General features: G+C 69.8%; 51 protein-coding genes (1 of these 51 cut by a window edge). 15 read left to right on the forward strand and 36 right to left on the reverse strand.

Going from position 1 to position 57,671, the window contains the following annotated elements; all coding sequences use genetic code 11:
• Nucleotides 1-43 precede the first annotated feature (43 nt).
• Nucleotides 44-532 (forward strand): YajQ family cyclic di-GMP-binding protein, encoded by a 489-nt coding sequence (locus tag ABD366_RS03165; protein ID WP_324776429.1) that lies wholly within the window; start codon nucleotides 44-46, stop codon nucleotides 530-532.
• Between the two features lie 101 nt (nucleotides 533-633).
• Here the strand turns inward: ABD366_RS03165 and ABD366_RS03170 are convergent, their stop codons facing one another.
• The 14 genes from ABD366_RS03170 to ABD366_RS03235 form a co-directional block, all read right to left on the reverse strand.
• A complete protein-coding gene (locus ABD366_RS03170; RefSeq protein ID WP_324776427.1) occupies nucleotides 634-906 on the reverse strand; it encodes a GlsB/YeaQ/YmgE family stress response membrane protein in 273 nt (90 codons plus the stop codon).
• A 97-nt stretch (nucleotides 907-1,003) separates the two neighbouring features.
• Entirely contained in the window at nucleotides 1,004-1,396 is a 393-nt protein-coding gene (locus ABD366_RS03175; protein WP_324776425.1) for a YccF domain-containing protein, read from the reverse strand.
• Nucleotides 1,393-2,256: a zinc metalloprotease HtpX gene (gene htpX, locus ABD366_RS03180; RefSeq protein WP_324776423.1), complete on the reverse strand. Its 864-nt coding sequence runs from the start codon at nucleotides 2,254-2,256 to the stop codon at nucleotides 1,393-1,395. The genes ABD366_RS03175 and htpX overlap by 4 nt, the downstream gene beginning before the upstream one ends.
• 190 nt (nucleotides 2,257-2,446) lie before the next feature.
• Entirely contained in the window at nucleotides 2,447-2,905 is a 459-nt protein-coding gene (gene mscL, locus ABD366_RS03185) for a large conductance mechanosensitive channel protein MscL (RefSeq protein WP_324776421.1), read from the reverse strand.
• A 92-nt stretch (nucleotides 2,906-2,997) separates the two neighbouring features.
• Nucleotides 2,998-4,533, reverse strand: coding sequence for an NADH-quinone oxidoreductase subunit N (locus ABD366_RS03190; protein WP_324776419.1), 1,536 nt, complete (start codon nucleotides 4,531-4,533; stop codon nucleotides 2,998-3,000).
• The gene (locus ABD366_RS03195) at nucleotides 4,530-6,119 is read right to left on the reverse strand and encodes a complex I subunit 4 family protein (RefSeq protein WP_324776417.1); all 1,590 of its coding nucleotides are present in this window, start codon (nucleotides 6,117-6,119) and stop codon (nucleotides 4,530-4,532) included. The genes ABD366_RS03190 and ABD366_RS03195 overlap by 4 nt, the downstream gene beginning before the upstream one ends.
• A 6-nt stretch (nucleotides 6,120-6,125) precedes the next feature.
• Nucleotides 6,126-8,144, reverse strand: coding sequence for an NADH-quinone oxidoreductase subunit 5 family protein (locus ABD366_RS03200; protein WP_324776414.1), 2,019 nt, complete (start codon nucleotides 8,142-8,144; stop codon nucleotides 6,126-6,128).
• Complete coding sequence (gene nuoK, locus ABD366_RS03205) at nucleotides 8,141-8,557, reverse strand: NADH-quinone oxidoreductase subunit NuoK (RefSeq protein ID WP_324776412.1); 417 nt, start codon at nucleotides 8,555-8,557, stop codon at nucleotides 8,141-8,143. Before nuoK (ABD366_RS03205) ends, ABD366_RS03200 begins: the two co-directional genes overlap by 4 nt.
• Nucleotides 8,557-9,171, reverse strand: coding sequence for an NADH-quinone oxidoreductase subunit J family protein (locus tag ABD366_RS03210; protein ID WP_324776410.1), 615 nt, complete (start codon nucleotides 9,169-9,171; stop codon nucleotides 8,557-8,559). Before ABD366_RS03210 ends, nuoK (ABD366_RS03205) begins: the two co-directional genes overlap by 1 nt.
• Nucleotides 9,168-9,797 carry a NuoI/complex I 23 kDa subunit family protein gene (locus ABD366_RS03215; RefSeq protein ID WP_324776408.1) on the reverse strand — a complete coding sequence of 210 codons (630 nt, stop codon included), beginning with the start codon at nucleotides 9,795-9,797 and terminating at the stop codon, nucleotides 9,168-9,170. Before ABD366_RS03215 ends, ABD366_RS03210 begins: the two co-directional genes overlap by 4 nt.
• Entirely contained in the window at nucleotides 9,797-10,765 is a 969-nt protein-coding gene (locus tag ABD366_RS03220; protein ID WP_324776406.1) for a complex I subunit 1/NuoH family protein, read from the reverse strand. The genes ABD366_RS03215 and ABD366_RS03220 overlap by 1 nt, the downstream gene beginning before the upstream one ends.
• Nucleotides 10,762-12,042 (reverse strand): NADH-quinone oxidoreductase subunit C, encoded by a 1,281-nt coding sequence (locus ABD366_RS03225; RefSeq protein ID WP_324776404.1) that lies wholly within the window; start codon nucleotides 12,040-12,042, stop codon nucleotides 10,762-10,764. Before ABD366_RS03225 ends, ABD366_RS03220 begins: the two co-directional genes overlap by 4 nt.
• On the reverse strand, nucleotides 12,039-12,674 hold the full coding sequence (locus ABD366_RS03230; RefSeq protein ID WP_324776485.1) for an NADH-quinone oxidoreductase subunit B: 636 nt from the start codon (nucleotides 12,672-12,674) through the stop codon (nucleotides 12,039-12,041). The genes ABD366_RS03225 and ABD366_RS03230 overlap by 4 nt, the downstream gene beginning before the upstream one ends.
• An 8-nt stretch (nucleotides 12,675-12,682) precedes the next feature.
• A complete protein-coding gene (locus ABD366_RS03235) occupies nucleotides 12,683-13,081 on the reverse strand; it encodes an NADH-quinone oxidoreductase subunit A (RefSeq protein ID WP_324776483.1) in 399 nt (132 codons plus the stop codon).
• A gap of 266 nt (nucleotides 13,082-13,347) precedes the next feature.
• On the opposite strand from ABD366_RS03235, the gene ABD366_RS03240 reads away from it, so the two are divergent.
• The 5 genes from ABD366_RS03240 to ABD366_RS03260 all read left to right on the forward strand — a co-directional run bounded on the left by ABD366_RS03240 (nucleotide 13,348) and on the right by ABD366_RS03260 (nucleotide 20,130).
• Nucleotides 13,348-14,523, forward strand: a complete 1,176-nt coding sequence (locus ABD366_RS03240; RefSeq protein WP_324776402.1) for a sensor histidine kinase — start codon at nucleotides 13,348-13,350, stop codon at nucleotides 14,521-14,523.
• Between the two features lie 181 nt (nucleotides 14,524-14,704).
• A complete protein-coding gene (locus ABD366_RS03245; RefSeq protein ID WP_324776400.1) occupies nucleotides 14,705-16,060 on the forward strand; it encodes a sensor histidine kinase in 1,356 nt (451 codons plus the stop codon).
• Between the two features lie 118 nt (nucleotides 16,061-16,178).
• Nucleotides 16,179-16,838: a response regulator transcription factor gene (locus ABD366_RS03250; protein WP_324776481.1), complete on the forward strand. Its 660-nt coding sequence runs from the start codon at nucleotides 16,179-16,181 to the stop codon at nucleotides 16,836-16,838.
• Between the two features lie 264 nt (nucleotides 16,839-17,102).
• Nucleotides 17,103-19,049, forward strand: a complete 1,947-nt coding sequence (locus ABD366_RS03255; RefSeq protein ID WP_324776398.1) for a 2-oxoacid:acceptor oxidoreductase subunit alpha — start codon at nucleotides 17,103-17,105, stop codon at nucleotides 19,047-19,049.
• Entirely contained in the window at nucleotides 19,042-20,130 is a 1,089-nt protein-coding gene (locus ABD366_RS03260) for a 2-oxoacid:ferredoxin oxidoreductase subunit beta (RefSeq protein WP_324776396.1), read from the forward strand. Before ABD366_RS03255 ends, ABD366_RS03260 begins: the two co-directional genes overlap by 8 nt.
• Nucleotides 20,131-20,194: 64 nt before the next feature.
• Here ABD366_RS03260 and ABD366_RS03265 read toward each other — a convergent pair whose 3' ends face one another.
• Nucleotides 20,195-20,605: a winged helix-turn-helix transcriptional regulator gene (locus ABD366_RS03265; RefSeq protein ID WP_324776394.1), complete on the reverse strand. Its 411-nt coding sequence runs from the start codon at nucleotides 20,603-20,605 to the stop codon at nucleotides 20,195-20,197.
• A 91-nt stretch (nucleotides 20,606-20,696) separates the two neighbouring features.
• On the opposite strand from ABD366_RS03265, the gene ABD366_RS03270 reads away from it, so the two are divergent.
• From ABD366_RS03270 to ABD366_RS03290, 5 genes are all read left to right on the forward strand, one after another.
• On the forward strand, nucleotides 20,697-21,554 hold the full coding sequence (locus ABD366_RS03270) for an SDR family oxidoreductase (RefSeq protein ID WP_324776392.1): 858 nt from the start codon (nucleotides 20,697-20,699) through the stop codon (nucleotides 21,552-21,554).
• Nucleotides 21,555-21,665: 111 nt separating this feature from the next.
• On the forward strand, nucleotides 21,666-22,682 hold the full coding sequence (gene rarD / locus ABD366_RS03275; protein ID WP_324776391.1) for an EamA family transporter RarD: 1,017 nt from the start codon (nucleotides 21,666-21,668) through the stop codon (nucleotides 22,680-22,682).
• Between the two features lie 30 nt (nucleotides 22,683-22,712).
• Nucleotides 22,713-23,162, forward strand: coding sequence for a VOC family protein (locus tag ABD366_RS03280; RefSeq protein ID WP_324776389.1), 450 nt, complete (start codon nucleotides 22,713-22,715; stop codon nucleotides 23,160-23,162).
• Nucleotides 23,163-23,801: 639 nt separating this feature from the next.
• Nucleotides 23,802-24,761 carry a M28 family metallopeptidase gene (locus ABD366_RS03285; protein WP_324776387.1) on the forward strand — a complete coding sequence of 320 codons (960 nt, stop codon included), beginning with the start codon at nucleotides 23,802-23,804 and terminating at the stop codon, nucleotides 24,759-24,761.
• A gap of 149 nt (nucleotides 24,762-24,910) precedes the next feature.
• Nucleotides 24,911-25,495 carry a flavodoxin family protein gene (locus ABD366_RS03290; protein ID WP_324776385.1) on the forward strand — a complete coding sequence of 195 codons (585 nt, stop codon included), beginning with the start codon at nucleotides 24,911-24,913 and terminating at the stop codon, nucleotides 25,493-25,495.
• Nucleotides 25,496-25,514: 19 nt separating this feature from the next.
• Here the strand turns inward: ABD366_RS03290 and ABD366_RS03295 are convergent, their stop codons facing one another.
• The 5 genes from ABD366_RS03295 to ABD366_RS03315 form a co-directional block, all read right to left on the reverse strand.
• Nucleotides 25,515-26,399 carry an ABC transporter permease gene (locus tag ABD366_RS03295; RefSeq protein ID WP_324776383.1) on the reverse strand — a complete coding sequence of 295 codons (885 nt, stop codon included), beginning with the start codon at nucleotides 26,397-26,399 and terminating at the stop codon, nucleotides 25,515-25,517.
• Nucleotides 26,386-27,324, reverse strand: coding sequence for an ABC transporter ATP-binding protein (locus ABD366_RS03300; RefSeq protein ID WP_324776380.1), 939 nt, complete (start codon nucleotides 27,322-27,324; stop codon nucleotides 26,386-26,388). Before ABD366_RS03300 ends, ABD366_RS03295 begins: the two co-directional genes overlap by 14 nt.
• Before the next feature lie 78 nt (nucleotides 27,325-27,402).
• On the reverse strand, nucleotides 27,403-28,599 hold the full coding sequence (locus ABD366_RS03305; RefSeq protein ID WP_324776378.1) for a LolA family protein: 1,197 nt from the start codon (nucleotides 28,597-28,599) through the stop codon (nucleotides 27,403-27,405).
• 255 nt (nucleotides 28,600-28,854) lie between these two features.
• The gene (locus tag ABD366_RS03310) at nucleotides 28,855-29,418 is read right to left on the reverse strand and encodes a CHRD domain-containing protein (RefSeq protein WP_324776376.1); all 564 of its coding nucleotides are present in this window, start codon (nucleotides 29,416-29,418) and stop codon (nucleotides 28,855-28,857) included.
• Between the two features lie 255 nt (nucleotides 29,419-29,673).
• A complete protein-coding gene (locus ABD366_RS03315; RefSeq protein WP_324776375.1) occupies nucleotides 29,674-30,684 on the reverse strand; it encodes a polyprenyl synthetase family protein in 1,011 nt (336 codons plus the stop codon).
• A 248-nt stretch (nucleotides 30,685-30,932) separates the two neighbouring features.
• On the opposite strand from ABD366_RS03315, the gene ABD366_RS03320 reads away from it, so the two are divergent.
• Together ABD366_RS03320 and ABD366_RS03325 are read left to right on the forward strand one after the other, a co-directional pair.
• Nucleotides 30,933-32,435: a peptide MFS transporter gene (locus tag ABD366_RS03320; RefSeq protein WP_324776373.1), complete on the forward strand. Its 1,503-nt coding sequence runs from the start codon at nucleotides 30,933-30,935 to the stop codon at nucleotides 32,433-32,435.
• A gap of 54 nt (nucleotides 32,436-32,489) precedes the next feature.
• A complete protein-coding gene (locus ABD366_RS03325; RefSeq protein WP_324776371.1) occupies nucleotides 32,490-34,496 on the forward strand; it encodes a CocE/NonD family hydrolase in 2,007 nt (668 codons plus the stop codon).
• A gap of 65 nt (nucleotides 34,497-34,561) precedes the next feature.
• Here the strand turns inward: ABD366_RS03325 and ABD366_RS03330 are convergent, their stop codons facing one another.
• The 3 genes from ABD366_RS03330 to ABD366_RS03340 form a co-directional block, all read right to left on the reverse strand.
• On the reverse strand, nucleotides 34,562-35,368 hold the full coding sequence (locus ABD366_RS03330) for an HAD family hydrolase (RefSeq protein WP_324776369.1): 807 nt from the start codon (nucleotides 35,366-35,368) through the stop codon (nucleotides 34,562-34,564).
• 210 nt (nucleotides 35,369-35,578) lie between these two features.
• Entirely contained in the window at nucleotides 35,579-36,781 is a 1,203-nt protein-coding gene (locus ABD366_RS03335) for an FAD-dependent oxidoreductase (protein ID WP_324776367.1), read from the reverse strand.
• A 90-nt stretch (nucleotides 36,782-36,871) separates the two neighbouring features.
• Nucleotides 36,872-38,122, reverse strand: coding sequence for a carboxylate--amine ligase (locus ABD366_RS03340; RefSeq protein ID WP_324776365.1), 1,251 nt, complete (start codon nucleotides 38,120-38,122; stop codon nucleotides 36,872-36,874).
• Between the two features lie 282 nt (nucleotides 38,123-38,404).
• Between ABD366_RS03340 and fahA the strand changes: the two genes are divergently transcribed.
• The gene (gene fahA, locus ABD366_RS03345; RefSeq protein ID WP_324776363.1) at nucleotides 38,405-39,652 is read left to right on the forward strand and encodes a fumarylacetoacetase; all 1,248 of its coding nucleotides are present in this window, start codon (nucleotides 38,405-38,407) and stop codon (nucleotides 39,650-39,652) included.
• A 146-nt stretch (nucleotides 39,653-39,798) separates the two neighbouring features.
• On the opposite strand, the gene recQ is transcribed toward fahA, so the two are convergent.
• Nucleotides 39,799-41,781: a DNA helicase RecQ gene (gene recQ / locus ABD366_RS03350; protein ID WP_324776360.1), complete on the reverse strand. Its 1,983-nt coding sequence runs from the start codon at nucleotides 41,779-41,781 to the stop codon at nucleotides 39,799-39,801.
• Nucleotides 41,782-41,986: 205 nt separating this feature from the next.
• On the opposite strand from recQ, the gene ABD366_RS03355 reads away from it, so the two are divergent.
• Nucleotides 41,987-42,589: a Uma2 family endonuclease gene (locus ABD366_RS03355; protein WP_324776358.1), complete on the forward strand. Its 603-nt coding sequence runs from the start codon at nucleotides 41,987-41,989 to the stop codon at nucleotides 42,587-42,589.
• A gap of 80 nt (nucleotides 42,590-42,669) precedes the next feature.
• On the opposite strand, the gene nuoN is transcribed toward ABD366_RS03355, so the two are convergent.
• The 12 genes in view from nuoN to ABD366_RS03415 are tightly spaced (at most 44 nt apart) and all read right to left on the reverse strand, a layout consistent with a single transcriptional unit that may run on beyond the window.
• Nucleotides 42,670-44,319 (reverse strand): NADH-quinone oxidoreductase subunit NuoN, encoded by a 1,650-nt coding sequence (nuoN, locus tag ABD366_RS03360; RefSeq protein WP_324776356.1) that lies wholly within the window; start codon nucleotides 44,317-44,319, stop codon nucleotides 42,670-42,672.
• Nucleotides 44,316-45,908, reverse strand: coding sequence for an NADH-quinone oxidoreductase subunit M (locus tag ABD366_RS03365; protein WP_324776354.1), 1,593 nt, complete (start codon nucleotides 45,906-45,908; stop codon nucleotides 44,316-44,318). The genes nuoN and ABD366_RS03365 overlap by 4 nt, the downstream gene beginning before the upstream one ends.
• Nucleotides 45,909-45,913: 5 nt before the next feature.
• Complete coding sequence (nuoL, locus tag ABD366_RS03370) at nucleotides 45,914-47,815, reverse strand: NADH-quinone oxidoreductase subunit L (protein ID WP_324776352.1); 1,902 nt, start codon at nucleotides 47,813-47,815, stop codon at nucleotides 45,914-45,916.
• Between the two features lie 15 nt (nucleotides 47,816-47,830).
• A complete protein-coding gene (nuoK, locus tag ABD366_RS03375; RefSeq protein WP_004927567.1) occupies nucleotides 47,831-48,130 on the reverse strand; it encodes an NADH-quinone oxidoreductase subunit NuoK in 300 nt (99 codons plus the stop codon).
• Nucleotides 48,127-48,939 carry an NADH-quinone oxidoreductase subunit J gene (locus ABD366_RS03380; protein WP_324776349.1) on the reverse strand — a complete coding sequence of 271 codons (813 nt, stop codon included), beginning with the start codon at nucleotides 48,937-48,939 and terminating at the stop codon, nucleotides 48,127-48,129. The genes nuoK (ABD366_RS03375) and ABD366_RS03380 overlap by 4 nt, the downstream gene beginning before the upstream one ends.
• Entirely contained in the window at nucleotides 48,936-49,580 is a 645-nt protein-coding gene (gene nuoI, locus ABD366_RS03385; protein WP_324776347.1) for an NADH-quinone oxidoreductase subunit NuoI, read from the reverse strand. Before nuoI ends, ABD366_RS03380 begins: the two co-directional genes overlap by 4 nt.
• Complete coding sequence (nuoH, locus tag ABD366_RS03390; RefSeq protein WP_324776479.1) at nucleotides 49,573-50,946, reverse strand: NADH-quinone oxidoreductase subunit NuoH; 1,374 nt, start codon at nucleotides 50,944-50,946, stop codon at nucleotides 49,573-49,575. The genes nuoI and nuoH overlap by 8 nt, the downstream gene beginning before the upstream one ends.
• Nucleotides 50,947-50,957: 11 nt before the next feature.
• The gene (locus tag ABD366_RS03395; RefSeq protein ID WP_324776345.1) at nucleotides 50,958-53,456 is read right to left on the reverse strand and encodes an NADH-quinone oxidoreductase subunit G; all 2,499 of its coding nucleotides are present in this window, start codon (nucleotides 53,454-53,456) and stop codon (nucleotides 50,958-50,960) included.
• Nucleotides 53,453-54,820 (reverse strand): NADH-quinone oxidoreductase subunit NuoF, encoded by a 1,368-nt coding sequence (gene nuoF / locus ABD366_RS03400; protein WP_324776343.1) that lies wholly within the window; start codon nucleotides 54,818-54,820, stop codon nucleotides 53,453-53,455. The genes ABD366_RS03395 and nuoF overlap by 4 nt, the downstream gene beginning before the upstream one ends.
• Nucleotides 54,820-55,641, reverse strand: a complete 822-nt coding sequence (gene nuoE, locus ABD366_RS03405; protein ID WP_324776477.1) for an NADH-quinone oxidoreductase subunit NuoE — start codon at nucleotides 55,639-55,641, stop codon at nucleotides 54,820-54,822. The genes nuoF and nuoE overlap by 1 nt, the downstream gene beginning before the upstream one ends.
• Nucleotides 55,642-55,685: 44 nt before the next feature.
• Entirely contained in the window at nucleotides 55,686-57,008 is a 1,323-nt protein-coding gene (locus tag ABD366_RS03410; RefSeq protein WP_324776341.1) for an NADH-quinone oxidoreductase subunit D, read from the reverse strand.
• Nucleotides 57,008-57,671: the 3' portion of an NADH-quinone oxidoreductase subunit C gene (locus ABD366_RS03415; protein WP_324776339.1), read on the reverse strand. The gene runs 77 nt beyond the window's last position; 664 of the gene's 741 nt are visible here — the last part of the coding sequence; the start codon falls outside the window, past its right edge; the stop codon is at nucleotides 57,008-57,010. The genes ABD366_RS03410 and ABD366_RS03415 overlap by 1 nt, the downstream gene beginning before the upstream one ends.

A 57,671-nucleotide genomic window follows, 5' to 3' on the forward strand; every position in this document is an offset into this window, starting at 1 on the left:
CCGATCGGAAACGATCAGTCCCCGATACAAGGAGCCACAGGACATGGCCGACTCCAGTTTCGACATCGTCTCGAAGGTCGAGCGGCAGGAGGTCGACAACGCCCTCAACCAGGCCGGCAAGGAAATCTCGCAGCGCTACGACTTCAAGAACGTGGGCGCCTCCATCTCCTGGTCAGGCGAGAAGATCCTGATGGAGGCCAACTCCGAGGAGCGGGTCAAGGCCATCCTCGACGTCTTCCAGTCCAAGCTGATCAAGCGGGGCATCTCGCTGAAGGCACTGGACGCCGGTGAGCCGCAGCTCTCCGGCAAGGAGTACAAGATCTTCGCCTCCATCGAGGAGGGCATCTCCCAGGAGAACGCCAAGAAGGTGGCGAAGATCATCCGCGACGAGGGCCCCAAGGGCGTCAAGGCGCAGGTGCAGGGCGAGGAGCTGCGGGTCAGCTCCAAGAGCCGTGACGACCTGCAGGCCGTGCAGACGCTGCTCAAGGGCCAGGACTTCGACTTCGCGCTGCAGTTCGTGAACTACCGGTAGGCCTCGCCTACGTGGACGAAGGGGCGGCACCCGGTCGGGTGCCGCCCCTTCGTCCTGCGCCGGCTGCGTTCAGCGGCGGCTGCGTTCAGCGGCGGCTGCGTTCAGCGGCGGCTGCGTGAGTCGCCGAAGAAGATGCGGTAGGCGATCAGGAGGACGAGCGCGCCGCCGATCGCGGAGACCCACGTGGCGGTGTCGTAGAAGTCCTTGGTGATCGGACGGTCGAGCCAGCGGGACGATATCCAGCCGCCGATGAAGGCTCCCGCGACGCCGATGAGTGTCGTGCCGACCAGACCGCCCGGGTCGCGGCCCGGGAGCAGGATCTTGGCGATGGCACCGGCCAGCAGTCCAAGGATGATCCAGCTGATGATGCCCATGCTGTGTTCTGCCCTTCTCCCGTGCTGAGTTGCGCAAGTGTTGATTGCGCTGCTGCCCAGAAGGACGAGAGATAGGCCATGTGTGGTTGCGTCGACCTCAGCGGGCCGCGAACGGCTGGTCCGTGGAGACGATCTCGCGGCCCAGCGGCATCAATGACACAGGGATCAGCTTGAAGTTGGCGAGACCGAACGGGATGCCGATGATCGTCACGCACAGGGCGACACCGGTCACGATGTGGGCCAGCGCCAGCCACCAGCCGGCGAGGACCAGCCAGAGCACGTTGCCCACACAGGACGGCGCGCCCGCGTCCCTGCGCTCGACCGTCGTGTACCCGAAGGGCCACAGGGCGTAGACACCGATCCTGAATGCGGCCACGCCGAACGGGATGCCGATGATCGTGATGCACAGCAGCAGACCCGCGAACACGTAGCCGAGGAACAGCCAGAAGCCGCTCAGGATCAGCCAGATGATGTTCAGGATTGTCTTCACTGTTGGCGACCTGCCATCTGCTCGAGCCGGGAGATCCGCTCCGCCATGGGCGGGTGCGTGGAGAACATCTTCGACATTCCCTGGCCGGGGCGGAATGGGTTGGCGATCATCATGTGGCTCGCCGTCTCGATGCGCGGCTCGGGTGGCAGCGGAAGCTGCTTCGTACCGGCGTCGAGCTTGCGCAGGGCGCTGGCCAGGGCCAGCGGGTCCCCGGTCAGCTGGGCGCCCGAGGCGTCCGCCTCGTACTCCCGGGAGCGGCTGATGGCGAGCTGGATGAGGGAGGCGGCGAGCGGGCCCAGGATCATGATCAGGAGCATTCCGAAGATGCCGGGTCCGTCGTCGTCGTTCGAGCGGCCGATCGGGATCAGCCACGCGAAATTGACCAGGAACATGATCACGGAGGCGAGGGCGCCGGCGACCGAGGAGATCAGGATGTCGCGGTTGTAGACATGGCTGAGCTCGTGCCCGATGACGCCGCGCAGCTCGCGCTCGTCCAGGAGGCGCAGGATGCCCTCGGTGCAGCACACCGCCGCGTTCCGTGGATTGCGGCCCGTCGCGAACGCGTTCGGTGCCTCCGTCGGGGAGATGTACAGGCGGGGCATGGGCTGGCGGGCCTGCGTGGAGAGCTCGCGGACCATGCGATAGAGCGCGGGCGCCTCGAACTCGCTGACGGGGCGGGCCCGCATCGCGCGCAAGGCCAGCTTGTCGCTGTTCCAGTACGCGTACGCGTTCGTCCCGATCGCGATGACGAGTCCGATGACGAGCCCCATACGGCCGAAAAAGCTGCCGATGACGAGAATGAGGGCGGACAGGCCCCCAAGGAGTACGGCTGTCTTCAACCCGTTGTGCCGGCGGTGCACGGTACGCCCTCCTGATGGTGCGGCAGGGGAACCCACTGCTTGCTTGCTGCTTCCACTGGGCCCGCGGTTCGGTGCGGGTGGCTGCTGGTGCCTACGTCCAGTGGACCCTCCCGTACTGGTCAACGCCAGACGAGCGGGTCTAGTTCCCTTGTGCACGCCCGAGGAAGGGCGCGTGTCTACGCCGTACGGGTCAGCGCTGCTGGGGCATCAGGCCCGCGATCTCCAGGGCCTTCTCGTCGGCCGTGATCTCGCTGGTGCAGTTCGGGCAGCGGGTGGCGATGCCGGGGATCTGGCTGAAGCAGCGGGGGCAGTCGCGCAGGGCGGCCTTGATGTCGATCGGCTTGTTGCGGTCGGCGCGGGCCGTGATCTTCATCATCGGCAGAACGATCAGGAAGTAGAGCACCGCGGCCGTGATCAGGAAGGCGATACCCGCGTTGATGAGCTTTCCGTAGGGGAAGCGGACGCCCTCGAGCGTGAAGTAGGCGTCCGAGTAGTTGCCGATGGAGCCGGTGGCCCAGCCCAGGAGCGGAGTGATGAACGCGGCGGTGAAGGCCGTCACCAGGGCCGTGAAGGCCGATCCGATGGCGAGACCGACCGCCATGGTGACGATGTTGCCGCGAAGAATGAAGTCCTTGAAACCGCTCAGCACGCTGCTGCTCCTGGGAAGGGTGATGGTGGGGATGGTGCTTGTTTGCTGCGACCCAGAAACGTACCAAAGTGGGGCTTTAGGAGTCTGCTGCGTCATGAGAACAGTCCACTGTCCACAAAGTGAAGAATCAATTGTGGAGCTCCTGAAAGGGCCACTCCGAGGACGGCCGTGACGGCGATGGCCGCGGTGAGCGGCACGGAGGCCCTGTATGCGGCCGGCTCGCCTTCAGGGGCGCGGAAGAGGGCCGCGGTCCACTGGAGGTAGTAGAAGAGCGCGATGACGACGTTCACGGCCATGACGACGGCGAGCCAGCCCAGGCCCGCGTCGACGGCCGCCGAGAAGACCGTGACTTTCGCGAAGAGACCGATGATGCCCGGCGGCAGACCCGCCAGACACAGCAGGAAGAAGCCCAGGACGAGCGCGGCCAGCGGGCGGGCGGCATACAGCCCGCGGTAGTCGCTGAGGCGGTTCAGCGGCTTCGTACGGGCGACGAGGGCCGCTACGGCGAAGGCGCCGAGGTTCACGGCGGCGTACATGAGGGCGTACGCGAGGGTGGAGCCGATCGACCTCTGGGGGTCGTCGGAGTACGCGGCCGAGGCGATCGGCACCAAGAGGTAGCCGGCCTGCCCCACGGAGGACCAGGCGAGGAGACGCACGGCGCTGTACGCGCGCGTGGCCTGCTGGCGCAGGGCGGCGACGTTGCCGATGGTCATGGTCAGCGCGGCGAGGGCGGCGAGCGCCGGGCCCCATACGTCGGCGTACGAGGGGAACGCGATGACCGTGACGAGGATAAGGCCGGTGAAACCGACCGCCTTGCCGATGACCGACAAGTAGGCGGCGATCGGCAGCGGTGCGCCTACGTAGGTGTCGGGTACCCAGAAGTGGAACGGTACGGCGGCCGTCTTGAAGGCGAAGCCCACGAGGGTGAGGGCGACGCCCGCCTGGGCGAGGGTGTGGAACTGGCCGTCGACGTGGGTGAGTTCGGTGGCGACCTTCGTGAGGTGCAGGGTGCCTGTGGTCGCGTAGACGAAGCTCACGCCGAGCAGGGTGACGGCGGTCGCGGTGACCGACGACAGGAAGAACTTCAGGGCCGCGTCGGAGGACCGCCTGTCGTCGCGCTTGAGCCCGACGAGAGCGAAGGCGGGCAGTGAGGCGACTTCCAGGGCGACGACCAGTGTGGCGAGGTCGCGGGAGGCGGGCAGGAGGGCGGCGCCCGCGGCGGAGGACAGGAGCAGGAACCAGAACTCCCCTTCGGGGAGCGGCTTGTTCGCGTTCTTCGCGTCCTTCAGGGTGCTGATCGAGAGCAGGGCCGTGAGCAGAGCGCCGGAGAGCACCAGGAACTGGATGACGAGGGTGAAGCGGTCCGCCGTGTAACTGCACGCCTCCTGGGAGGGCGCGAGGCAGAACGTGGAGCGCGCGTCGCCGATCAGCGGGAGCAGGGACAGTCCTGCGGCTGCCAGGCCGGCCACGGAGATCCAGCCGAGGACCGGCTTGCGTCGCTCGCCCACGAACAGGTCGGCGACCAGGACGGCGAGGGCGACGACCGCCGCGATCGTCGGCGGGGCGATCGCGACCCAGTCGACGGACTGGACGAGGGACGCCACGGAGGGCGCGGCGACGGCGGTCACTGGAGGCCTCCTGCGAGGAGCTTCTGCACGGCCGGGTTCGTGAGGCCGAGCAGCGCGGCGGGCCACAGGCCCGCGAGGACGGTGAGGGCGACGAGTGGGGTCCAGGTGGCGAACTCGTATCCGCGCACGTCGGCGAGGTTCGGCGCCTCACGGTCCCGCGGGCCCATGCAGACGCGGCGGACCACCTGGAGCATGTACGCGGCGGTGAGCAGGGTGCCGAGCGCGGCGATCGACATGAACACGAGGAAGGCGGGGCGGCTGAGGTCGTCGGCGGGTTTGAAGGCGCCGAACAGCGCGAGCATCTCACCCCAGAATCCGGCGAGTCCGGGCAGTCCGAGCGAGGCGACGGCGGCGAACGCGAGCAGGCCGCCGAGGCGCGGGGCCTTGCCGTAGAGGGCCATGCCGCCCTGCTCGGACAGGGTGTCGAGGTCGCTGGTGCCGGTCCGGTCCTTGAGCGCGCCGACGAGGAAGAAGAGGAGGCCGGTGATGAGGCCGTGGGCGATGTTGGCGAACAGCGCGCCGTTCACGCCGGTCGGGCTCATCGTCGCGATGCCGAGCAGGACGAAGCCCATGTGGCCGACGGAGGAGTACGCGATGAGGCGCTTGAGATCGCCCTTCGCGCCCGGCTTGGCGAGGTTCAGGCAGGCCAGGGAGCCGTAGATGATCCCGATGACGGCGAGCGCGGCGAGGTACGGCGCGAAGATCCGCATTCCGTCGGGGGCGATGGGGAGCAGGATCCGGACGAACCCGTACGTACCCATCTTCAGCAGGACTCCGGCGAGGAGGACGGAGCCGACGGTCGGGGCGGCGGTGTGGGCGTCCGGCAGCCAGCTGTGCAGCGGCCACATCGGGGTCTTCACGGCGAGCCCGATCCCGATCGCCAGAACGGCGATGACCTGCACCGATGTGGTCAGCCCAGGGCCGTTGTCAGTGGCGAGTGCCATCATGTCGAACGTGCCCGACTTAACACCGATAAGGAGGAGGCCGAGGAGCATCACGACCGAGCCGAGCAGGGTGAAGAGGATGAACTTCCAGGCCGCGGCCGTGCGTTCGGCGCCGCCCCATCGCGCGATGAGGAAGTACATCGGGATGAGGACCATCTCGAACGCGAGGAAGAAGAGGAGGAGGTCGAGCACGGCGAAGGTGGCGAGCGTGCCCGATTCCAGCACGAGGATCAGCGCGACGAAGGCCTTGGGGGACGGCCCGCTCGCTCGCCGCTCATGTTGCAGCTTGAAGTAGGAGTACAGCGCGCAGAGGAAGGTCAGCAGCGCCGTGAGCACCAGAAGGGGGAGAGAGATGCCGTCGATGCCGAGGTGGATCCGCACGTCGAGCGCGGGGATCCAGCTGATGTCGGTCGTGGCCTGCATCGTGGACGGGTGGTCGTGGTCGAAGCCGAGCGCGAGGACGATCGCGGCGAGGAGGATCACGCCGGTCACGGTCACGCCGTGGCGGAGCACGGCCTGGTCCGGGGAGTTTCCCTTCAGTCCGGGCGGAGCCGGGAGAAGGGCGAGGACGGCGCCGATGAGCGGGCCGACGACGATCAATGCGAGAAGGAACTGCATCACGGATTCGCTGATATCGAGCACGGCTGCTCACGCTCCGGCGGTGGCGACGAGGACGACGGCGACCACCAGGACGACGGTGCCTGCGAGCAGTGCGCTGAGGTAGGTCTGGACGTTGCCGGTCTGGGCGCGGCGCACGGCCCAGCCCAGCGCCTTGGGGGTTTCGGCGGCCGCGCGCACGTACGTGTCGACGACGGTGCGGTCGAGGAAGCGGACCAGCGCTCCCGCGGCCTGGACCGGGCGGACGAAGAGCGTCGCGTAGACGGCGTCGAGGTGGAAGCCGACGGCGGCGTGCCGGTGCAGCGGGCCGAGCAGGAGGCGGCCCGGGTCGGCCGGGTCCGCGGCGCCCGCGATGTCCCCGTAGGCGGCCGTGTGCGTGGCGATGGCCTCCGCCTCGACCAGACCGCCGTCGCCGGCGCCCGTGTCGACGGCGACCGCGCCGATCGGGTACCGGCGCGCGGCCATCGCGGTGGTGTGGCGCCAGGCCGCGTACGTGACCAGGCCGCCGACGAGCGCGAAGCCGGTGCCGAGGACGGAGGTGGTCAGGGTCGGGGTGAGTGAGCGGCCGTCGAACCAGTCGGGCACAACGCCCGTGGTCAGACCGAGCACGAGGGAGGGGATCGCCAGGAACCACAGGACGGCGTTCATCACGACCGGCTGCCTGCCGTGGTCGGGGGCCTGGGTGCCCCGGCCGTTGAAGGCGAGGAGCCACAGGCGGGTCGCGTAGGCGGCGGTGAGCAGGGCCGTGAGCAGGCCCGCGACGAGGACGATCCAACCCGACGTCACCGGGACGCCGTGCTCGTGGCCGGTGGCCGTGTGCTCGGCGGCGCCGAGGACGGCCTCCTTGGAGAAGAAGCCGCTGAAGGGCGGGATCGCGGCGAGCGCGAGCAGCGCCACGGTCATCGTCCAGAAGGCGTCGGGGACACGGTCGCGCAGTTTGCCCATCCGGGCCATCGCGGCCAGCGAGTTGGTGCCGGCGGCGTGGATGATCACGCCCGCCGCGAGGAACAGGAGCGCCTTGAAGGCGCCGTGCGTGAGGAGGTGGAAGACGGCGGCGTCGCGGTCGCCGACGGCGAGGGCGCCGGTCATGTAGCCGAGCTGGCTGATCGTCGAGTACGCGAGGACGCGCTTGATGTCGTCCTGGGCGAGCGCGGCGAGGGCCGAGCCGGCCATGGTCACGGCGGCCATGACGGCCAGCACGATCAGGGCCGCCCGCGAGGCGGCGAAGACCGGGAGGAGACGGGCGACGAAGTAGACGCCGGCGGCGACCATCGTCGCGGCGTGGATCAGCGCGGAGACGGGCGTGGGGCCCGCCATCGCGTCGGGCAGCCAGGTGTGCAGCGGGAACTGCGCGGACTTGCCCGCCACGCCGGCGAGGAGCAGCAGGGCGATGAGGGTCGGGTGGTCGAGGCCGCCCTCGCTCGTGACCTTGCCCAGGATCGTCGTGATGCGGAAGGAGCCCGCGTCGGTGGCGAGGGCGAACAGGCCGATCAGGAAGGGGACGTCACCGAGTTTCGTGACGAGGAAGGCCTTGAGGGAGGCGGCCCGCGCCTCGGGGGTCTCCCAGTAGTGGCCGACGAGGAAGTACGAGCAGATGCCCATGACTTCCCAGCCGACAAGGAGCACCATCAGGTCGCCCGAGTAGACGACGAGGAACATCGCGGAGGTGAAGAGCGAGACGAGAGCGGCGTACGAGGGGTAGCGCGGGTCGTCGCGGAGGTAGCCCGTCGAGTAGAGCTGCACGCAGGTCGCGACCACGCCGACCAGGACGGCGACGAGGGCGGCGAAGCCGTCGATGTGCAGGGCGAGTTCGATCGGCACGGAGCCGGTCGGGGTGAGCTCGGTGTGCGCGTCGAGGGCCGTGGTGCCGTTGCCCGTGCCGCCGCCCTGCTGGACGGCGACGACGACGGCGAGGACCAGGGCGGCCAGCGTCGGCAGCACGGCCAGCGGGCGGACGAAGCCGGGGGCGGTGCGGCCGAGAAGAAGGCCCGCGGCCGCGCCGAGGAACGGCAGGAGGGGGACGAGGACGGCGAGGGTCGTGGTGGTCACGCGGTGGCCTCGGCCTTCTTGTCCGCCTTGTCCTCCGGACCGGGAGGGGTATGGGGTGTCGCGATGCCGTCGGCCCGGTCGTCGGACGGGTCGTCGGACGGGTCGTGGGGTTCGGCGGAGTCGCGGAGCTTGTCGATGTCGGCGGTGCCGCGGTTGCGGTGCACGGCCAGGACGATCGCCAGGCCGATGCCGATCTCGGCGGCGGCGATGGCGATGGTGAACAGGGTCAGGGCCTGTCCGGAGTGCAGGGCGTCGCGCAGCCAGACGTCGAAGGCGACGAGGTTGAGGTTGACGGCGTTGAGCATCAGCTCGACGGACATCAGGACGAGGATCGCGTTGCGGCGGGCCAGGACACCGTAGAGGCCCGTGCAGAAGAGGAGGGCGGAGAGGACGGCGGGATAGACGAGGTGCATCAGCGCGTGCCCTCCCGGCCGGTGGAGGCATCGTCGGTTGCGAAGGCCTGCTTCTTGCGGGACAGGACGATCGCGCCGACCAGGGCCGCAAGGAGGAGGACGGAGAGGGCCTCGAAGGGCAGCACCCAGTGCCGGAACAGGATGGAACCGGTCACGGCCGTGTTGCCCTCGGCGGCCACGTCCAGCTCGATCCAGGTCGTACGGAAGGCGTCGACGACGACCCAGACCAGGGCGGCCGCGGCGGCGACGGCCACCACCAGGGCGGCCCAGCGGTTGGGGCTGTCCGCGTCCGGTGACCGGCCGATGGGCGCGCGGGTCAGCATCAGACCGAACAGGAGGAGGACCACGACGGAGCCGACATAGATGAGGACCTGCACCCACGCGATGAACTCGGCGGTGAGCAGGAGGTACTCGACGGCAAGGCCACCGAGGGCGACGACCAGCCACAGGGCGGCGTGCACCAGCTGCTTCGTGGTGACGGTGACGATCGCGGCGCCGAAGGTGACCAGGCCGACGAGGAGGAAAGCGATCTCGACGCCGGTCGGGGAGAGGAACCCGTGGCTGTCGGCGGCCGTGGTGACGGCGACCGAGGCCGCTGTTGCGGCGGGGGTCATGCGGGCGTCTCCTCTCCGGGGTCGTCGGACGCGGCGGGCTGCTCCGCCTGGGCTGCCTCGGCTGCCTCGGCTGCCTGGGCTGCCTGGGCTGCCTGGGCTGCCTGGGTGGCGGCCAGTTTGTCGGCTGCTTTGCGGGCTGCCGCGAGTTCCTTCGGTTCCTCGGCCGCCGGGTCGAGGGCGGGCGGGGACGGGACGGTCCACATCCACTCGCGGAGCTTGTCGCGCTCGTGGGTGAGTTCGCGGATGTCCGTCTCGGCGTACTCGAACTCCGGGGACCAGAACAGGGCGTCGAAGGGGCACACCTCGATGCAGATACCGCAGTACATGCAGAGGGAGAAGTCGATGGCGAAGCGGTCCAGGACGTTGCGGCTGCGCTCGCGGCCGCCCTCGACGGCGGCCGGCACCGTCTCCTTGTGGGAGTCGATGTAGATGCACCAGTCGGGACACTCACGGGCGCACAGCATGCAGACCGTGCAGTTCTCCTCGAACAGGCCGATCACGCCGCGGGTGCGGGGCGGGAGTTCGGGCTGGGCGTCCGGGTACTGCTCGGTGACGGTCTTCTTCGTCATCGTGCGGAGGGTGACGGCGAGGCCCTTGGCCAGGCCGGACCCGGGGAGCGGAGGCACTAGTTGATCGCCACCTTCACGATTCCGGTGAGCGCGATCTGCGCGAGGGCGAGGGGGATGAGCGTGGTCCAGGCGAGTTTCTGGAGCTGGTCCTCACGCAGACGGGGGTAGGACACGCGGAGCCAGATCACGACGAACGCGAGGACGGCCGTCTTGAGCAGGGTCCAGACCCAGCCCAGGCCGTCGGCGCCCCACGGGCCGTGCCAGCCGCCCAGGAAGAGGACGGTGGTCAGACCGCACAGGACGACGATGCCCGCGTACTCGGCGAGCAGGAAGAGGGCGAAGCGCAGGCCCGTGTACTCGGTGTACGCGCCGAAGATGATCTCGGAGTCGGCGACGGGCATGTCGAAGGGCGGGCGTTGCAGCTCGGCGAGGCCCGCCACGAAGAAGACCAGGGCGCCCACGATCTGCCAGGGCAGCCACCACCACTCGAAGGCGTCGAGGATGCCGGGCAGGGAGACCGTGCCGGCCGCCATGGCCACCGAGGCCGCCGCGAGCAGCATCGGGAGTTCGTAGGCGAGGAGCTGGGCGGCGGTGCGCAGGCCGCCGAGGAGGGAGAACTTGTTGGCGCTGGCCCAGCCCGCCATCAGCGAGCCGAGTACGCCGACGCCCATCACCGCGAGCACGAAGAAGATGCCCGCGTCGACGACCTGGCCGACCGCGCCGTCGCCGGGGCCGACCGGGATCGCCAGGAGGACGAGGAGGTACGGCAACAGGGCGACGGCGGGGGCGAGTTGGAAGACGCGGCGGTCGGCTTCCGCCGGTACCACGTCTTCCTTCTGCGCGAACTTGACGCCGTCGGCGACGAGTTGGGCCCAGCCGTGGAAGCCGCCCGCGTACATGGGGCCGAGGCGGCCCTGCATATGGGCCATGACCTTGTGCTCGGTCTGGCCGACGACCAGGGGCAGCACCAGGAAGGCGACGAAGACGACGACGAGGCGCAGGGCGACGTCGAGAGCGTCGTTCACTGCGTGCCTCCGTCGGTCGCGTCGGGGTCGGAGTCGGGGTCGGGGCTGGGGTCACGTTGGGGCTTGCGCGGGAACGGCTCCGGTGCGGGGGCCGCTTCCGCGTTGGGTGCCGGGTCCGCTTCCGCGTTGGGTTCCGGGTCCGCTTCCGCGTTGGGTGCTGGGTTCGGGTCCGGCGCCGGGTTCGGGTTCGTCGCCGGTTGCGGGTCCTCGTCGAACGCGGGTTTGGCGTGGTGCCAGGGTGCGTCCGAGGAACGGGGCTTCGGTGCCGATTCGGGCGGTCCGGAACCCGCCGCCGGCCCGGAACCCTCCGCCGGTGCAGAACCCTCCGCCGGTCCCGAAGGCTCCGCCGGTCCGGGGCCGGCCGCCGGGCCTGTTTTCTTGGCCGGGGCGGAGGCCCCTGCCGAGGCGGCGTCCGGCTCGGGACGCTGGCTCGCCGAGCCCTCCGACACGCTCCGCGCACGCCGCGCCGGTCGCGCCGGTCGCGCCGGGCCCGCCTCCCCCGGGGTACCCGAAGCAGCAGCCTGCGGAGCCGCCGGTGACCCCGTAGACGCCGGAGCCCCTGGAGATCCCGTAGAAGCCGCAGCCGCCTGGCTGGTGGAGCCCTCGCTCGCCGTGCGGGCGCGTCGGGCCGGACGCTCCCCCGGTCCGGACGCCGCGGCCCGCCCCGCGCCGCGGGCCGGGCGTGCCGGTGCGGGCGGCAGTTGGCCCTTCAGCGGGCCCCACTCGTTCGGGTCGGGTACGCCGGGCGGCAGCATCTGGCGCCGCTTCGGGCCGCCGTGCCCCGCTCCGGCCGCCGGCTCGCCCGGCTCCTTCGCGCCGGGCCACGCCTTCGCGACGCGCGCCGCGAGCACGAAGTCCTTGCGCAGCGGGTGCCCTTCGAAGCTGTCGGGCAGCAGCAGCGGCACCAGATGCGGATGGCCCTCGAAGCCGATGCCGAACATTTCGTGCGTCTCGCGTTCGTGCCAGGCCGCGCCCGCGTACACGTCGACCGCGGAGGCGAGCGCCGGCGCGTCGTGCGGAACGGTCGTGCGCAGCAGCAGCCGGTGGACGGACCGGGGCGCGAGGGCCGCGACGTGCGCGCACACGCGGAACCCGGTGCCGGGTTCGTCGACGGCGCTCAGCCAGTCGAAGTACGTGCACCCCAGTCGCGTACGGGCTGTTTCGAGGGCGGTGATCCAGGAGGCGGCGGGCACGTCGACCGTCAGGAGGTCGTACGCCTCCTCAACGGTGGCGTCGGCGCCGAACAGTTCTTCGACGGGGTCCGGCAGCCAGCTCATCGCTCACCCTCCGCCGACGTGGCGGACGACGGTACGGGCGGCTGCACGAGACCGCTGCTCAGCGCCGCCGCGGAGGGCCGGCCGGCCGCGGCGTCGGCGGAGGCGTACCGCTCGCCGAGCGACTCTCGGGCGATCTTCTCCTGGAGCTTGAGGATGCCCTGGAGCAGCGCTTCCGGGCGGGGCGGGCAGCCGGGCACGTACACATCGACGGGGATGATCTGGTCGACGCCCTTGGTCACCGAGTACGAGTCCCAGTACGGGCCGCCGCAGTTGGAGCAGGCGCCGAAGGAGATGACGTACTTCGGCTCGGGCATCTGTTCGTACAGGCGCTTCACAGCCGGGGCCATCTTGTCCGTGACCGTGCCGGAGACCACCATCAGGTCGGCCTGGCGCGGGCCCGGCGCGAACGGGATGACGCCGAGCCGGATGAAGTCGTGGCGCGCCATGGACGCGGCGATGAACTCGATGGCGCAGCAGGCGAGGCCGAAGTTGAAGACCCACAGGCTGTACCGGCGGCCCCAGTTGAGGACCACCTTCATCGGCTCGGGGGCCAGGCGTGAGAGCACGCCGAGCCGCTTCGGTTCCGGCAGGAGAACAGGAGCGGGCTCGGGGGTCACGCGGCTCACGTCCATGTCGCGGCTCACGTCCATGTAAGGACGCCCTTCTTGTATGCGTACAGCAGGCCCACGGCGAGGAAGCCGAGGAAGATGAACATCTCCACGAGCGTCGTCGCGCCGTATCCGGGCGCGGCGAAGACCGTCGCCCAGGGGAAGAGGAAGATCGAGTCGACCGCGAAGATCACGTAGAGGAACGCGTACACGTAGTAGCGGACCTGGGTGTGGGCCCAGCCCTCGCCGACGGGGTCGACTCCGCACTCGTACGTCAGGAGTTTCTCGGGGGTCGGCACCACCGGGCGCAGCAGTCGTCCCGCGCCGAAGGCCACGGCGACGAAGAGCACGCCGACGACGGCGAGGAGTCCGACCACCGAGTACGAGTGGAAGTAGCCCGCCGCGACGACGGTCACGGTCGGTCCCGTCACACCTGTCGCCACGTCTGTCGCCCCTCGTGTGTTCGTGTTCGACGATCTGTACGCACGGGAGTCTAGGGCCTGTTAAAGGGACGGTAAGCAGCCCGGTGCGAAGCGTGGTGAACGACCTGGCAGGAAACGCGGTGCGCGGCGCCGCGCTCGGCCCGGTAGGACGAAAGGCGGGACGAGCGGTCCCTGTGGGGTGGGGTTAACCCCCGTTCGTCCCCGGCAGTCCTCCTCATGGCGCGGTGGCGCGCGCGCAAGGCACTCTTTCGGCTATGAGCGACCCACTCGACTCCCCCGACGGCCGGCCGGTGCCACCACCGCCGCGCTTCGCCTACGACCAGCACACCTGGAAGGAGATCTCGTACCTCCTGTCCAGTTTTCCGCTCGCCGTGTGCGGCTTCGTGTACGCGGTGACGCTCCTTGCCGTCGGCGCCGGGCTGACCGTCACGGTGATCGGGCTGCCGCTGATCGCGGCGGGGCTCTCCGGGGCGCGGCTGCTCGGCAAGGCGGAGCGGGCTCGGGCGCGGAGTCTGCTCGGGGTGCGGGTCGACGAACCGAGTCCGCTGCCGCGGCACCGCGGGGACGGTTTCTTCGGGTGGCTGTGGAACGGTCTGAAGGACTCGGTGGGCTGGCGCGCCGTGCTGTACGAGGTGATCCGGCTGCCCTGGGGGATCCTGACGTTCACGGTGACGCTCGTCGGTCTGTTCGTCCTGTGGCCGGTGCTGCCGTTCATCGCCCGTGGTCTGAGCAACGCGGACCGGGCGATGGTGCGCGGCCTGCTGTCGCCCTCCGACGAGCTGGAGCGGCGGATCGAGGAGCTGGAGTCGGACCGCGGGGTCGTCGTCGACACGGCCGCCGCCGACCTGCGGCGGATCGAGCGCGATCTGCACGACGGCGCGCAGGCCCGCCTGGTCAACCTGGCCATGGGGCTCGGCCTCGCCAAGGAGAAGCTGCTCGAGGACCCCGACGCGGCGGCCGACATGGTCGACGAGGCGCACGGTGAAGTGAAGCTCGCGTTGCAGGAGTTGCGGGATCTGGCCCGCGGCATCCATCCGGCGGTGCTCACCGACCGGGGCCTCGACGCGGCGCTGTCCTCGGTGGCCTCGCGCTGCACCGTCCCGGTGAAGGTGTCGGCCGATCTGCCGGAGCGGCCCGCCGCGGCGATCGAGGGCATCGCCTACTTCACGGTCTCCGAGCTGCTCCAGAACATCAGCAAGCACAGCCGGGCCACCCAGGCCTCGGTCGATGTGTGGCGTTCGGAGGAGCGGCTGCTGATCCAGGTGCAGGACGACGGTCAGGGCGGCGCCAGCCTCGACAAGGGCACCGGCATGTCCGGGCTCGCGGAGCGGCTCGGCGCGGTCGACGGACTCTTCGTCGTGGACTCCCCGGCCGGCGGCGGAACGACGGTCACGGCCGAGCTTCCGTGGCGCGACCGGTCACAGCAGTAGCCGCAGCCCCGGTAGCAACCTCCGCAACAGCAGCCGGAGCGGTGTGGCGGGGGCCCGGAGGTAGGGAAAACCCCCGGTCCAAGACGCCGACGCGCCGCATGGTCGGGGGCGCGGCAGCCGAGGAACCTGTAAGTGGAACAGCGGCCCCCGAGCGGAACCCGAGCAGAAACGGACGGCACCCATGGCCACGGAGCAGTACGGATACCGCAGCGAGTACTCGTACGACGACGAGCCCCGCCCACGGCGGCGCGGGCTCGGCCGGCTGCCGGCCGGACTGCGGGCGCCGGTGGAGGGCCGCGCCTGGCGGGAGTTCGGCTATCTGCTGCTGAGCCTGCCGATCGCGATCACGGCGTTCACCTGGTCGGTGACGATGATGTCGCTCGGCGCGGGACTGCTCGTCACCTTCATCGGAGTACCGGTGCTGGCGCTGGCGCTGGCCGGGGCCCGCGGCATCGGCGCCCTGGAGCGGGCGCGGGCGCGGGCACTGCTCGGCCTGGAGGTCGGTTCGCCCGACCCGGTGCGGCCGCGCAAGGGCGGGCCGCTGGCCTGGGTCGGCGCGACGCTCAAGAGCGGCGTCTCATGGCGTCATCTGGTGTACACGGTGCTGCACTTCCCGTGGGCGGTGTTCTCGTTCTCCGTGGCCGTCGCGTTCTGGACGACGGGCTGGACGCTGCTGACGTACCCGCTGTGGCAGTGGGTCTACCCGATGTACGGGGGTCAGGGCGGACTGCAGCTGTACGGCGACGAGGCGCACTCCGTGTACCTGGACAACCCCTTCGAGATCACGCTGACCGCGGCCGTCGGGCTGCTCGTCACGCTGGCGACGCCGTGGATCGTCCGCGGCCTTACGACGGTGGACCGGGTGATGGTCGCCGGGCTGCTCGGTCCGTCGCGGCTCGCGTCGCGCGTGGTGGAGCTGGAGTCGGACCGCGGCGTCGTCGTCGACACGGCCGCCGCCGACCTGCGGCGGATCGAGCGCGATCTGCACGACGGCGCGCAGGCCCGCCTGGTCAACCTGGCGATGGATCTGGGCCTGGCGAAGGAGAAGCTCAGCGAGGACCCGCAGACGGCGGCCCGCATGGTCGACGAGGCGCACGGCGAGGTGAAGACGGCGTTGCAGGAGCTCCGCGACCTGGCCCGCGGCATCCACCCGGCGGTCCTCACCGACCGCGGCCTCGACGCCGCGCTGTCCTCCGTGGCCTCGCGCTGCACCGTCCCGGTGACGGTGGAGGTCGACCTTCGGGAACGCCCGGCGCCCGCCATCGAGGGCATCGCCTACTTCACGGTCTCCGAGCTGCTCCAGAACATCAGCAAGCACAGCCGGGCCACGCGGGCGACCGTCGACGTGTGGCGTACGGGCGACCGGCTCATGCTCCAGGTGTCCGACAACGGGGTCGGCGGCGCGGACGCCTCCGCCGGTTCGGGTCTCGCGGGTCTGACCGGGCGCCTGGACGCGGTCGACGGCATCCTCCTCGTCGACTCCCCGGCAGCGGGCCCGACCCGGGTGACGGCGGAGCTGCCGTGGCGCCGGGCCTGACCTAAAACTGCCGCGTGGGCGCACCCCGCTCCGGATCCTGGAATGCTGGGCCTGTCAGAACTGGCCTCTGTGACAGGTTCACAGGGGCGCTGGGGGGCCGAAAATCGTGGAGGACAGGGTGCGGGTGGTCATCGCCGAGGATTCAGTGCTGCTCAGGGAGGGCCTGACCCGGTTGCTGACCGACCGCGGGCACGAGGTCGTCGCCGGGGTCGGTGACGGGGAAGCACTGGTCAAGACCATCACCGATCTGGGGGCGCAGGACCAGCTTCCCGACGTGGTCGTCGCGGACGTACGGATGCCGCCGACCCACACGGACGAGGGCGTTCGCGCCGCGGTGCAGCTGCGCGGACGGTTCCCCGGGCTCGGGGTGCTGGTCCTCTCGCAGTACGTCGAGGAGCAGTACGCCACCGAACTGCTCGCCGGATCGAGCCACGGCGTGGGCTATCTGCTCAAGGACCGGGTGGCCGAGGTGCGGGAGTTCGTGGACGCGGTGGTCCGCGTCGCCGAGGGGGGCACGGCCCTCGACCCGGAAGTGGTCGCGCAGCTGCTCGGGCGCAGCCGCAAGCAGGACGTACTGGTCAACCTCACTCCGCGCGAGCGCGAGGTGCTCGGCCTGATGGCGGAGGGACGGACCAATTCGGCGATCGCCCGCCAGCTCGTGGTCAGCGACGGCGCGGTCGAGAAGCACGTGAGCAACATCTTCCTGAAGCTGGGCCTGTCACCGAGTGACGGGGACCACCGGCGCGTTCTGGCCGTTCTCACCTACCTGAAGTCGTGATCGGCTGACACCCTGTCAGGTACCGCGGCGGGGCGGGGACGGGTCCAGAACCGGAGAACGAGCGCAGAGCGTCTTCCAGATCGCTTCGAGCAAGGCTCCGGGGGGCCGGCGGATCATGGCGAACAGGGACGACACGCCGTCTCAAATCCAGGTCCATTACACGAACGTCCAAGGGAAGGCCCCCCTCTCAGACGTAGGGTGGGCCTGGGGAAGGCCAGTGGGACGGGCCTGCCCGCACAGCCGCCTCGAGGGAGGTCCAGTTCAGTGACCAGCCAGGTCAGTAGCGCAGCCGAGCAGGCCGACGGGACCGACAGTGCAGTGGTCGGGGAACAGCGCACAGCCGCGGGTGAATCAGGCAAGGATGTCCGGCGTCTGGACCGGGTGATCATCCGGTTCGCGGGTGACTCCGGTGACGGGATGCAGCTGACGGGGGACCGGTTCACCTCGGAGACGGCGTCGTTCGGTAATGATCTGTCGACGCTGCCGAACTTCCCGGCGGAGATCCGGGCGCCCGCGGGGACGCTGCCGGGGGTGTCCTCGTTCCAGCTGCACTTCGCCGATCACGACATCCTGACCCCCGGGGACGCGCCGAACGTGCTGGTCGCGATGAACCCGGCAGCTTTGAAGGCGAACCTGGCCGATATGCCGCGCGGCGCCGAGATCATCGTGAACACCGACGAGTTCAGCAAGCGGGCGATGGCCAAGGTCGGCTATGCCGTCTCGCCGCTGGAGGACGGCTCGCTGGACGGTTTCGCCGTGCATCCGGTGCCGCTGACCACGCTGACGGTCGAGGCGCTGAAAGAGTTCGCGCTCTCCCGCAAGGAGGCCGAGCGCTCCAAGAACATGTTCGCGCTGGGGCTGTTGTCCTGGATGTACCACCGGCCGACCGAGGGCACCGAACGCTTCCTGAAGCAGAAGTTCGCCAAGAAGCCCGAGATCATGAAGGCCAACCTGGCGGCGTTCCACGCGGGCTGGAACTTCGGCGAGACGACCGAGGACTTCGCCGTCTCCTACGAGATCGCGCCGGCCACGACCGCGTTCCCGACCGGCACCTACCGCAACATCTCGGGGAACCTGGCGCTGTCCTACGGGCTGATCGCCGCCGCCCGGCAGGCGGACCTGCCGCTGTATCTGGGCTCGTATCCGATCACTCCGGCCTCCGACATCCTGCACGAGCTGTCCCGGCACAAGAACTTCGGTGTGCGCACCTTCCAGGCCGAGGACGAGATCGCCGGGATCGGGGCCGCTCTGGGCGCGGCGTTCGGCGGGTCGCTGGCGGTGACCACCACCTCCGGGCCGGGGGTGGCGCTCAAGTCCGAGACGATCGGGCTTGCCGTCTCGCTGGAGTTGCCGCTGCTGGTGGTGGACATCCAGCGCGGCGGGCCCTCGACGGGGCTGCCGACCAAGACCGAGCAGGCCGATCTGTTGCAGGCGATGTACGGGCGCAACGGGGAGGCGCCGGTGCCGATCGTGGCACCCAGGACGCCGGCGGACTGTTTCGACGCGGCGCTGGAGGCGGCCCGGATCGCGGTCACCTACCGCACCCCGGTCCTGCTGCTCTCCGACGGCTATCTCGCCAACGGCTCCGAGCCGTGGCGGATCCCCGAGGTCGATGAACTGCCCGATCTGCGCACCCAGTTCGCGACGGGGCCGAACCACACGCTGGACGACGGCAGCGAGGTGTTCTGGCCCTACAAGCGTGATCCGCAGACCCTGGCCCGCCCCTGGGCGGTGCCGGGCACGCCGGGCCTTGAACACCGGATCGGCGGGATCGAGAAGCAGGACGGCACCGGGAACATCTCCTACGATCCGGCCAACCACGACTTCATGGTCCGCACCCGCCAGGCCAAGATCGACGGGATCCGGGTGGCCGACCTCGACGTCGACGACCCCACCGGTGAGGCCACCACGCTGGTGCTGGGCTGGGGCTCCACCTACGGGCCGATCACCGCGGCGGTGCGGCGGCTGCGCGGCGCCGGCGAGGCCATCGCCCAGGCCCATCTGCGCCACCTCAACCCCTTCCCCCGGAATCTCGGCGAGGTCCTGGGGCGTTACGACAAGGTGGTGATCCCCGAGATGAACCTCGGCCAGCTCGCCACCCTCATCCGGGCCAAGTACCTGGTGGACGCCCACAGTTACAACCAGGTCAACGGAATGCCGTTCAAGGCCGAGCAGCTCGCCACGGCTCTGAAGGAGGCCATCGATGGCTGAGACGACCACTACGGAAGGGACCGGGGGCGGCACGGAGACGCTTCTGTCACTGGTCCCCAAGGCCGAGGCCAAGCAGTCCATGAAGGACTTCAAGTCCGATCAGGAAGTGCGCTGGTGCCCCGGCTGCGGTGACTACGCGATCCTGGCCGCCGTCCAGGGCTTCATGCCCGAACTCGGCCTGGCCAAGGAGAACATCGTCTTCGTCTCCGGCATCGGCTGCTCCTCCCGCTTCCCGTACTACATGAACACCTACGGGATGCACTCCATCCACGGCCGCGCCCCCGCCATCGCCACCGGCCTCGCCTCCTCCCGCCGGGACCTGTCCGTGTGGGTGGTCACCGGCGATGGTGACGCGCTGTCGATCGGCGGCAATCACCTCATCCACGCGCTGCGGCGCAATGTGAACCTCAAGATCCTGCTGTTCAACAACCGGATCTACGGGCTCACCAAGGGGCAGTACTCCCCCACCTCCGAGGTCGGCAAGGTCACCAAGTCCACCCCGATGGGCTCCCTGGACGCGCCGTTCAACCCCGTCTCGCTGGCCATCGGCGCCGAGGCCTCGTTCGTCGCGCGGACCGTCGACTCCGACCGCAAACACCTCACCGAGGTCCTGCGCCAGGCCGCCCAGCACCCCGGCACCGCCCTCGTCGAGATCTACCAGAACTGCAACATCTTCAACGACGGCGCCTTCGAAGTGCTGAAGGACAAGCAGCAGGCCGAGGAAGCCGTCATCCGGCTCGAACACGGGCAGCCCATCACGTTCGGGGCCGAGCAGTCCAAGGGCGTCGTCCGCGACCCCGCCACCGGGGACCTGAAGGTCGTACCCGTCACAGAGGACAACCGGTCGCAGATTCTGGTGCACGATGCCCACGCCGCGTCCCCGACCACCGCTTTTGCTCTGTCCCGGCTCGCCGATCCTGACACCTTGCACCACACCCCGATCGGCGTCCTGCGCAACGTCGAGCGACCCGTCTACGACACCCTGATGGCCGACCAGCTCGACACCGCCATCGAGGAGCGCGGCAAGGGCGATCTCGCCGCGCTGCTTGCCGGGGGCGATACCTGGACCGTTGTCGGCTGACCTCGGAACACGTTGTGTCGGGGTAGGGCCTGGGGGCTGTGTTGCCCTCGGGCCCTTCTGTTGGCTACGCCGGCTTCCCGGGCCCTCGTTCTTCGTCGTAGCGGCGTCGCGCCTCGGTCACCCGCGTCATCCGGCGGTCCGTCCAGTCCGCAAGGGCTCCCACCTGCGCCGCCGCCTCCCGGCCCAGCTCCGTCAGCGAGTAGTCGACCCGCGGCGGGATCACCGGCTTCGCGTCGCGGTGCACCATCCCGTCCCGCTCCAGGGTCTGCAGCGTCTGCGTCAGCATCTTCTCGCTGACCCCGCCGATCTCCCGGCGCAGCTCGCTGAACCGGAACGAGCGCTCCGCCAGAGCCAGCAGCACCAGGACGCCCCAGCGGCTCGTGACGTGCTCCAGGACCAGGCGCTGCGGGCAGAGTCCGGCGTCCCCTCCGGCCGCGGTCCACTCCCGCACCTTGCTGACCTTACTTACTTCCATGCCAGTACCTTACTTTGAAGTGGGTACTTTCGAAAGCACAGTGTCGCCCTTACGGTGAGGAGAGAACCACCCACTCAAGGAGAATTCCGTCATGAGCCTCGTCATCACCGGAGCCACCGGGCACCTCGGCCGTCTCGTCGTCGAAGGGCTGCTCGACGCCGGCGTCCCGGCCGGCGAGATCGCCGCCGTCGTACGCGACAAGGAGAAGGCCGCCCCCCTCGCCGCCCGCGGCGTCGAACTGCGCATCGCCGACTACAGCACCCCCGAAACGCTGACCGGCGCCTTCCGCTCCGGCGACAAGGTCCTGCTGATCTCCGGCAGCGAGGTCGGCCAGCGCGTCGCCCAGCACCAAGCCGTCATCGACGCCGCCAAGGCCGCCGGCGTGGCCTCCCTCGCGTACACCGGCGTGCTCGGCGGCCCGGACGCCGACTTCGCCCTCGCCGACGAGCACAAGGTCACCGAGCAGGCCATCCTCGACTCCGGCCTGACCTACACCTTCCTGCGCAACGGCTGGTACCACGAGAACTACACCCAGAACCTCGCCCCCGTCCTGGAGCACGGCGCCGTCCTCGCCTCCGCCGGTGACGGCCGCGTCGCCTCCGCCTCCCGCGCCGACTACGCCGCCGCCGCCGTCGCCGTTTTGACCGGCACGGGCCACGAGAACACCGCCTACGAGCTCAGCGGCGACGTCGCCTGGTCGCTCGCGGAGTACGCCGCCGAGGTCGCCAAGCAGTCCGGCAAGGACATCGTCCACCGGAACGTGACCCCCGAGGAGAACCGCGAGATCCTGCTCGGCGCCGGGCTCCCCGCCCCCTTCGCCGACATCCTCGTCGGCGTCGACACCGCCATCTCGCAGGGGCTGCTCGCCCGGCGGAACGGCGACCTCTCGCGGCTCATCGGGCGGCCCACCACGCCCGTCTCCGACGCCATCGCCGACGCCCTGAAGTAGCCGGGCTTCCCGTCAGGACCGTATGGCGATACGGGCATGACACGTACCGTCCCGCGGCGCTACCTTGCTTGGTGGCCGCCGCGGGGCTGCCAGGTGTCATGAGGAGGGTCCGTGCAGGACGGCGGGGCGGCAGGAGAGTCCGGGCATGCGAACGAGGGGCGCACAGGGCTCCTCAACGGTTTCGCGGCATACGGAATGTGGGGCCTCGTACCCCTCTTCTGGCCGCTGCTCAAGCCCGCCGGGTCGGTGGAGATCCTCGCCCACCGCATGGTGTGGTCGCTCGCCTTCGTCGGCGTCGCGATGCTCTTCGTACGAAAATGGGGCTGGGCCAAAGATCTGTTGCGGCAGCCCAAGCGGCTCGCGCTCGTCGCCCTCGGCGCCGCCGTCATCACCGTCAACTGGGGCGTCTACATCTGGTCCGTGAACTCCGGGCACGTCGTCGAGGCCTCCCTCGGATACTTCATCAACCCCCTGGTCTCCATCGCTCTGGGTGTACTGCTCCTCAAGGAACGGCTGCGGCTCGCGCAGTGGATCGCCGTCGGGGTCGGGCTCCTCGCCGTCCTCGTACTCGCCATCGGATACGGGCAGCCGCCCTGGATCTCACTCGTCCTCGCCTTCTCCTTCGGCACGTACGGGCTCGTGAAGAAGAAGGTCAACCTCAGCGGCCTCGAATCGCTCGCCGCCGAGACCGCCGTCCAGTTCCTGCCCGCGCTCGGCTATCTGCTGTGGCTCAGCTCCCAAGGACGGTCCACCTTCGCCGGCGAGGGAGCCGGGCACGCCGTGCTGCTCGCCTCCACCGGGCTCGTCACCGCCGTGCCGCTCGTGTGCTTCGGGGCCGCCGCCATCCGGGTGCCGCTGTCTACCCTCGGGCTGCTGCAATACCTCGCGCCCGTCTTCCAGTTCCTGCTCGGGATCGTCTACTTCCACGAGGCGATGCCGCCCGAGCGGTGGGCCGGGTTCGCGTTGGTGTGGCTGGCGTTGGCGTTGTTGACGTGGGACGCGTTGCGCTCCGCTCGGGCCGGGCGGGTTGCTCTTGCCCGGGCCGAGATCGCTGCGGCTGGGGTGTTGGACGACGCTGTGGCTGTCGACGGGGCCCGGGCTGCTGGTACGGGTACCAGTAGGCCTTGATCTGACCTAGTTGCGCTCTATAACTGGGGCATGACCTTCGAATGGAAGCTTGTCGTCGACGCTGCTGATCCGCATGCTCAGGTTGAGTTCTGGGCTGCTGCCCTGGGCTACGAGATCGAGGACAACTCCGCGTTGATCGAGCGGTTGCTGGGGTTCGGGGCCGTGAGCGTCGACGAGACCGTCGAGCGGTGGGGGCGGCGGGCCTTCTCGGATCTTGTTGCTGTTCGGCATCCCGATGATGCCGTTGATGAGCAGACCGGGGCCGGGCTGGGGCGGCGGATTCTGTTCCAGCGCGTGCCTGAGCCGAAGGGTGGCAAGAACCGGCTGCACATCGACATCCACGCCGGGGGTGAGCGGCGGGACGCCGAGGCCGAGCGGCTGGTCGGGCTGGGGGCGAGTGTGACGCGGTTCGTGCAGACGCCAGGGGGGCAGTGGCTGCTGATGGCTGATCCTGAGGGGAACGAGTTCTGCCTGCAGTGAGTGCGTAGGTGGGTGGGTGGGTGTGGGTGTGGGTGGGTGTCGTGGGTTGGGTGGGGCCGGGTTGGTGTACCTCCTCGGCCGGTTCGGTCTCCACCCCCGTTGTCCGCCGTTGGCGGGTGGGCCGGGACTGGGTTCCCGCGGTGTCCTGCGGGGGCACACCAACCCGTCCCCACCCGTACGTCTCGTACCCGACTGGCCACCGGATTCGCTTCGCTTCCCAAGCCGCCCCCGCCCCGCCTTGGGCAACCTGCCGCCACCGCTGAACCCCGCCCCGCCTTGGGCAACCTGCCGCCACCGCTGAACCCCGCCCCGCCTTGGGCAACCTGCCGCCTGGGGCGGCAGGGTGGGCAAGGCGGCACCCCAGCGCCCGGCGCGTCCTCTCCACCGGCCCCCACGCCAACCCGGCCCGCCAACACGCACCCCGCCCCAGACAACCCGCGCGGCCCCGCCAGAACCCGCCCCGCCTAACGGTTCCGGCCACGCCCCCGCCCCGAGGGCCCGTCGTCGTACGACCTCAGCCCCGATCCGCCCGGAATACGGACACCGCTGACCGGAAAACGCTCTTGACGGTGTGTCAGCCCCCCAGGACCATCGGGCCACCCAAATCCCCGCACTCGCCGAGGAACCAGGAGCCCCCACATGCCCCTGCACCCCAGCCCCATACGCCCGCGGCTGGCGACCGCCGCACTGTTCACCGCCGCCGCCCTGATAACCGCCGGCGCCACACCCGTCACCGCCGGCGCCACACCCGTCACGGCAGCCGCCGCCCCCGACATACCCGTCACCTCGGTCAAGGCCCACCTCAACCAGTTCCAGTCCATCGCCACAGCCAACGGCGGCAACCGCGCCCACGGCCGCCCGGGCTACAAGGCCTCCCTGGACTACGTGAAGGGGAAGCTGGACGCCGCCGGGTTCACCACCTCCGTCAAGCAGTTCACGTCCGGCGGCCGCACCGGCTACAACCTCGTCGCCGACTGGCCCGGCGGCGACACCGACCAGGTCCTCATGGCCGGCGCCCACCTCGACAGCGTCACCACAGGACCCGGCATCAATGACAACGGCTCCGGGTCCGCCGCGATCCTGGAGACCGCGCTCGCCGTCTCCCGCGCCCAGTTCAAGCCCACCAAACACCTGCGCTTCGCCTGGTGGGGCGCCGAGGAACTCGGCATGGTGGGCTCCCGGAACTACGTCAACTCGCTGAGCGTCGCCAACCGGTCCCGGATCTCCGGCTATCTGAACTTCGACATGGTCGGCTCACCCAACCCCGGCTACTTCGTGTACGACGACGATCCCGCCCTGGAGAAGGTCTTCAAGGACTACTACGCCGGTCTGGGCGTTCCCACCGAGATCGAGACCGAGGGCGACGGCCGCTCCGACCACGCCCCCTTCAAGAGCGCCGGGATCCCGGTCGGCGGCCTCTTCAGCGGCGCCGACTACCGCAAGACCGCCGCCCAGGCCCAGAAGTGGGGCGGCACGGCAGGCAAGCCGTTCGACGCCTGCTACCACTCCTCCTGCGACACCGCCACGAACATCGACACCACCGCCCTCGACCGCAGCAGCGACGCCATCGCCCACGCCGTGTGGGAGCTTTCCGAGTAACACCCCTCCCCCGTTTGCGTTGCCCGCAGGGCCGGGCCCCCTTGCTACTTACTTGCGTGTGCATATACTGCATACGCAAGTAAGTGCTCCCGGCCCTGCCCGCGTGAGCGCTGTGCCGCCAAGTGCGATCTGCGAAATGGGGGAAAGTTATGTCCTCGCGTAATTTTCTGTTCGTCCTCGGCAGCAGCCGGAGCGACGGCAACACCGAGATCCTCGCCCGCGCCGCCGCCGAGCAACTGCCCCCGGACGTCGGGCAGCGCTGGATCGATCTGGCCGCACATCCGCTTCCCGACTTCGAGGATCTGCGGCACGACAGTGACCATGTGCGGCCCGAGGGCGATGACGTCGCGCTGCTCCTCGACGCCACCCTCGCCGCCACCGACATCGTCATCGCCTCGCCCCTGTACTGGTACTCGGTCTCCGCCTCCACCAAGCGCTACCTCGACTACTGGTCCGGCTGGCTGCGCACCCCCGGCGTCGACTTCAAGGCCACCCTCGCCGGGCGCGCCCTGTGGGGCGTGACCGCGCTCGCGCACGAGGAGGAGGTCGTCGCCGATCCGCTGGTCGGCACCCTGCGCAACTCGGCCGCGTACATGGGCATGCGCTTCGGCGGTGTCCTCCTCGGCAACGGCAGCAAGCCCGGCGACGTACGCAAGGACGAGGCGGCTCTCGTGCGGGCCAAGACGTTCTTCTCGCAGGAGGCTCCGCTCGCCTCGTTCCCCTACGAGCCGTAGGGGTTACGAGCCGTACGGGCTACGCCGTGATGTCCTTCGCCGTGAAGCGGGCCCAGGCCGCCGAGCCGAACACCGCCGCGTAGAGCGCCTGGAGTTGCAGGTTCTTCGTGAGGTCCTCCCAGTAGACCGGGTCGCGCAGCAGGTCGGCGAAGGACAGCCAGTGGTGGGAGAAGAAGTACGGCTGGAGCGCGTCCAGCTGGGGGATCTGGTCGAGGATCTGGACCGTGATCAGTAGACCCACAGTGGTGGCCATCGCCGCTATTCCGCTGTTCGTCAGCGTGGAGATGAACAGGCCTATGGCTGCCATGCCGGTCAGGGACACGGCCACCGTCAAGGCTATGAGGAGCGCCCTTCCCAGGCCCTCGGTGAAGCTGATGCGGGTGCCGGAGATCGTGACCACGTCGCCCAGCGGGAAGAGGATCGCCCCTGTGATCAGCGCCGATGCGGCTACGACCAGCGTCGCCACCAGGCAGAACACCATCGTCGTCGCGTACTTGGTGAGCAGGAGGCGGGTGCGGCCCGCCGGGGACACGAGGAGGTAGCGCAGCGTTCCCGCGCTCGCCTCGCCCGCCACCGCGTCGCCCGCGACGACGCCGACCACCATCGGGAGGAAGACCGGGAGTGCGGCCGCCAGGGCCGTGAAGACCAGGAACAGTCCGTTGTTCGTGATCTGCGCGATGAACGCCGGGCCGCCGCCCTCGGGGCCGCCTCCGCCGAACGACTGGCCGTCGCTCGTCTCGATCTTGACCGCTACACCGATCAGGATCGGGACGCCGGCGAGGACCGCCAGCAGCGCGAGTGTGCGCCAGCGGCGGAAAGTCGTCGTCAGTTCGCTGCGTAGCAGGCCCAGTGTCCGTAGCGGGCTGATCCGTGCGGGGGTGCTCACCGTTTCAGCCTGCGACATCGAAGCCCTCTCCGGTCAGGGCGACGAACGCGTCCTCCAGGGACGCCCGTTCCACGCCGAAGCCGCGGACCCGTACGCCCGCGGTGACCAGTGCCTTGTTCAGGTCCGCCAAGTCGGTTTCGGGGGGCGGTGGTTCGGCCTTCAGATGCGTGTCGGTCGTCTCCGTGAGCGTGACTCCGTGTTCCTTCAGTACGCGGGCCGCGTCCGCCGTGTCCGGGGTGGTGACCGTCAGTCTTCCCCTGGTGGTCGCCGCCAGGTCGGCCACCGGGCCCTGTGTGATCAGGCGGCCCTGGGCCATCACCGCCGCATGCGTGCAGACCTGCTCGATCTCGTCGAGGAGGTGGGAGGAGAGGAAGACGGTGGTGCCGTCCGACGCCAGTTCGCGGACGAGCGTTCTTATCTCGCGCATGCCCTGGGGGTCCAGGCCGTTCGTCGGCTCGTCCAGGACCAGGAGGCGGCGCGGCTGGAGCAGGGCCGCGGCCAGGCCGAGGCGCTGTTTCATGCCCAGCGAGTACGCCTTCGACTTCTTGGCCGCCGCGGCCGTCAGACCCACCCGGTCCAGGGCCTGCGCGACCCGCATCTTGCGGGTGCGGGGGTCCGCGGTCGGGTCCGCCGAGTCGTAGCGCAGCAGATTGTCGCGGCCGTTCAGGAAGCCGTACAGGGCCGGGCCCTCGATGAGCGCGCCCACGTGCGGCAGGACCGTCCGGGTGGCGCGGGGCATCGGCCGGCCCAGAACCTGGGCGGTGCCCGCGGTCGGTGTGATCAGGCCCATCAGCATGCGGATGGTGGTGGTCTTGCCCGAACCGTTCGGCCCGAGGAAGCCGAAGACGGCGCCTTCCGGGACCGTCAGGCTCAGCCGGTCGACGGCCAACTGGCCGCCGCGGTAGCGCTTGGTGAGCTCCCGGGTCTCGATGGCCGGCGCCAATGCCCCTCCCTCTCCACGCGATCACGAACGGCGAGGGGCGGTGCGCACCGCCCCTCGCCCTCAGAGCCTGTCCGAGCGTCAGCCCGCGTCGGCCGCCTTCACCAGCGCGTCCTGGGTGACCGCCCCCGCGTACACCTTCCCGTCCTCGGTGATCAGGACGTTCACCAGGCGCGTCGAGTAGACGGTGCCGGAGCCGAACTTGCCCGTCACCTTGGAGCCCAGGGAGTTCAGGAACTGCTGCGCGTCGGCCGGCATGCCGCTCGACGCGGAGCCGGAGGCGAGGCCCGCCACATCGGAGTCACCGGGCAGCTTCAGCTCGGCGACCGAGGTCCAGCCCTTGCCGATCACGTTGAGCCCCTCCAGGTCCGCGGCGCCCTTCGGTGCCCGCGCGGCCCTGTCCCCGCCCTGCTTCTCCAGTTCGTCGGCCTCGGTGACCTTGGTGCCCTTCGACGGCTTGAAGTCGAAGGTGGACGCCGCCGGCCTGGCGAAGTCGACCTTGGTGAAGCCCGCGTCGACGACGGCCGCGCCGCCGCTCGCCGGGGTCAGCGTGAACTTCAGGGGCGTCCCGGTCTCCGCGTCCACGGAGACCGTGATCGCGCCGACCGTCGAACCGGACTGCTTGGGCTTGATCTGCAGCCGGTACGCGTCACGGCCGGCGATCTGCGCCGTGCCGTCCACCGTGAACGAGGTAGTGGAGCCGGACGCCTTGAGGATCGCGTCCGTGAGCTCCTTCGGCGTGGCCGGCATCTTCGCCGGACGCTTCTGCGCACGGTCGCCGGACACCTGCGCGTCCTTCGCGTGGTACGCCTCGTCCGACTTGCTGTCGTACGCCCACACGTCCGCGCCGTCGTGGATCACGCTGTACTCGGACGCGTCGTCCAGGATCGACAGCTTCTGCCGGTCCTGGCCGTCCGCGGCGACCCTCAGCGTGTGCGTACCGGTGGCGAGTTCGGTCAGCTTCTCCTGCGGGTCCGCCGACGAGGAGCCCTTGCCGCCGCCGGTGAGACCGGAGGCCGCACCGCCCAGCGCCGGCAGGCCCAGATCCGTGTGGATCTTCACGGTGCCGGACAGCTGCTCCGTGTCCGACTTGGCGATCCTCTCGATGAGTTCCTGGGCGGTGATCTTCGGGAGATCCGGGTCGCCCGAGTCGGCGAGCGCCGGGACGAGCCCGATCGTCGCCGCGGCCACCCCCAGTACGGCCACGGGGACCGCGTACCGGGCCACCTTGCGGCGGCTGCCGGAGCCCTGGCTGTCTTCGGATTCGTACGGTGCCATGCTGTTGCCCTACCTCCGTGTTCGGCGGCGGCTTACCGTCCTGTGCACACGTCGTCTGCTTGTCGGATGCTCTTGATGCTCGTCCACCCCAAGCCGCCATTCTCACCCGAATTGGTCAGGAGTGGTGTACTCAATCTGACCAAACCGGCCACACCGAAGCGTCAGACCGCGGGATCAACTCCGCCTACACCTACGGGATGACATGCAGGCACGGCGCCTCCCCCGACCCGTAGGGGTGACGCCGTCCAGGTCAGGTCAGCGCCGCACGGACACGTAGTCCGCCCCGTGGGGCTCACCGGTGACGACGCCGCGGTCGGGCGCGACCCATGAGTTGCGCAGGGCGTGACGGAAGTCGATCTGTGTGGTGACCTGGTGCAACTGGCCGCGGACGGCCCCGCCCGGGAACTCGGCCGTGTGCAGATTGGCGTAGAACGCACCCGGATCGGACGTCAGGCGATCGAGCAGCGCGCCGTCCTCGACCGTGACGGTCCCCACGAGCGTGTGGTGCTTCGCCTTCTTCAGCAGCGGACTGAAATCGACCTTGATGCCGCCGTTGACGCCCCTGACGCCCTCGTGGATGTGGAGCATGGTCGGCCTGCCGGTGTCGCACCACTTCACGGCGACCGACACCTGGTCGCCCTCGACCTGTACGAATTCCAGGGCCGCGCCGTCCATGTCGCCGACCGCCGGGCCACCCTCCACCGGGACCTCGTTGGCTCCGTCGAGGCTCGTCGCGAGGAGTGTGCCGTTACCGCCCGCCCGTAGGCCGGCGTCGGCCGTGGCGGGCAGCGTCGCGGCGGTGACCCCGGCGGCGGCCACGGCCGCGACACCTGTGAGGACGAGTGCCCCGCCGCGGCGGCGCCGCCGCTTCGTGCTGGTTCCGCTTGGAGTGGTTACGGTCGGGCTGGTTTCGTTCGGGTCGCCACCCGTCGTGCCTGTTCCGACTGTGCCCATGATCGGAGCTCCCCTGCCGGCGCCGGCGCCCCTGCGCCGGCCTCTGCACGGTTGGACGGATGCGGCCCGATTCCGGGCTCATCCGATCTTGTGAGCCGCGTCATAGGCACCCCCTGGGCGTCAGCCCGCCCTGTGCACCACCGCGTCGCAGAGCTCCACCAGTGCCGCCTTCGCCTCGCACTCCGGGAGCGGGGACAGCGCCGCGCGCGCCTCCTGTGCGTACCGCACGGTGTCGCGGCGCGCCTGCTCCAGGGCCGGGTGGGCGCGCAGCCGCGCGATCGCCTCGGCGAGCCGCGCGTCGTCCGCGAGGTCCGAGTCGAGGAGCTCGACCAGCGCCTGGTCCTCGGGCAGGCCGAGCAGCTGCGCGCGCTCGCGCAGGCGCAGGACCGGCAGCGTGGGGATGCCCTCGCGCAGGTCGGTGCCCGGGGTCTTGCCGGACTCGTGCGAGTCGGAGGCGATGTCGAGCACGTCGTCGGCGAGCTGGAAGGCGACGCCGAGCCGCTCCCCGTACTGGGTCAGGACGTCGACGACCGTCTCGTCGGCGCCGGACATCATGGCGCCGAAGCGGCAGGCCACAGCGATGAGGGAGCCCGTCTTGCCGCTGAGCACGTCCAGGTAGTGGTCGACCGGGTCGCGGCCCTCGGCCGGGCCCGCGGTCTCCAGGATCTGGCCGGTGACCAGGCGCTCGAACGCCTCGGCCTGGATACGGACGGCGTCCGGGCCCAGGTCGGCGAGGATGTGCGAGGCCCGGGCGAAGAGGAAGTCCCCGGTCAGGACCGCGACGGAGTTGCCCCAGCGCTGGTTGGCGCTCTCCACGCCGCGCCGCACGTCGGCCTCGTCCATCACGTCGTCGTGGTAGAGCGTCGCGAGGTGGGTGAGCTCGACGACGACGGCGGAGGGCACGATGCCCGGCGCGTACGGGTCGCCGAACTGGGCGGCCAGCGTCACGAGCAGCGGCCTGAAGCGTTTGCCGCCGGCCCGCACCAAGTGCTGGGCGGCCTCCGTGATGAAGGGGACCTCGCTCTTGGTCGCTTCGAGCAGCCCCTCCTCGACAGCCGTCAATCCAGCCTGGACATCGGCTTCGAGAGCCTGGTCCCGCACGCTAAGACCGAAAGTCCCGACGACGGTCACGAGAGGTTCTCCTGTCTGCTGACGATCACGACGCTCACATGGCGAACTCGGTCGATGATTCGGTCGATGTTCCGGTCGATCATTCGGTCGATGACCCTGTTTGTCGATGTGTCGCTGCCATCACTCAAGTCAGCGTATCCGGTCGCGTTTCGATCACAGGGGGCGCCCGCCCGGACAACCCGGACCGGGCGGCTTGCGGACACCCCCGGTATGTTCTTGATCAGCCCATACGACCGGGAGTACGCACTTTGTCCCGCACCACTGTCCCCACCGGCCCCGCGGCCGAGCCACCGCCGGGCGACGACACCGCCTTCTTCGGCCAGCCGCGCGGCCTGCTCACGCTGTCGGGCCTGGAGGTCTGGGAACGCTTCTCGTTCCTCGGCATGCAGGCCATTCTCGTGCTGTTCTTCGCCGACACCGTCGCACACGGCGGGATGGGCATGGACCCCGGCACCGCCGCGTCGGTCTCGGCCGCGTACGGCACGCTGGTCTATCTGGTCTCCGTCGCGGGCGGCTGGCTCGCCGACCGGATCCTCGGCTCGTACCGCGCCGTCCTGTGGGGCGGCATCCTCATCGCCTGCGGCCACTACTCGATGGCCGTGCCCACCGCGACGATGACGTGGGTCGGCCTCGGCCTGATCAGCGCCGGTACCGGGCTGCTCAAGCCGAACGTGGCCTCCATGGTCGGCAAGCTCTACGGCACCGAGGACCGGCGCCGCGACGCCGGCTTCGCGCTGTACTACATGGGCATCAACATCGGCGCGTTCGCCGGCCCGCTGATCACCGGCTGGCTCGGCGACCACAAGGGCTGGCACTGGGGCTTCTCCGCGGCCGCCGTCGGCATGACCCTCGGCCTGATCCAGTACGTCGCCGGTCGGCGTCACCTGGCCGGGCGCAAGCACTCCGCCGAGTACGCGCTGGCGCCCGAGGGGCTGCGCCGGGCGGTACGGACGATCGTCGTGGGTGTCGTCGTGGTGGCCGCGCTCGCCGTGCTCCTTGCCGCTGTCGGCTGGCTGACCATGGACCGGTTCGTCGACTGCCTCACGGTCATCTCGGTGATCGCGCCGGTCGTCTACTTCACGGTGATGTTCCGCAGCCCGCGCGTCACCCCCGAGGAGCGCGGGCGCCTCCGCCCCTACCTGGTGCTGTTCATCGCCTCGGTCGCCTTCAACTTCATCCTCTTCCAGGCCTACTCGACGATGATGCTGCTGGCCGCGACGAACGCCGAGACCACCCTCTTCGGCTTCCACTTCCCCGCGAGCTGGTACGCCTCCGCGCTCGGCGCCTTCGAGGTCGCCCTGGCCCCCGTCGTGGCGGGCGTATGGGCGCGGATGGGCCGGCGCCAGCCGCACGCCGGCAACAAGATCGCCTTCGGCGTGATCCTGGGCGGCCTGTCGTTCCTGCTCATGGTCCTGCCGACGGCCGGCCACAGCGGTGACACGTACAAGATGGCCGTCTGGTGGATCGTCGGCTCCTACCTGCTGCTCGGCCTCGGCGACATCCTCGTCGAGACGTCGGGCATGTCCGCGACGACGAAGCTCGCCCCGCAGGCCTTCGCCAGCCAGACCATGTCGCTCTGGTTCCTCTCCCTCGCCCTCGCCAACGGCATCCAGGCCCAGACCGTGAAGCTCTACGGCGAGGTCTCCAACCCCGCGTACTTCGGCGTCAACGGCGCCGTCGCCGTCGCCGTCGGAGTCGCCGTCATCGCCCTGGCGCCGTGGCTGCGCCGCACCATGCACCCCGTTCACTGAGGCCACCGAGGCAACCGACGCCACTGACGCCATCGACGCCATCGAGGTTTTCCCATGAGCACTCCGAAGATCCGGACGACATTCCCGTACGGGACCACGCGCGAGGACATCCGCGTACCCCTCTCCGACGGGACGACGCTCTTCGCGCGCGTCTGGCGCCCGGTCACCGAGGAACCGGTCCCGGTCCTCCTCGAATACCTCCCGTACCGCCTCTCCGACTGGACCGCGCCGCGCGACTGGCAGCGCCACCCCTGGTACGCGGGGCACGGCTACGCCTCCGTCCGCGTCGACGTACGCGGGCACGGCAACTCCGAGGGGCTGCCCGGCGACGAGTACGACGCGCAGGAGCTCGCGGACGGCGTCGAGGTCGTCGACTGGCTCGCCGCGCAGCCCTGGTCCAGCGGCAAGGTCGGCATGTTCGGCATCTCCTGGGGCGGCTTCAACTCCCTGCAGATCGCGGCCCTCGCACCCGAGCCGCTGAAGGCGGTCGTCACGGTGTGCTCCGCCGACGACCGCTATGACAACGACGTGCACTACATGGGAGGTTCCGTCCTCGCCGTGGACATGCACGCGTGGGCGGCGACGATGCTCGCCTTCGTGTCGCGCCCGCCGGACCCGTGGTTCGTCGGCGAGAGCTGGCGCGACATGTGGGTGGAGCGGCTGGAGAGCGTCGACCCGTTCATCCACACCTGGCTGAGACACCAGACCCGCGACGACTACTGGCGCCACGGCAGCGTCTGCGAGGACTACTCCGCGATCAAGGCCGGGGTCCTCGCGGTGGGCGGCTGGCACGACCCGTACCGCGACACCGTTCTCCGCCTCGTCGAGGCGCTCCCCGACGAGCAGGTGCGCGGGCTCATCGGACCGTGGTCGCACCAGTACCCGGACCGCGGTCTGCCGCCCGGCCCGGCAATCGGCTTCCTCCAGGAGACGCTGCGCTGGTGGGACCACTGGCTCAAGGGCGACGACAGCACCGACGTGATGTCCGAGCCCAAACTCCGCTCCTGGATCAGCGACTCGCACCCGCCGGCCACCGTGTACGAGGAGCTGCCGGGCCGCTGGGTCAGCGAGCCCTCCTGGCCCTCCCCGAACGTCTCCCCCGTCTCCTACGCGCTCCAGGGCAGCCCCGTCCTCGTACGCTCCCCGCAGCAGACGGGCCTGGACGCGGGCCGCTTCTTCCCGTTCGGCAACGACGCGGACCTGCCGCCCGACCAGCGGGACGAGGACGCGAAGTCGGCCTGTTTCGAGTTCGAGGTGCCGCAGGACGTACGGATCCTGGGACGCCCCGAGGTGACCTTGCGCCTCACCTCCCAGGTGCCGCGCGGCCAGGTCGTGGCCCGCCTGTGCGACATCGCCCCGGACGGCTCCTCCACGCTGGTCACCCGCGGCGTCCTCAACCTCGGCTCGCGGCACGGCCGGGCGGCGTCCGTGCCCTGGCTGCCCGGCACGACCGAGGACGTCACCTTCCAGCTGAACGGCATCGGGCACTCCTTCCCCGCCGGGCACCGCATCCGGCTCGCGGTGTCGTCGACGTACTGGCCCTGGATCTGGCCCCAGCCCGGCTCGGCGTCCGGTTTCACCCTCAACCCGGTCGGCAGCACGCTCGAACTGCCCGTGCGGACCGGCGACTTGGGGCCTGCCGTCTCCTTCGGCGAACCCGAGCAGTCCGAGCCGCTCGGCGTGGTCTACCCGGCCTCCCTGGACGAGCCGCGCCCCGAGCGCCTCGTCGTCCGGGACGTGGCCAAGGGCGAATGGCGCCTCGAGGTCGACCCCCGCTACGGCGGCACGCGGGTCTACCCGGACGGCCTGGAGTTCACCGAGGACGCCGTGGAGACGTACGTGATCCAGGAGGACGACCCGCTCACCGCCCGCACCCGCTCCGACTGGTCGATCCGGCTGCACCGGCCGGAGCTGGGCTGGGACGCGCGCGTGCAGACCCGCTCCGAAATCACCTGCACGGAGATGGAGTTCGTCACGTCGAGCGAGGTGGTGTGCCGGGACGGGGACGAGGTGGTGTTCCACCGGACGTGGGAGGAACGGATCCCGCGGACGGCGGGCTGACGGGGCAACGGGGTCCGCGGGCGGAGGGGCAGCGAACCCCGCGGGCGGCGAGCCGGCGGTTCCTCTCAGGCCCCGTACAGCCGCTCGAGTACGACCGCGACCCCGTCCACCTCGTTCGACCCGGTCACCTCGTCCGCCACCGCCTTCAGCTCGGGGTGCGCGTTGGCCATGGCCACACCGTGCGCGGCCCAGCCGAACATCGGGACGTCGTTCGGCATGTCCCCGAACGCGAGGGTGTCGTCGGGGCCCGCGTCCAGGCGCCGGGCCGCCAGGCTCAGACCCGTCGCCTTCGTCACGCCACGCGGCTGAAGTTCGACCGTGCCGGGGCCGGACATGGTGACGGAGGCGAGGGGGCCGACCGCGGCGCGGGCCACCGTCGCCAACTCGTCGTCGCTCAGGGTGTCGTGGCGCAGCAGGACCTTGCTGATGGGGCGCTTCCACAGGTCGGCGCGGCGGTGGATACGGACGGCCGGGAGCGTGGGGTGCGGCATCAGGTACTGCGGCTCGATGAGGGTGAGGCCGTCGACGCCGTCCTGGTCGACGGCCGCGTGGACCTGGCCGATCTCCGCCTCGATCTTGCCGAGCGCCTGCTCGGCCAGCTCCCGGTCGAGCGTGAGCGACCACAACAGCCGGTCGCCGGCGGCGTCGTACAGCTGCGCGCCCTGCGCGCACACCGCGAGCCCTCCCCCGCCCAGGTCGTCGAGGAGCGGCTTGACCCGGGGCGCGGGCCGGCCTGTCACCACGATGTGCCGGGCACCGGTGCCGAGGGCTGTCGCGAGGGCGGCCCGGGTCCGGTCGGAGACCGTGTCGTCGGCGCGCAGCAGCGTTCCGTCCAGGTCTGTGGCGATGAGGGAGTATGCGGGTGCGGGCATGATCCGAAGAATACGGATTGACCGCCCCCGCGAGCCGTCGAGTACCGGCCGCCCTGGCGCGCTCCGCCAGGATACGGCGTGACGGTGTCATCTGTTCGTGTTAAGCGCCGGTCAACCGCCGTACGGGTGACGGCACTTCCCCCCTGACACTTCCACTTCCACTCGCCTGTCCGCGGTGAGCCCCGGGTCACCGGCCGGGAGCGTACGGACCTACCCGTGCGCGGCCGCCAGATGCCGGGCCACCCGCGACGACGCGAACTCCGTGCCGCACACGAAGCGCATCACCGGCCCGTACGAGGACCCGCCGAGCATGCCCGTGAAGTACAGCCCGGGGACGGACGAGACGTACCCGGCGCCGAGGCGCGGGGTCCCCCGGCTGGCGGCGATCCGCGTGCGCAGCCCGTCGCCGAGGAACGGCATCGCCGCGAGGTCCACGCGGTATCCCGTAGCCGCGATCACATGGTCCGCGGAGAGCTCCTGGCGGCGGCCACCGTGCGTGCGGACGGTGAGGACGGGCGCGCCGTCCGACACCACCGCACCCTCGACGGCGGCGACGTCCCGCACCGCCACCTTCCCCTCGAACCGATCCCGCAGCCACCACGCGCCGAGCGGACCGAGCACCCTTCGGATCAGGAAATGCCGTGTGGCGGGCGGCAGTTGACGGTACTGGTGCGGATAGTAGGTGAGCGCGTACAGGGACCACGCCCGTCCGAACGGTGTCTGCGGGCGCAGCCTCGACTGGTCCCACGGCGGCGCGCCGAACCGCACCTTGCCCCGCCCCCGGGCCACCACCTGCACGCTCGCCCCGGCCTCCGCCGCGAGCGCCGCCGTCTCCAGGGCGGACTGGCCCGCCCCGATCACGATCAGCTCCTTGCCGGCGAACCGGGACAGGTCGTGATGCTGGGCGCTGTGCGAGAGCGGGCCCGTCGGCGTGGGCCCGTCGGGCACGGCCGCGGCGAGTTCACGCGGCAGGTGTTCCAGGCCGGACAGGCCGGTGGCGACGACCACGGCACGCGCGGTGAACTGCTCGCCGGAGTCGAGCTTCAGCTCGAAGCCCTCCCGGCCGCGCCGGTCCACGGAGACGACATGGACGCGCTCCAGATCGGGCACCAGCTTGCGCTGGAACCAGTCCCCGTACGCGACGAACGTCTCCGCCGGGACCAGGTCCTCGTCGGTGACGAGCCGCTCGATGCCGGCCGCGTCGCAGTAGTCGACCAGGTCGTGGCCGCGCTGCGGCGCGTCGATGTTCGACGCGGACGGAAAGGATTTGAGGATCATGCCCGCGGGCATGTGCGAGCGCCAGCTCACCATGGGCTCGCCGAAGACTCTGACGGGTATGCCCCGTGCCCGCAGATGCGCGGCGGTGGACAGACCGTACGGGCCCGCCCCGATGACAGCTACCGGATGGATCACGAAGTCCCTCCCCAGGACGACGCAGCGACAGTTCCCTCGTGCCCGGCGCCCGCCGTTCAGGCGGTGAACCGGTGATGGCCGGTCCCGCGCTCAGGCGGGCGCACCGGCCGTGCCGCCGCGGCGGTTGGCCCGCCACAGCTGGTAGAGATGCCTCGTCCCCGGCCGTACGAGGCGGGCGAGCATCGTGAAGAACGGCCGCGGGTCGTCGGCCGCCCACCACGCCAGCTCGGTGCCGCTCGCGCGGTGCGGGGCGTGCGGGGTCGTGTAGCCGCTGCGCCGGTAGGCGAGCAGCGCCGGCAGGTCGATGTTCTCGACCACGTACCGGTGGCCCGCCCGCTGTTCCCCCTCCGGAACGGAGCGGCCGGTGAGCTGGAGGTGCATGGCGCGGACGACGTCCACCCCCGCCTCGTTCTCGAACAGGCGGAACTGGGCGCCCATCCGTGGATTGAAGTCGAGCAGTTTGTACTGTCCGTCGCGCCGGTCGAAGCGCAGGTCGAGGTCGATGATGCCGGTGAAGCCGATCTGCTTGATGAAACGCGCGGCGATGTCCGCGAGTTCCGGGTTGTCGACGACGTACGCGTGGGCCGTCATGCCCGCGTGCGGCGGCCACGAGCGGACCTTGACCCCGGTGAACATCGCGCGGGGCGTGGAGTCCTGGTCGAAGTAGGCGTGCACGATCCAGTCCTCGGCGTCCTCGCGCGGCAGGTACTCCTGGAGGATCACCCCGGGGCGCTCGCCCCAGCCCTGGGCGAGTTCCCGCAGCCGCTCGGGGGTCGCGATCCGCGTCGTCCCGTTCACCGCCGGGCGGCTGCGGCGCGTGAACGCCTCCCGGTTCTTCGCGACGACCGGGAAGCGGGCCTTCTCGGCGAACTCCTCGATGTCCGGGTAACCGGCCGGGAACGTGGCCGCGGGTGACGCAATCCCGTGCTCCACGCACAGCTCGTGCAGCCCCTGTTTGCTGGCGAGGCGGCGCGGTAACTCCGGGTCCACGCGCGGAAAGAGGTAGCCCGCCCCGGCGAGCGGCTCCTGGTGCTCGCCGATGAGGACGGCGGCTTCCTCGTCCGTCGGGATCAGCACCGTGGGCCGCCCCAGCCGGCGCGCGATGCGCAGCAGTCCGTCGACCAGGCGCGCGGGCTCCTCCGCCCCGGTGGTCCGCCAGGGGAAGGCCCGGTGCAGATAGCGCGAGGCGGCGGCGGGGGTGTAACGGTCCTCGGTGATCGCGTACATGGGCACACCGAGGCGGCCCAGACTGCGGATGGCGCCGACACCTCCGTGGTGCAGCGGATAGTTGCCGAACTTGACGATGAGTCCCGGCACGGACCGGTCCACGGCGAACGGCACGGACCGGCCGGCGGCGGTCGGTGTCGACCGGCCCGCTGCGATCGTCGCATTTCCAGCACCTCTGCGAGCACTACCGGCGCTCCTGGCCACGAGCCCCCCACGTGTCCGTATCCCCCTCGGACACGGACCCACCCCGTCCGCGTCCCCGGACATTGACGCTAAGCCGGAACGGACCCCTCCAACAGTGGGTCATCCGGACATTACGAACCCTTTAGGCACTGCCCGAACCGGCGTCTCCCACGTAACGTGAACGGCACTCGATGGAAAGTGAGGCAGGTAGGCATGGCTGGCACGCCCGAGCACACCCCGCTCGACCTCCCTGAAGGCGATCCCTTCGGCCCGCACAACCTTCCCTACGGAATCTTCTCCGAGAGCCCCGACGGCGCACGCCGGATCGGCGTCCGCCTCGGCGACCACGTCCTCGACGCGGGCGCCGCGGCCTCGGCCCTCGGCTCCCCCTATGTCTCACTCCTGGCGCGGCCCAGCCTCAACCCCCTGCTGGCGGCGGGCCGTACGGCCTGGTCCGACGTGCGCCGCGCGCTGACCGCCTGGGTGACGGTGCCCGCCCACCGCGAAACCGTCCTGCCCTTCCTGCACCCGCTCTCCGCGGTCACCCTGCACCTCCCCTTCGACGTCGCGGACTACGTCGACTTCTACGCCTCCGAGAACCACGCCTCGAACCTCGGGCGCCTCTTCCGCCCCGACGAGGAGCCGCTGAAGCCCAACTGGAAGCATCTGCCGGTGGGTTATCACGGCCGGTCCGGCACCGTTGTCGTCTCCGGAACCGACGTGGTACGCCCCTCCGGTCAGCGCAAGGGCCCGGCCGACCCGGCCCCCGTCTTCGGCCCCTCGGTCCGCCTCGACATCGAGACGGAGGTCGGCTACGTGGTGGGGGCTCCCTCCGCGCAGGGCACCGCCGTGCCGCTCTCCGCCTACCGCGACCACGTCTTCGGGCTCTGCCTCCTCAACGACTGGTCGGCGCGCGACATCCAGTCCTGGGAGACGGTGCCGCTCGGCCCGCACCTCGGCAAGTCCTTCGCGACGTCGATCTCCGCGTGGATCACGCCGCTCGAGGCACTGGACGCGGCGCGCGTCACCGCACCGGAGCGCTCGGTCCCGCTGCTCCCCTACCTGGACGACGCCGACCCGTCCCTGGACCCCGCGGGCTACGACCTGCGCATCACGGTCTCCCTCAACGGCCACGTCATCTCCGAGCCCCCCTTCTCCGGCATGTACTGGACCGGCGCCCAGATGCTGGCCCATATGACGGTCAACGGCGCTTCCCTGCGCACCGGCGACCTCTACGGCTCCGGCACCATCAGCGGCACCGAGGAGAACGAGCGCGGCTCGCTCATCGAGATGACCTGGAACGGCAGCCACCCCCTCGAACTCCCCGACGGCAAACGGGGCTTCCTCGAGAACGGCGACGTGGTCACCCTGTCGGCCTGGGCCCCGGGGGCGAACGGTACGAGGGTGGGCCTGGGAGAGGTCACGGGCAGGATCGTGGCGCCTCTTCCGGCAGGCTCTTAAGGCAAGCCCTTAAGGCAGGCTCTCGGAGACCCGCCAGGCTCTTAAGGCAGGCCCTCAGAGACCCGCGTACGCGCGCTGGTGCGTGGCGGCCCAGCCTGCCGCCCCGTACCGGCGCCGCAGCTCACCGCCCGACCGCCGACAGCTCCTCACCAGTCGATGTCCTCCGGCTCTGGCTCGGGCCCGAAGTCCGGCTCGGGCTCCCGCTCCTCCGCGGCGGCGCGGGAGCCGGGCAGCAGCCCAGAGGCGGGGCGGTCGGCACCGGAATCCGCGGCGCCCCCGGCTCCGGCCTCGTCCAGCCCGGCCAGAACCTCGAGCACGCCCTCCCCCCAAGTCGCCAGCTTCTTTTCGCCCACGCCGCCGATGGTGCCCAACTGTGCGAGCGACGTGGGGCGTTGGGTCGCGATCTCCTTGAGCGTCGCGTCGTGGAAGATGACGTACGCCGGGACCCCGTTCTCCTTCGCCTGGGCCCCGCGCCAGGACCGCAGTGCCTCGAAGACCGGCATCAGCTCCTGCGGCAGATCGGCCGCGGGCGACTTGGCCTTGCGGTCGCGCGAGGACGACCGGGCCGCGGCGGGCTTCGGCGCCTCCTTGCGCAGCCGCACCTCCCGCTGCCGCCCCAGTACGCTTCCGCTCTCCTCGGTGAGCACCAGCGTGCCGTACTCGCCCTCGACCGCGATGAGGCCCTGCGCCAGCAACTGCCGCACCGCGCCCCGCCATTCGGCCTCGCTCAGGTCCTCGCCGATCCCGAAGACGGAGAGCTGGTCATGGTCGAACTGGATGACCTTCGCCGTGCGCCGGCCCATCAGGATGTCGATGATCTGGCCCGCGCCGAACTTCTGCCTGCGCTCCCGGTCGAGCCGCACCACCGTGGAGAGGATCTTCTGCGCGGCGACCGTGCCGTCCCAGGTCTCGGGCGGGCTGAGGCACGTGTCGCAGTTCCCGCAGTCGGCGGACTGCGGGTCCTGGCCGAAGTACTGGAGCAGCTGGGTCCTGCGGCACTGGGCCGTCTCACAGAGCGCCAGCATCGCGTCGAGGTGGGACGAGGCACGGCGGCGGAACGCCTCGTCCCCCTCCCCCATGTTGATCAGCTTCCGCTGCTGGACGACGTCCTGGAGCCCGTACGCCATCCACGCCGTGGACGCCAGCCCGTCACGGCCCGCGCGGCCCGTCTCCTGGTAGTACCCCTCGACGGACTTCGGCAGGTCCAGGTGGGCGACGAACCGGACGTCCGGCTTGTCGATGCCCATGCCGAACGCGATGGTCGCGCAGACGACGAGGCCCTCCTCGCGCAGGAACCGGGACTGGTTCGCCGCGCGCGTGCCCGCGTCGAGGCCGGCGTGGTACGGCACGGCCTCGATCCCGTTCTTGCTGAGGAACTCCGCCGTCGCCTCGACCGACTTGCGCGACAGGCAGTACACGATGCCCGCGTCGCCCTCGTGCTCCTGCTTGAGGAAGGTGAGCAGCTGCTTCTTCGGGTCGGCCTTGCCGACGATCCGGTACTGGATGTTGGGCCGGTCGAAGCTGGCCACGAAGTGCTTGGCGTCCGGCATGCCCAGGCGCTGGGTGATCTCCTGGTGCGTGGCATGTGTCGCCGTCGCGGTGAGCGCGATGCGCGGCACGTCGGGCCAGCGCTGCCCGAGGACGGAGAGCGCCAGGTAGTCGGGGCGGAAGTCGTGCCCCCACTGCGCCACGCAGTGCGCCTCGTCGATGGCGAAGACGGAGATCTTGCCGCGGGAGAGCAGATCGAGGGTGGAGTCGAGCCGCAGCCGCTCCGGCGCCAGATAGATGACGTCCAGCTCGCCCGCGAGGAACTCGGCCTCTACGATCCGCCGCTCGTCGAAGTCCTGCGTCGAGTTCATGAACCCGGCGCGCACGCCGAGCGCCCGCAGCGCGTCCACCTGGTCCTGCATGAGCGCGATCAGCGGCGACACGACGACACCCGTACCGGGTCTGACCATGGCCGGGATCTGGTAGCAGAGCGACTTGCCGCCACCGGTCGGCATGAGGACGACGGCGTCCCCGCCGCTGACCACGTGCTCGATGACCGCTTCCTGCTCGCCGCGGAAGGCGTCGTACCCGAAGACGCGATGCAGCGTGGCTAGCGCCTCGCTCTCGATGACCTCGCTCATGTCCCAGTCCCGTCCTGCCGCTCGCCGCTCTCGACTTCCCCCGCAACGATAGGGGCCCGGACCGACAGCCCGTGAGTTATCCACAGCAGCACCTGTGGATAACTTCGTCACAGCCGCGACGTCGTTCACACGTCCGTATGAGACCGGATCATTACTGACGGTTAGCCTGGAACCTCCGGCGAGACTCCGTCCCATGGGAGCACTGATGAGCATCGAACCGAAGGCGTCCGAGCGTGCCTGGCCGATGCCGCCCGAGGGCGGCTACTCAGCCGACGACCTGGACCGGCTTCCGAATCTTCCTCCGCACACGGAATTGATTGACGGGAGTCTGGTCTTCGTAAGTCCGCAGACCATGTTTCACACGCGCACCATTGATTTCTTCAACTGGCAGTTGCAGTCCTTGGCGCCGTCGCAGTTCGAAGTGGTTCGCGAGTTCACCATCGACATCGACCGCCAGAACCGCCCCGAGCCGGACGTTGTCGTCGTCCGGGAAGACGTCGTCGAGGGCCCGGACCAGACCCGTTTTCCCGCCGAGGCCGTGATCCTGGCCATCGAAGTCGTCTCCCCCGACTCCGTCTCCCGTGACCGGGAGACCAAGCACCTGAAGTACGCCCACGCCAGGATTCCGCATTACTGGCGCGTGGAGGACGAGAACGGCAAGGCCGTGGTCCACGCCTTCGAGCTGGAGCCGACCACCGGCGCCTACGTCAGCGTCGGGATCTTCCGCGAGCGCATGAAGGTCGACGCGCCCTTCACGGCCGACCTGGACCTCACGGCGATCAAGGCCCGGCGCGACAGGACCGCCTGAAAGCCCCGCCCTCTTCCGGACAGCCGAAAGCCCGGCCCCGTTCACAGCAGGGACCGGGCTCACGCATGCTCAGCGGAGCGCTACCGCACGAAGACGCTCGCCTGGCTCGCCAAGTCAAGGAAGTACTGCGGCGCGAGGCCGAGCACGACCGTGACCGCGACGCCCACCGCGATCGTCGTCATGGTCAGCGGCGACGGCACGGCGACGGTCGGCCCGTCCGCCTTCGGCTCGCTGAAGAACATGACGACGATCACGCGGATGTAGAAGAACGCGGCGATCGCCGACGACACCACACCGACCACGACGAGTGCGCCCGCGCCGCCCTCGGCCGCCGCCTTGAACACCGCGAACTTCCCCGCGAACCCGGAGGTCAGCGGGATACCCGCGAAGGCGAGCAGGAAGATCGCGAAGACGGCCGCCACCAGCGGTGAGCGCCGGCCGAGCCCTGCCCACTTCGACAGGTGCGTGGCCTCGCCGCCCGCGTCGCGCACCAGCGTCACCACGGCGAAGGCGCCGATCGTGACGAAGGAGTAAGCGCCCAGGTAGAAGAGGACCGAGGAGACACCGTCCGGGCTGGTCGCGATGACACCCGCGAGGATGAACCCGGCGTGCGCGATCGACGAGTACGCGAGGAGCCGCTTGATGTCGGTCTGCGTGATCGCGACGATCGCGCCGGCCAGCATCGTGACGATGGCGACGGCCCACATGACCGGCCGCCAGTCCCAGCGGAGCCCCGGCAGGACGACGTAGAGCAGGCGCAGCAGCGCACCGAACGCGGCGACCTTCGTGGCGGCCGCCATGAAGCCGGTGACCGGTGTGGGCGCGCCCTGGTAGACGTCCGGGGTCCACATGTGGAAGGGGACGGCGCCGACCTTGAACAGCAGGCCCATGACGACGAGCGCCATGCCGATCAGCAGCAGCGCGTCGTTGCCCATGGTGTCGGCGAGGGCCGGGTCGATGTTCTGCACCGAGCCGTCGGCGACGCTCGCGATGGTGGCGTACGAGACCGAGCCCGCGTAGCCGTAGAGGAGCGCGATGCCGAACAGGGTGAAGGCGGAGGCGAACGCGCCGAGCAGGAAGTACTTGACCGCGGCCTCCTGCGACATGAGCCGCTTGCGGCGGGCCACGGCGCACAGCAGGTAGAGCGGGAGGGAGAAGACTTCCAGGGCGATGAACAGCGTCAGCAGGTCGTTCGCCGCGGGGAAGACGAGCATGCCGCCGATGGCGAAGAGCGCGAGCGGGAACACCTCGGTGGTGGTGAACCCGGCCTTGACCGCGGCCTTCTCACTGTCGCTGCCGGGTACGGACGCGGCCTGCGCGGCGAACGAGTCGACGCGGTTGCCGTGTGCCTCCGGATCGAGTCGGCGCTCCGCGAACGTGAAGATCGCGACGATCCCGGCCAGCAGGATGGTGCCTTGCAGGAAGAGGGCCGGTCCGTCGACGGCGATCGCGCCCATGGCCGCGATGTGCGCCTTCGTCGTGCCGTATCCGCCGGCGGCCAGCGCCACGACCGCGGCGAAGGCGGCGGCGAGAGCGACGACGGACAGGAACACCTGGACGTAGTAACGGGCCTTGCGGGGCACGAAGGCCTCGACCAGGACCCCCAGGACGGCGGCACCGATGACGATCAAGGTCGGGGACAATTGCCCGTATTCGATCTTCGGTGCGTCGATCTTGGAGATCGGATCGGCGGCAGTTGTCCACAGGCTGTGGACGGCTGAAGCGCTCACTTGTGGGCCGCCTCCACTTCCGGCTTCGGGTCCTTCTTCTGGACGTCGGACATGGTGTGCTTGACCGCCGGGTTCACCAGCTCGGTGAGCGGCTTCGGGTACACACCCAGGAAGATCAGTACGCCGATCAGCGGGACCACGACCGCGAGCTCACGCACGCGCAGGTCGGCGATCCCCTCGGTCGAGGGCTTCACCGGGCCGGTCATGGTGCGCTGGTAGAGGACCAGCGTGTAGAGCGCGGCGAGGACGATGCCGAAGGTGGCGATGATGCCGATCACCGGGTAGCGCGTGAACGTGCCGACCAGGACGAGGAATTCGCTCACGAACGGGGCGAGCCCCGGCAGCGAGAGCGTCGCGAGGCCGCCGATCAGGAACGTGCCGGCGAGCACCGGGGCGACCTTCTGCACACCCCCGTAGTCCGCGATGAGCCGCGAGCCGCGCCGCGAGATCAGGAACCCGGCGACGAGCATCAACGCGGCTGTCGAAATACCGTGGTTGACCATGTAGAGCGTCGCACCGGACTGGCCCTGGCTGGTCATCGCGAAGATGCCCATGATGATGAAGCCGAAGTGCGAGATCGACGCGTACGCCACCAGGCGCTTGATGTCGCGCTGGCCGACCGCGAGCAGTGCTCCGTAGATGATGCTGATGAGGGCGAGCACCAGGATGACCGGTGTCGCCCACTTGCTCGCCTCCGGGAACAGCTGGAGGCAGAAGCGGAGCATCGCGAACGTGCCGACCTTGTCGACAACTGCCGTGATCAGTACGGCGACCGGGGCCGTGGCCTCGCCCATCGCGTTCGGCAGCCAGGTGTGCAGCGGCCACAGCGGGGCCTTCACCGCGAAGGCGAAGAAGAACCCGAGGAAGAGCCATCGTTCGGTGTTGGTCGCCATGTCGAGCGAGCCGTTGGCCCGCGCCTCGGCGATCTCCTGGAGCGAGAAGTTCCCCGCGACCACGTAGAGGCCGATGACGGCGGCCAGCATGATGAGGCCGCCGACGAGGTTGTAGAGGAGGAACTTGACGGCCGCGTACGAACGCTGGGTGGCCGCCTCCTTCTCGCCGTGTGGGCCCGCCCGGTCCCCGAAGCCGCCGATGAGGAAGTACATCGGGATGAGCATGGCTTCGAAGAAGATGTAGAAGAGGAAGACGTCGGTGGCCTCGAAGGAGATGATCACCATCGCCTCGACCAGCAGGATCAGGGCGAAGAAGCCCTGCGTCGGCCGCCACCGGCCGGTGGCGACACTGCGGGAATCGGCTGCGTCCTGCGGGTCCGCGTCGTGCCAGCCGGCGAGGATGACGAACGGGATGAGCAGCGCGGTCAGCGCGACGAGCGCGACCCCGATGCCGTCCACACCCAGTTCGTAGCGGACCCCGAAGTCCGCGATCCACGCATGGGATTCGGTCAGTTGGTAGCGGCCGCCGCCCGGGTCGAACCGGACCGCGACGATCGCCGCGAGGACGAGCGTCCCGATCGAGACGAGCAGGGCGAGCCATTTGGCCGCGGTGCGTTGCTTCGCCGGCACGGCGGCCGTGGCGATCGCGCCCACGGCCGGAAGCACCGCCGTCGCTGTCAGCAGAGGAAAGGACATCGGTATCAGACCGCCCTCATCAGCAGGGTCACGGCGACGATGAGTGCCGCACCGCCGAACATCGAGACGGCGTACGAGCGCACGTAGCCGTTCTGGAGCTTGCGCAGCCGGCCGGAGAGGCCGCCCACCGAAGCCGCCGTCCCGTTGACCACCCCGTCGACCAGGGTGTGGTCGACGTAGACCAGCGAACGGGTGAGGTGCTCGCCGCCGCGGACGAGGACGACGTGGTTGAAGTCGTCCTGGAGCAGGTCGCGGCGGGCGGCGCGGGTGAGCAGCGAGCCGCGCGGGGCGACGGCCGGGACCGTCCGGCGCCCGTACTGGAGCCAGGCGATGCCGACACCGATGACCAGGCACACCATGGTGGCGCCGGTGACAACGCCCGCGCTGATCGGCGGGTGGCCGTGCTCGTGCCCGGTGACCGGCTCCAGCCACTTCAGGAAGCGGTCGCCGATGGAGAAGAAGCCACCCGCGAAGACGGAGCCGACGGCGAGCACGATCATCGGGATCGTCATGGACGACGGCGACTCGTGCGGGTGCGGCTCATGCCCTTCGGCGTCGGGCTGCCAGCGCTTCTCACCGAAGAAGGTCATGATCATCACGCGGGTCATGTAGAACGCGGTGATGGCCGCGCCGAGCAGGGCGACGGAGCCGAGGATCCAGCCTTCCGTCCCGCCCTTCGCGAACGCCGCCTCGATGATCTTGTCCTTGGAGAAGAAGCCGGACAGGCCCGGGAAGCCGATGATGGCGAGGTACCCGAGGCCGAACGTCACGAAGGTGACCGGCATGTACTTCCTGAGGGCTCCGTACCTCCTCATGTCGACCTCGTCGTTCATGCCGTGCATGACCGAACCGGCGCCGAGGAAGAGCCCGGCCTTGAAGAAGCCGTGCGTCACCAGGTGCATGATCGCGAAGACGTAGCCGATGGGGCCGAGGCCCGCGGCCAGGATCATGTAGCCGATCTGCGACATCGTCGAGCCCGCCAGGGCCTTCTTGATGTCGTCCTTCGCGCAACCGACGATCGCACCGAACAGCAGCGTGACCGCGCCGACGATGGTGACGACCAGCTGCGCGTCCGGTGCCGCGTTGAAGATCGCCCCGGAGCGCACGATCAGGTACACGCCCGCGGTCACCATGGTCGCGGCGTGGATGAGGGCCGAGACCGGGGTCGGGCCCTCCATCGCGTCCCCGAGCCAGGACTGCAGCGGGACCTGCGCCGACTTGCCGCACGCGGCGAGCAGCAGCATCAGGCCGATCGCGGTGAGCTTGCCCTCGGACGTGTCACCGACACTGTCGAGCACCGGCTTGAAGGCGAACGTCCCGAAGGTCGTGAACATCAGCATGATCGCGATCGACAGACCCATGTCGCCGACGCGGTTGACCAGGAACGCCTTCTTCGCGGCGGTGGCCGCGCTCGGCTTGTGCTGCCAGAAGCCGATGAGGAGGTACGAGGCGAGGCCCACGCCCTCCCAGCCGACGTACAGCAGCAGGTAGTTGTCCGCGATGACCAGGAGGAGCATCGCCGCGACGAACAGGTTCAGGTAGCCGAAGAAGCGGCGGCGCCGCTCGTCGTGCTCCATGTACCCGATCGAGTAGATGTGGATCAGCGTGCCCACACCGGAGATCAGCAGGACGAACGTCATCGACAGCTGGTCCAGCTGGAAGGCGACGTCCGCCTGGAAGCCCTCGACGGGGATCCAGCTGAACAGGTACTGACTGAGCGTGCGGTCCTCCGGGCTCTTGCCGAGCATGTCGGTGAAGAGCACGACGGCGATCACGAAGGAGACGGCCGCGAGCAGCGTGCCGAGCAGATGACCCACCCGGTCCAGCGCCCGCCCGCCGCACAGCAGTACGGCCGCTCCCAGCAGGGGCGCCGCTACCAGCAGCGCAATCAAGTTCTCTGCATTCATGTGGTTCGCGGCCCCTTACAGCTTCATCAGGCTGGCGTCGTCGACCGAGGCCGAGTGGCGGGAACGGAACAGCGACACGATGATCGCGAGCCCGACGACGACCTCCGCGGCGGCGACGACCATCGTGAAGAACGCGATGATCTGGCCGTCGAGGTTGCCGTGCATCCGGGAGAACGCGACGAACGCGAGGTTGCACGCGTTCAGCATCAGCTCGACGCACATGAACACCACGATCGCGTTCCGCCTGATGAGCACGCCGGTGGCGCCGATCGTGAACAACAGGGCAGCGAGGTACAGGTAGTTGACGGGATTCACTTCGACGCCTCCTCTGAACGCCCGAGGCGGTCGGCCGAGCGCTGCTCCAGGGCCTTCAGATCGCTCAGCGCCTCGTTCGAGACGTCCCGGATCTGGCCGCGGTCGCGCAGGGTCCGCATGACCGTGAGCTCCGAGGGGGTGCCGTCGGGCAGCAGGCCGGCGATGTCCACCGCGTTGTGCCGGGCGTAGACACCGGGGGCGGGCAGCGGCGGCAGGTGCTTGCCCTCGCGTACGCGCTGCTCGGCCAGCTCGCGCTGGGTCTTGGCGCGCTCGGTGCGCTCGCGGTGCGTGAGCACCATGGCTCCGACGGCGGCCGTGATGAGCAGGGCGCCGGTGATCTCGAAGGCGAAGACGTACTTGGTGAAGATGAGGGCGGCGAGCCCCTCCACGTTCCCGTTCGCGTTGGCCTTGCCCAGTCCGTTGAACTGCTTCAGCGAGGCGTTCGCGATGCCCGCGACCAGCAGGACCCCGAAGCCGAGCCCGCACAGGGCGGCCAGCCAGCGCTGCCCCTTGATGGTCTCCGTCAAGGAGTCCGCGGCGGTGACACCGACGAGCATGACCACGAAGAGGAACAGCATCATGATCGCGCCGGTGTAGACGACGATCTGCACGATGCCGAGGAAGTACGCGCCGTTGGCCAGGTAGAACACCGCAAGGATGATCATGGTCCCGGCGAGGCACAGGGCGCTGTGCACGGCCTTCTTCATCAAAATCGTGCACAGGGCGCCGATGACGGCGACCGTGCCGAGGACCCAGAACTGGAAGGCCTCGCCGGTGGAGGTGGAGTAGGAGGCGGCGAGCTGCATCATCGGCGGATCACCTGCTCCGACGCGGGCTCGTCCTCACCGAAGGTGGTGGCCGCCTCCTGGGGCGTCTCGCCCTTGCTGACGGCCACTTGACGCTCGGTACCGGGCGCCGCCTCGGTCACGAGCCCCCGGTAGTAGTCCTGCTCGTCCATGCCGGGGAAGATCGAGTGCGGCGACTCGACCATGCCCTCGTCGAGCCCGGCGAGCAGCTGCTCCTTGGTGTAGATCAGGTTGGCGCGGCTGCTGTCGGCCAGCTCGAACTCGTTCGTCATCGTCAGCGCGCGCGTGGGGCACGCCTCGATGCACAGGCCGCACAGAATGCAGCGGGCGTAGTTGATCTGGTAGACGCGGCCGTACCGCTCGCCCGGGGAGTAGCGCTCCTCCTCGGTGTTGTCCGCGCCCTCCACGTAGATGGCGTCCGCCGGGCAGGCCCATGCGCACAGCTCGCAGCCGACGCACTTCTCCAGGCCGTCCGGATGGCGGTTGAGCTGGTGCCTGCCGTGGAAGCGGGGAGCAGTGACCTTCTCCTGCTCCGGGTACTGCTCGGTCAGCCGCTTCTTGAACATGGCCTTGAAGGTCACACCGAAGCCTGCAACGGGGTTCATGAACCCGGGCGCGGTGTCCTTCTCGTTCTCGTCAGCCATCGGACGCCTCCTTTCCATCACGAGATCCGCCGAGTGATTCGTCACTCGCAGTATCGGGCCCACCACTGACAATCAACTCCCGCTCCTGGCGCGAGCGTCGGCGCGGCACGGGTGGCAGGGTCTGTCCGGGCAGCGGGGGCACGGGGAATCCGCCTGCCATCGGGTCGAAGGCGACCGGCTCCTCGGCCTGCGCACGCTGCTTGTCGCCCCGGTCGCGGAAGATGTCCACGGCGAACGACAGCAGCAGGATCAGGAGGATGGCGCCGCCGATGTACAGCGCGATGTCGGCGAAGTCGTAGTTCTCGTTGTGCAGGGTCCGCACGGTCGCGACGAGCATCAGCCACACCACGGAGACCGGGATGAGCACCTTCCAGCCGAGCTTCATCAGCTGGTCGTAGCGCACGCGTGGCAGTGTGCCGCGCAGCCAGATGAAGAAGAACAGCAGCAACTGGACCTTGACGACGAACCAGAGCATCGGCCACCAACCGTGGTTCGCACCCTCCCAGAACGTCGAGACCGGCCACGGTGCGCGCCAGCCGCCCAGGAAGAGCGTCACCGACACCGCCGAGACCGTCACCATGTTCACGTACTCGGCGAGCATGAACATCGCGAACTTGATGGACGAGTACTCGGTGTTGAAGCCGCCCACGAGGTCGCCCTCGGACTCCGGCATGTCGAACGGAGCGCGGTTCGTCTCGCCGACCATCGTCACGATGTAGATCAGGAACGAGACCGGCAGCAGGACGATGTACCAGCGGTCGTGCTGCTGCGCGACGATCTCCGAGGTCGACATCGAACCCGAGTACAGGAACACCGAGGCGAACGCGGCACCCATCGCGATCTCGTACGAGATCATCTGCGCGCAGGACCGCAGACCGCCCAGGAGCGGGTACGTGGACCCGGAGGACCAGCCGGCGAGGACGATGCCGTAGATGCCGACGGAGGCGACCGCGAGGATGTACAGCATCGCGATCGGCAGGTCGGTGAGCTGCATCGCCGTACGGTGACCGAAGATCGAGACCTCGCCGCCCGAAGGGCCGAACGGGATCACGGCGATCGCCATGAAGGCCGGGATCGCGGCGACGATCGGCGCAAGGATGTAGACCACCTTGTCCGCGCGCTTGACGACCAGGTCTTCCTTGAGCATCAGCTTGATGCCGTCGGCGAGCGACTGGAGCATGCCCCAGGGGCCGTGCCGGTTCGGGCCGATGCGCAGCTGCATCCAGGCGACGACCTTGCGCTCCCACACGATGGAGAACAGCACGGTCACCATCAGGAAGGCGAAGCAGAACACCGCCTTGACGACGACCAGCCACCACGGGTCGGTGCCGAACATCGACAGGTCCTCGAGTGCCACTGGGCTCACTGCCGTGGGGCTCATGACTGCACCTCCGCGGCCTCGGCGGGCGCCGGGCCGATCTTCACCAGGTCGCCGGGAACGGCACCGGTGTCCGAAGCGACGCCGCCGCCCGCGGAGTTGAGCGGCAGCCACACCACGCGGTCCGGCATCTCCGTGACCTGGAGAGGCAGTGCGACCACACCCCCGGGGCCGGTGACCGCCAGCAGATCGCCGTGTTTCACACCCGACTCGGCGGCCGTGGCGGCGGACACACGCGCGTGGGCGGCGTGCCGCGTACCGGCGAGCGCCTCGTCGCCGTCCTGGAGGCGGCCCTGGTCCAGCAGCAGCCGGTGCCCGGCGAGAACGGCCTCGCCCGCCGCCGGGCGCGGCACCGGGGCGCCGGTCTCCAGCGGTTCGGTGGCGTGCGGCCCGTCCCAGTTGCCGAGGCGGTCCAGCTCGCCGCGCGCGGCCCGCAGATCGGGCAGCCCCAGGTGGACGTCCATGGCGTCGGCCAGCATCTGCAGCACGCGCGCGTCCGTGGGCGCGACGCGGCGCGTCATCTGGTCGGGCTTGAGCGCCGCCTCGAACATCCGGACCCGGCCCTCCCAGTTGAGGAACGTGCCCGCCTTCTCGGCGACCGCGGCCACCGGAAGCACGACGTCCGCGTGTTCGGTGACCTCACTGGGCCGCTGCTCCAGGGAGACCAGGAACCCGACCTCGTGAAGCGCTTCACGCGCGCGTGCCGGGTTCGGCAGATCGGCGATCTCGACGCCCGCCACGACCAGGGACCGCAGCTCGCCGCTGATCGCGGACTCGATGATCTGGCCGGTGTCCCGCCCGAAGCGGTGCGGCAGTTCGGCCACTCCCCAGGCGGCGGCGACCTCGTCCCGCGCGCGCGGGTCGGTCGCCGGACGGCCGCCCGGCAGCAGCGACGGCAGCGCGCCCGCCTCGACAGCGCCGCGCTCGCCGGCCCGCCGCGGGATCCACACCAGCTCGGCGCCGGTAGCGGACGCGGCCCGTACGGCGGCGGTGAGTCCCCCCGCGACGGCCGCGAGCCGTTCGCCGACGACGAGCACCGCGCCTTCGGTGCGCAGCGCCTCCGCGGCGGCCCCGCCGCCTTCCTCCAGGCCGACGCCGGAGGCGAGCGCGTCCAGCCACTCGGTCTCGGTGCCGGGCGCGGCGGGCAGCAGCGTGCCGCCCGCCTTCTCCAGGCCACGCGTCGCATACGTGGCGAGCGAGAAGACCTTCTGCCCGTGGTTGCGCCAGGCCTTGCGGAGCTTGAGGAAGACGCCGGGCGCCTCCTCCTCCGACTCGAAGCCGACGAGCAGCACCGCGGGCGCCTTCTCCAGCTTCTTGTACGTGACTCCGCTGCCGTCCAGATCACGGCCGCGGCCCGCGACCCGTGCGGCCAGGAAGTCGGCCTCCTCGCTGCTGTGCACGCGCGCGCGGAAGTCGATGTCGTTCGTGGCGAGGGCGACGCGCGCGAACTTGCTGTACGCGTAGGCGTCCTCGACGGTCAGCCGGCCCCCGGTGAGGACACCGGCGCGGCCGCGCGCCGTCTCGAGCCCGCGCGCGGCGGTCTCCAGCGCCTCGGGCCAGGACGCCGCCCGCAGCTCACCGGTCTCGGCGTCGCGCACCAGGGGCGTCGTCAGCCGGTCCGGCTTCTGCGCGTACCGGAAGCCGAACCTGCCCTTGTCGCAGATCCACTCCTCGTTGACCTCGGGCTCGTTCGCCGCGAGGCGGCGCATCACCTTGCCGCGCCGGTGGTCGGTACGGGTCGCGCAGCCCCCGGCGCAGTGCTCGCACACCGACGGCGACGACACCAGGTCGAAGGGCCGGGAACGGAAACGGTACGCCGCCGAGGTCAGCGCGCCGACCGGGCAGATCTGGATGGTGTTCCCGGAGAAGTACGACTCGAAGGGGTCGCCCTCGCCCGTGCCGACCTGCTGAAGCGCGCCGCGCTCGATCAGCTCGATCATCGGGTCGCCCGCGATCTGGTTCGAGAACCGGGTGCAGCGCGCGCACAGCACGCACCGCTCACGGTCGAGCAGCACCTGCGTGGAGATCGGTACCGGCTTCTCGTAGGTGCGCTTCCTGCCCTCGAAGCGTGATTCGGCCTGGCCGTGCGACATCGCCTGGTTCTGCAGCGGGCACTCGCCGCCCTTGTCGCAGACCGGGCAGTCCAGCGGGTGGTTGATGAGCAGCAGCTCCATCACGCCGTGCTGCGCCTTCTCGGCGACGGGCGAGGAGAGCTGGCTCTTGACCACCATGCCGTCGGTGCAGGTGATGGTGCAGGACGCCATCGGCTTGCGCTGGCCCTCCACCTCCACGATGCACTGGCGGCAGGCGCCGGCCGGGTCGAGGAGCGGATGGTCGCAGAACCGGGGGATCTCGATGCCGAGCTGTTCGGCGGCCCGGATGACCAGGGTGCCCTTGGGCACGCTGACCTCGATGCCGTCGATGGTCAGCGAGACGAGGTCCTCGGGCGGAACGGCCGCCTCGCCGCCCCCGGAGGGAGCGTTGGTGGTCACAGTCACGCGTTCACCTCCGTGCGGTGTTGGTCGGACCCATCCGCCCAGAGCGTCGAGCGGGCCGGGTCGAAGGGGCAGCCCTTGCCCGTGATGTGCTGCTCGTACTCCGCGCGGAAGTACTTGAGCGAGGAGAAGATCGGCGATGCGGCGCCGTCACCGAGGGCGCAGAACGACTTGCCGTTGATGTTGTCGGCGATGTCGTTCAGCTTGTCGAGGTCGTCCAGGGAGCCCTTGCCGGCCTCGATGTCGCGCAGCAACTGCACGAGCCAGTACGTCCCTTCGCGGCACGGGGTGCACTTGCCGCAGGACTCGTGGGCGTAGAACTCGGTCCACCTGGTGACCGCCCGGACCACGCAGGTCGTCTCGTCGAAGCACTGGAGCGCTTTGGTGCCGAGCATCGATCCGGCGGCGCCGACACCCTCGTAGTCGAGGGGCACGTCGAGGTGCTCCTCGGTGAACATCGGGGTCGAACTGCCGCCCGGGGTCCAGAACTTGAGGCGGTGACCCGGTCGGATGCCGCCGCTCATGTCGAGGAGCTGGCGCAGCGTGATGCCGAGCGGGGCCTCGTACTGGCCGGGCGAGACGACGTGGCCGCTGAGCGAGTAGAGCGTGAAGCCGGGCGACTTCTCGCTGCCCATCGACTTGAACCAGTCCTTGCCCCGATGAAGGATCGCGGGAACCGACGCGATGGACTCGACGTTGTTCACCACAGTGGGGCACGCGTAGAGGCCCGCGACGGCAGGGAAGGGAGGACGCAGTCGCGGCTGGCCACGCCGGCCCTCGAGCGAGTCCAGGAGTGCGGTCTCCTCACCACAGATGTACGCGCCCGCGCCGGCGTGCACCGTGAGTTCAAGGTTGAGACCGGACCCGAGGACGTTCTGCCCGAGATACCCCGCGGCGTAGGCCTCGCGCACGGCCTCGTGCAAGCGCCGCAGTACGGGGACCACTTCACCGCGCAAGTAGATGAACGCGTGCTCGGAACGGATCGCGTAACAGGCGATCACGATGCCCTCGATGAGGCTATGCGGGTTCGCGAAGAGGAGCGGGATGTCCTTGCAGGTCCCCGGCTCCGATTCGTCGGCGTTGACAACTAGATAGTGCGGTTTGCCGTCTCCCTGCGGGATGAACTGCCACTTCATCCCGGTCGGGAACCCGGCGCCACCACGCCCGCGAAGCCCCGCGTCCTTCACATAGGCGATGAGATCGTCCGGCTCCATCGCGAGGGCCTTGCGCAGTCCCTCGTATCCGTCGTGCCGGCGGTACACATCCAAAGACCAGGACTTGTCCTCGTCCCAGAAGGCGGAAAGGACCGGTGCGAGTACCTTCTCCGGGCTGGTGTCGTTGTTCTCGATCTCGGCTGCCAAGGTCATCACTCCCCCTCCTCGGCGGCAGGACCCGCTGGGTGGGACGGGTCGGAGGCCGATGTGGACTGCGGCGCGTCGTGCGAGCTCAGGTGCTCGCCGGGTGACGGCTCGTGCGGTGCATCGCCGTCGACGACCTCCGTGCGCGGGTGGACCACGCGCGCGGGCGGCGTCTCGCCCTTGGCGAGCCGGAGTCCGATCAGGGACGCCGGTCCGGCGCTGCCGCTCGCCTCGACGGCGCCCTCGCGCTCGTCGGGGAAGCCGGCCAGGATGCGCGCCGTCTCCTTGAACGTGCACAAGGGGGCGCCGCGCGTCGGTGACACCTGCGCTCCTGCGCGCAGGTCGTCGACGAGGCGCTTGGCGGACTCGGGCGTCTGGTTGTCGAAGAACTCCCAGTTGACCATCACCACGGGGGCGAAGTCGCAGGCCGCGTTGCACTCGATGTGCTCGAGCGTGATCTTGCCGTCGTCGGTGGTGCCTCCGTTGCCGACGGCGAGGTGCTCCTGGAGCGACTCGAAGATGGCGTCGCCGCCCATGACGGCGCACAGGGTGTTGGTGCAGACGCCGACCTGGTAGTCGCCGCTGGGGGCCCTCCGGTACATCGTGTAGAAGGTCGCGACGGCGGTGACCTCGGCGGTGGTCAGGTCGAGCATGTCCGCGCAGAACTGCATTCCGGTGCGCGTGACATGGCCCTCCTCCGCCTGGACGAGGTGGAGCAGCGGGAGGAGCGCCGAGCGGGAGCCGGGGTAGCGGGAGATGATCTCCTTCGCGTCCGTCTCGAGCCGGGCCCGGACGTCGTCCGGGTAGGCGGGCGCGGGCAGTTGGGGCATGCCCAGGCTGACGCCCTGCCCAGAAGGATCTGTGGAAGCGGTGGTCACCGGTCGACGCCTCCCATCACGGGGTCGATGGATGCGACGGCGACGATGACGTCGGCGACCTGGCCGCCCTCGCACATCGCCGCCATCGCCTGAAGGTTGGTGAAGGACGGGTCGCGGAAGTGGACCCGGAAGGGGCGGGTGCCGCCGTCGGAGACGACGTGCACGCCCAGCTCGCCCTTGGGTGACTCCACGGCGCTGTACGCCTGCCCCGGCGGGACGCGGAAGCCCTCGGTCACCAGCTTGAAGTGGTGGATGAGGGCCTCCATGGAGGTGCCCATGATGTTCTTGATGTGGTCGAGCGAGTTACCGAGTCCGTCCGGGCCGAGGGCCAGCTGGGCGGGCCAGGCGATCTTCTTGTCGCCGACCATGACCGGGCCCGGGGCGAGCCGGTCCAGGCACTGCTCGACGATGTGCAGCGACTGGCGCATCTCCTCCAGGCGGACCAGGAAGCGGCCGTAGGAGTCGCAGGTGTCGGCGGTCGGGATCTCGAAGTCGTAGTTCTCGTATCCGCAGTACGGGTCCGTCTTGCGCAGGTCGTGCGGCAGGCCGGCGGAGCGCAGGATCGGTCCGGTGGCGCCGAGGGCCATGCAGCCCGCGAGGTCGAGGTGGCCGACGTCCTGCATACGGGCCTTGAAGATGGGGTTCCCGGTGGCGAGCTTGTCGTACTCGGGAAGGTTCTTCTTCATCTTCTTCACGAACTCGCGGAGCTGGTCCACCGCGCCGGGCGGCAGGTCCTGGGCGAGTCCGCCGGGCCGGATGTACGCGTGGTTCATGCGCAGGCCGGTGATCAACTCGTAGATATCGAGAATGAGTTCACGATCACGAAAGCCGTAGATCATGATCGTCGTCGCGCCGAGTTCCATACCGCCGGTGGCGATGCAGACCAGGTGCGAGGACATCCGGTTCAGCTCCATGAGCAGGACCCGGATGATGCTCGCCCGGTCGGGGATCTCGTCCTCGATGCCGAGGAGCTTCTCGACGGCGAGACAGTAGGCCGTCTCGTTGAAGAACGGCGTCAGGTAGTCCATGCGCGTCACGAACGTGGTGCCCTGCGTCCACGTGCGGTACTCGAGGTTCTTCTCGATGCCCGTGTGCAGATAGCCGATGCCGCAACGGGCCTCGGTGACCGTCTCGCCGTCGATCTCCAGGATCAGGCGCAGCACGCCGTGCGTGGACGGGTGCTGGGGGCCCATGTTGACGATGATGCGCTCGTCGTCGGACTTGACCGCGGACTGGACGACCTCGTCCCAGTCGCCGCCGGTGACCGTATATACGGAGCCTTCGGTGGTGGCGCGCGCGGTTGCGTGGGGAGTGGTCATCAGCTGTACGACCTCCGCTGGTCCGGAGCCGGGATCTGGGCGCCCTTGTACTCGACGGGGATGCCGCCGAGGGGATAGTCCTTGCGCTGCGGGAAGCCCTGCCAGTCGTCCGGCATCATGATCCGCGTCAGCGCGGGGTGGCCGTCGAAGACGATGCCGAAGAAGTCGTACGCCTCGCGCTCGTGCCAGTCGTTGGTCGGATAGACGGTGACCAGGGACGGGACGTGCGGGTCCGTGTCGGGCATCAAGACTTCGAGACGGATCAGCCGGCCGTGGGTGAGCGACCGCAGGTGGTAGACGGCGTGCAGCTCGCGGCCCTTGTCCTCCGGGTAGTGGACACCGCTCACCCCGGTGCAGAGCTCGAAGCGCAGGGCCGGGTCGTCGCGCAGGGTCTGGGCGACGCGGACCAGGTGCTCGCGCTCGATGTGGAAGGTGAGCTCGCCGCGGTCGACGACCGTCTTGCCGATGGCGTTGTCGGGGAGGAGGCCCTGCTCTTCCAGGGCGCCCTCCAGCTCGTCGGCGACCTCGTCAAACCAACCGCCGTAGGGGCGAACGGTTTCGCCGGGCAGCCGGACCGAGCGGACGAGTCCGCCGTAGCCGGAGGTGTCGCCGCCGTTGTTGGCGCCGAACATGCCGCGCTGGACGCGGATCTCCTCGCCCTGG

The sequence above is a fragment of the Streptomyces kunmingensis genome, assembly GCF_039533535.1.
Taxonomy (GTDB): Bacteria; Actinomycetota; Actinomycetes; order Streptomycetales; family Streptomycetaceae; genus Streptomyces; species Streptomyces kunmingensis.

Coding starts and splice junctions, on each gene's coding strand:
- ABD366_RS03165 (WP_324776429.1), top strand. CDS start 44: ATGGCCGACTCCAGTTTCGACATCGTCTCGAAGGTCGAGCGGCAGGAG.
- ABD366_RS03170 (WP_324776427.1), bottom strand. CDS start 906: ATGGGCATCATCAGCTGGATCATCCTTGGACTGCTGGCCGGTGCCATC.
- nuoK (WP_324776412.1), bottom strand. CDS start 8,557: ATGCACCTCGTCTATCCCGCCGTCCTCTCCGCCCTCCTCTTCTGCACG.
- ABD366_RS03210 (WP_324776410.1), bottom strand. CDS start 9,171: ATGACCCCCGCCGCAACAGCGGCCTCGGTCGCCGTCACCACGGCCGCC.
- ABD366_RS03225 (WP_324776404.1), bottom strand. CDS start 12,042: ATGAGCTGGCTGCCGGACCCCGTCGAAGAACTGTTCGGCGCCGACGCC.
- ABD366_RS03230 (WP_324776485.1), bottom strand. CDS start 12,674: ATGGACGTGAGCCGCGTGACCCCCGAGCCCGCTCCTGTTCTCCTGCCG.
- ABD366_RS03240 (WP_324776402.1), top strand. CDS start 13,348: ATGAGCGACCCACTCGACTCCCCCGACGGCCGGCCGGTGCCACCACCG.
- ABD366_RS03245 (WP_324776400.1), top strand. CDS start 14,705: ATGGCCACGGAGCAGTACGGATACCGCAGCGAGTACTCGTACGACGAC.
- ABD366_RS03260 (WP_324776396.1), top strand. CDS start 19,042: ATGGCTGAGACGACCACTACGGAAGGGACCGGGGGCGGCACGGAGACG.
- ABD366_RS03265 (WP_324776394.1), bottom strand. CDS start 20,605: ATGGAAGTAAGTAAGGTCAGCAAGGTGCGGGAGTGGACCGCGGCCGGA.
- ABD366_RS03270 (WP_324776392.1), top strand. CDS start 20,697: ATGAGCCTCGTCATCACCGGAGCCACCGGGCACCTCGGCCGTCTCGTC.
- ABD366_RS03280 (WP_324776389.1), top strand. CDS start 22,713: ATGACCTTCGAATGGAAGCTTGTCGTCGACGCTGCTGATCCGCATGCT.
- ABD366_RS03285 (WP_324776387.1), top strand. CDS start 23,802: ATGCCCCTGCACCCCAGCCCCATACGCCCGCGGCTGGCGACCGCCGCA.
- ABD366_RS03290 (WP_324776385.1), top strand. CDS start 24,911: ATGTCCTCGCGTAATTTTCTGTTCGTCCTCGGCAGCAGCCGGAGCGAC.
- ABD366_RS03295 (WP_324776383.1), bottom strand. CDS start 26,399: ATGTCGCAGGCTGAAACGGTGAGCACCCCCGCACGGATCAGCCCGCTA.
- ABD366_RS03305 (WP_324776378.1), bottom strand. CDS start 28,599: ATGGCACCGTACGAATCCGAAGACAGCCAGGGCTCCGGCAGCCGCCGC.
- ABD366_RS03325 (WP_324776371.1), top strand. CDS start 32,490: ATGAGCACTCCGAAGATCCGGACGACATTCCCGTACGGGACCACGCGC.
- ABD366_RS03330 (WP_324776369.1), bottom strand. CDS start 35,368: ATGCCCGCACCCGCATACTCCCTCATCGCCACAGACCTGGACGGAACG.
- fahA (WP_324776363.1), top strand. CDS start 38,405: ATGGCTGGCACGCCCGAGCACACCCCGCTCGACCTCCCTGAAGGCGAT.
- recQ (WP_324776360.1), bottom strand. CDS start 41,781: ATGAGCGAGGTCATCGAGAGCGAGGCGCTAGCCACGCTGCATCGCGTC.
- ABD366_RS03355 (WP_324776358.1), top strand. CDS start 41,987: ATGAGCATCGAACCGAAGGCGTCCGAGCGTGCCTGGCCGATGCCGCCC.
- ABD366_RS03365 (WP_324776354.1), bottom strand. CDS start 45,908: ATGTCCTTTCCTCTGCTGACAGCGACGGCGGTGCTTCCGGCCGTGGGC.
- nuoL (WP_324776352.1), bottom strand. CDS start 47,815: ATGAATGCAGAGAACTTGATTGCGCTGCTGGTAGCGGCGCCCCTGCTG.
- ABD366_RS03380 (WP_324776349.1), bottom strand. CDS start 48,939: ATGATGCAGCTCGCCGCCTCCTACTCCACCTCCACCGGCGAGGCCTTC.
- nuoI (WP_324776347.1), bottom strand. CDS start 49,580: ATGGCTGACGAGAACGAGAAGGACACCGCGCCCGGGTTCATGAACCCC.
- nuoF (WP_324776343.1), bottom strand. CDS start 54,820: ATGACCTTGGCAGCCGAGATCGAGAACAACGACACCAGCCCGGAGAAG.
- nuoE (WP_324776477.1), bottom strand. CDS start 55,641: ATGCCCCAACTGCCCGCGCCCGCCTACCCGGACGACGTCCGGGCCCGG.
- ABD366_RS03410 (WP_324776341.1), bottom strand. CDS start 57,008: ATGACCACTCCCCACGCAACCGCGCGCGCCACCACCGAAGGCTCCGTA.